Here is a 57671-nt window from a genome sequence, read left to right on the forward strand (position 1 = left end):
TCCGTCCTGGCCGGCGAGTCCGCAGCAACCAGCGAGACGCCGCGGATCGGTATGAACCGCAGTCCCCGGAGCGTCGTCCGGGTGAAGGATCAAGAGGCTGGCATCGAAGTTGACCTTGAAGTTTCCTGGGGCCATCCGGGGTGGGACCACCTCGTGGCTCGGATGCCGCTCGGGGCCCCTGACTGGCTCTCCTGCTACCAAGTCGTTCGTTAGAGGCTGTCGGCAGTTGGCGCAGCGAAATATGGTCACGTGGCCATTCTCTGCGCTTTTGAGCCAACGAACTGCGCGGGGTGGCTGCCAGCCGGAACACCAACGGGGCCAGACGTGCGCTGAACGCGATCTCCGGCTTCTCAAGCCGGTGACGCGGCTATGACGTCCACGACCACCGGCCCGTCGTCCGTCACCAGCAGATAGTCCGGGATGTGCTTGCGAACCTTGCCATCCACGTCGGCCTTGAGCATGAACGGCTGGGCGATGATGTGCCGCACCTCTGGGGCGAAGTCGGCGAACAGCAGCCGCCCCAGCTCCAGCCGCGACTCGTAGATCACGTGGTCGCCCACCGTCGCCGACCAGTACGTGCCCGAATAGTGCTGCTGCCCCTTGTACCAGCGGAACATCCGCCACGGCCGAGCCTCCCGCAGCAGCCCGAGCGGCACCGACGGCCACTCCAGGTCCTCCACCACGGACTCGTCACCACGCCGGACACTCTGCCGTACCGGCGCGGCCACCGCTGTACCCATCGGACCACCAACCCCGCGTTTCCGGAGGTGGCCCCGCTGGCCGCGTAACGCCGGGGTCCAGCCCCAGCCACGCACGCAGACGCTGAACGGGGCGGTCCCGTACACAAAGAGGGGAACTGCTCGCTCACGGGGCATGAATCCCATCCCCCTGTCCTATTGGCCACGCGGTGGACATCGCCGGTGGGAAAAGGACACGGGACCTGGGATCCCACAGCGTCCCCGGTCAGGTCTGGGCCATGTCCACGAAGCGGGAGTAGTGGCCCTGGAAGGCGACCGTGATGGTGGCGGTGGGGCCGTTGCGGTGCTTGGCGACGATCAGGTCGGCCTCGCCCGCGCGGGGGGACTCCTTTTCGTAGGCGTCTTCGCGGTGGAGGAGGATCACCATGTCGGCGTCCTGCTCGATGGAGCCGGATTCGCGCAGGTCGGAGACCATGGGCTTCTTGTCGGTGCGCTGTTCGGGGCCACGGTTGAGCTGGGAGAGCGCGATGACCGGGACTTCGAGCTCCTTGGCGAGGAGCTTGAGGTTACGGGACATGTCCGAGACCTCCTGCTGACGGCTCTCGGGGCGGCGCGAGCCGCCCGACTGCATGAGCTGGAGGTAGTCGATGACGACCAGGCGCAGGTCGTTGCGCTGCTTGAGGCGACGGCACTTGGCGCGGATCTCCATCATCGACAGGTTCGGCGAGTCGTCGATGTAGAGCGGCGCCTCGGTGACGTCCGACATCCGCCGGGCCACCTTCGTCCAGTCGTCGTCCGTCATGGTCCCCGACCGCATGTGATGCAGCGCCACCCGCGCCTCGGCGGACAGCAGCCGCATCGCGATCTCGTTGCGCCCCATTTCGAGCGAGAAGATGACGCTGGGCATCTTGTTGGCGATGGAACACGTCCGCGCGAAGTCCAGCGCGAGCGTGCTGTTGTGGGTGGGCACCATGGAGCGGGTGGCCAGGTACAGGTGGTCCGGGTTGTCCACCTGCACGCAGCGGACCGGGACGCTCGTGACCGGGGTGACGGAAGTGATGTACCGCGTGACCTGCTCGCGTTTCCACTGCTCTCGAGCGGAACTCGCCTTACGCGGAATCCGGGCAAGAGGAAGATTCGTCGGAACGATGACGTCCCAGGAGTCCGCGCCGATCACGCCGGCCCTGGTACGCCCGGTGCGGTGGTGAACCCGCGGGACGCAACCGAGGGAGACGACAAGCTCACAGAATCCGTCGACCAGGTCGCGATGGGTGTTCGTGAACCGATAGGCCCCGTCGCCATCGACGGTCCCGTCCGAATCCACCATGCCCTGCGCCAGCGCCAGACGCTGGTCGAAGGACGCGCGCAGGTACCCGGCCGGGATGCGCTTGCCAGCGGACACACCGAGCTGGCTCCACGCGTCCCTCAGCCCACGCACACCGAAGTGGCCGGTGCTGCTGTGCCGACGAGCGTCATACCCCGCCGCGTCGAACTCCTTGATCAGCCAGTCGCGGTCCTGTGGATCGCAGGCGACACGCCCGCTTCCGGCGGTATCGCCGTCTCCGAGGAGGTAGCCGAGCACGTACGGATCGACGGGCAGATCGACTTCAGGGCCGACGAGAGCCCTCGTGGCCGGGATCGCGTGATTGTTCTCGTGCAGCGCACGGACCGTTGCGGCGATCTCCCTGGTGCTGCGCGGCCTGACTGCCTTGCTCTCGGGTTCTGGACGATTCCACTGCTGCTGGACGGCTCCCGCGGTCCTGCCGGGTTTGGTGCCGGCGGATGACCGTGAGGGAGACCAGGACGGCCAGTTGTCCGGGTAGGAGGGGGCCTCTGGCCTCGCGTGGTCGAATGCCTCGCGAGTGTTCCGGTCCCAGGTGAGCCACTGATGGTCCGCGTCAGCCAGGACCTTCGTACCGTCGGAGAACGTGACCTCGTAGCAAGGACGCCCGACCATGACGTCGGTGGCGGCGACCACTCGGGTCGGTGTGCCGTCGGCGGCGAGGAGGTGGTCGCCGACCTGGACCGCGCCCATCGTCGTCCAGCCGGTCGGGGTGGGCAGGGGGGTGTCGAGCGCCAGGGCCTTGCCCATCGCCGGGCGGGCGGCGATGACGATCATCTGGCCGGGGTGGAGGCCGTTGGTGAGGGAGTCGAGGTCGGTGAAGCCGGTGGGGACGCCGGACATCTGGCCGCTGCGGGAGCCGATGGCCTCGATCTCGTCGAGGGCGCCCTCCATGATGTCGCCGAGGGGGAGGTAGTCCTCGGAGGTGCGCTGTTCGGTGACGGCGTAGATCTCGGCCTGGGCGTTGTTGACGATCTCGTCGACGTCGCCGTCGGCGGCGTATCCCATCTGGGTGATGCGGGTGCCGGCTTCGACGAGGCGGCGCAGGACGGCGCGTTCGTGGACGATCTCGGCGTAGTACTCGGCGTTGGCCGCGGTGGGGACGGCGTTGACGAGGGTGTGGAGGTAGGGGGCGCCGCCGACGCGGGCGATCTCGCCGCGCTTGGTGAGTTCGGCTGCGGTGGTGATGGGGTCGGCGGGCTCGCCGCGGGCGTAGAGGTCGAGGATCGCCGCGTAGATCGTCTCGTGGGCGGGGCGGTAGAAGTCGGCGCCCTTGAGGACTTCGACGACGTCGGCGATGGCGTCCTTGGAGAGCAGCATGCCGCCGAGGACGGACTGTTCGGCGTCGAGGTCCTGCGGGGGGACGCGCTCGAAGCCGCCGCCGCCCTCGGACCAGCGGTTGCTGTCGCTGTCGTCGTTGCCGTTCTTCTTGCGGAAGCGGGTGACGGGGGGCCGGTCGCTCGGACCGGCTTCCGGGGGTGCTTCCCCCCAGTGCTCGTCCGCGGGTTCGGGCTGGCTCATCCGCGCCACCTCCTCCCGTCCCTGCGGACCGTTCGACCGCGTTCGACCGCACCCCGTTACGTGCCACGCGTTCGTGGGGCACGGCTCTTTCTTACGGCACGGCGCCGACATTTGAGTCACCCGGGGCCGCTCGCGGCGCGTCGGGGGACGGTCCACGGTAGGGCTCTCGGCGGCCCTGACCAACCCGGTTATCCACAGGGGGTGTGGACGGCGGCGGCATACCTGTGGAGAAGTGGCCCCAACCTGTGTACAGCCCTTGGGACGACGCTGTGGACAAGCTGACAATCTACTCAAGGGAACGGCTCTGACCTGGCCTTTCTCCATCCATAGCCTGTGCAGGAGAAAAAAATTCACGGTCGGCCCAAGATCGCCACAAACAACGCGGAGGAGATCACTCTACGCAGTCACCCGTAATAGTCGAGGGGGGCCTTTACCTCTTACTTGTGGACGATTACCCTGTGCATGTGAATCCGGTCGCCAAGCCCGCAGTGGAGAAGGATCCGGCCTCGTCCCCCCGCACGCCCACCCGGGGCCGCCACGACCGGGAGATCCTCGCCCTCGCGGTCCCCGCCTTCGGCGCGCTGGTCGCCGAACCCCTCTTCGTCATGGCCGACAGCGCGGTTGTCGGCCATCTCGGCACCGCCCAGCTCGCGGGTCTCGGCGTCGCCGCCGCGCTCCTCACCACCGCCGTCAACATCTTCGTCTTCCTGGCGTACGCGACCACCGCCGCCGTCGCCCGCCGGGTCGGCGCGGGCGACCTGCCCGCCGCGATCCGCCAGGGCGTGGACGGCATCTGGCTCGCGCTGCTGCTGGGCGCGCTGGTGATCGCCGTCGTCCTCCCGTCCGCCCCGGCCGTGGTCGACCTGTTCGGCGCGTCGCCGACCGCCGCACCGTACGCGACCACGTATCTGCGGATCAGCTCGCTCGGCATCCCCGCGATGCTGATGGTGCTGGCGGCGACCGGCGTCCTGCGCGGCCTCCAGGACACCCGCACCCCGCTGTACGTGGCGGTCGGCGGATTCGCCGCCAACGCGGGGCTCAACGCGGGCCTGGTCTACGGCGCCGGACTCGGCATCGCGGGCTCCGCGTGGGGCACGGTCATCGCCCAGAACGGCATGGCGGCCGTCTACGTGTGGGTGGTGATCCGCGGCGCCAAGCGGCACCTCGCCAAGCCGCACCTCCCGACGCGGCACGACACGGCGCGGGACGCCACAGCGCGGCACCTCCCGACGCGGGACGACACGACGCGGCACCTCGCGCCGCGAGACGACCCCGCGCCACACGACCCCGCGACGGACGCCCGTACGGGTGCACGTTCCGCCCTGTGGACCCTGTTGCGCCCCGACCCCGCCGGCATACGCGCCTGCGCCCGAGCCGGCGTCCCCCTCCTCGTCCGCACCCTCAGCCTGCGGGCCGTCCTGCTCATCGCCACCGCCGTCGCCGCGGGGCTCGGCGACGCCGAGATCGCCGCCCACCAGATCACCCTCACCGTCTGGTCCCTGCTCGCCTTCGCCCTGGACGCCATCGCCATCGCGGGACAGGCGATCATCGGCCGCTACCTGGGCGCGGACGACCCCGAGGGCGCCCGCGCCGCCTGCCGCCGCATGATCGAGTGGGGAGTGGCCTGCGGGGTCGTCCTGGGGCTGCTGGTGACGCTGGCCCGGCCGCTGATCGGGCCGATGTTCACCTCGGACCCGGCCGTACGGGACGCGCTGGCGTCCGCGCTGCTGGTGGTCGCGGTGGCGCAGCCGGTCTGCGGCATCGTCTTCGTCCTGGACGGCGTGCTGATGGGCGCGGGCGACGGGCCGTATCTCGCCTGGTCGATGCTGGGGACGCTGGCCGTCTTCGCGCCCGCCGCGCTGGCCGTGCCCGCCCTGGGGTGGGGGCTGACCGCGCTCTGGTGGGCGATGACCCTGATGATGCTGACCCGGCTCGCCGCCCTGTGGCTCCGGGCCCGCTCCGGCCGCTGGATCGTCACGGGCGCCGCCCGCTGAGAGCCCGAGCCGCCCGCCGAGGAGCCCAAGGCACTCGCTGAGAGCCCGAGCCGCCCGCCGACACACCTCACAGCGAGCGGCCAGACCTCACAGCGCCCGCCGCCCCCGGAACCCCGGAACGACGAAGGGCCGGGCACCCCCGCAATCGGGGTGCCCGGCCCTCCCTGTTCCACGTGGAACACAGCGGTCGCGATTACGCGGCCACGACCTCCAGGTCGAGGACGGCCTCGACCTCGGGGTGCAGCCGCACCGTCACCTTGTGCGCGCCCAGCGTCTTGATCGGCGAACCGACCTCGAGACGACGCTTGTCGACGGCCGGACCACCGGCGGTCTTGATCGCCGCGGCGATGTCGGCCGGGGTGATCGAGCCGAACAGCCGGCCGGTGTCACCGGCGCGGGTGCTGAGCTGGACCTTGACGCCCTGGAGCTGCGCCTTGACCGCGTTCGCGTCGTCCAGCGAGTGGATCTCGCGGATGCGGCGGGCGCGGCGGATCTGCTCGACGTCCTTCTCGCCACCCTTGGTCCACGCGATGGCGAAGCCACGCGGGATCAGGTAGTTGCGGGCGTAGCCCGGCTTGACATCGACGATGTCGCCCGCGGCACCCAGGCCGCTGACCTCGTTGGTAAGGATGATCTTCGACATGCTTCAGGTCACCCTTTCCTTATCGAGCGGTCGACGTGTAGGGCAGCAGCGCCATCTCACGGCTGTTCTTCACGGCCGTGGCGACGTCACGCTGGTGCTGCGTGCAGTTGCCGGTGACGCGGCGGGCACGGATCTTGCCGCGGTCGGAAATGAACTTCCGCAGCATGTTCGTGTCCTTGTAGTCCACGTACACGGTCTTGTCCTTGCAGAACGCGCAGACCTTCTTCTTCGGCTTGCGCGGGGGCGGCTTCGCCATGGTGATTCTCCTAATGCGATCTTGCGATCAAGAAGTGAGGATGCCCGCCCTAGAAGGGCGGCTCGTCCGAGTAGCCGCCGCCGGAAGAAGCGGCACCGGAGCCGCCGCCCCAGTTACCGCCACCGCCGCCCTGGCCGCCGCCGGCCGGCGCGCTGGTCGCCCACGGGTCGTCGGCGGGAGCACCGCCGCCGCCCTGGGGCTGGCCGCCACCGGAGCTTCCGCCCCAGTTGCCGCCGCCGCCCTGGCCGCCGCCTCCGCCGAACCCGCCGCCCTGCTGACCGCCACGACCGCCACCGCTGGTCTTGGTGACCTTGGCCGTCGCGCTCTTCAGGCTGGCGCCGACTTCTTCGACGTCCAGTTCGTAGACCGTCCGCTTGACGCCCTCACGGTCCTCGTACGACCGCTGCTTCAGCCGGCCCTGCACGATGACGCGCATGCCTCGCTGGAGCGACTCGGCGACGTTCTCGGCCGCCTGCCGCCAGACCGAGCAGGTGAGGAACAGGCTCTCGCCGTCCTTCCACTCGTTGGTCTGCCGGTCGAAGGTGCGCGGAGTGGACGCGACTCGGAACTTCGCGACCGCCGCACCCGACGGGGTGAAGCGCAGCTCGGGGTCGTCGACAAGATTGCCGACAACCGTGATGACGGTCTCGCCTGCCATGGGATGACCTCTCGGCGGTGTGCTGACTGCTTCTGGCTGCTGCTACTGACTACTGCTGGCTACTACTCGGTTACTGCCCCGGTGCGCTGAGCGGAGAGCTCAGTGCAGTTCGGGGCGGAGGACCTTGGTCCGCAGAACCGACTCGTTCAGGTTGAGCTGACGGTCGAGCTCCTTGACGACCTCAGGCGTGGCCTTGAGGTCGACGACCGAGTAGATGCCCTCGGGCTTCTTGTTGATCTCGTAGGAGAGGCGACGACGGCCCCAGGTGTCGACCTTCTCCACGCTGCCGCCACCATTGCGGACGACGGCGAGGAAGGACTCGATCAGCGGGGAGACAGCGCGCTCCTCAAGATCGGGGTCGAGAATGAGCATGAGCTCGTAGTGACGCATAGGGGAACCCACCTCCTTTGGACTCAGGCGGCCACGGCGTTTCCGTGGCAGGAGGGTTTGTATCTGCGTCGCAACGGTAGCGCGGGGCACTGACAGTCGAGTGACAGACAGTCGAGCGGCGGATCGGTCCGAGGACCGTTCCGCCGAGTCGGGCGAGGCCCGGCCCACGCACAGACACCGGTGCAGACCGTACAGACTACCCGCACAGGTCCCCCGGGTTGAAATCCGCCCCCTTTTGCCCCCAATCTGGACACATCTACTCCGTCACGGAGGTGCCCCATGGCACAGCACGCGGAACGGACCCACCACCTCACCTTCAACACCGACGGCCGGCCGCACCCGCTGGAGAACACGCTGGTCGCGGTGACCGTCGTCCTCGGCGCGATCGCAATCATCTCCTCGGCCTTCAACAGCCTGCATCTGCTCAGTTCCTGGACCGGTCTGGTCGGCATCCTCACCGGCGGCTACGGCCAGTTCATCTCGGCGACCACGGCGGAGCGGTTCGCTCTCGTCATCGGCCTCGGCATGGCGGCGGTCGGCTTCTACATCGGTGTCGCGCACGGCGGGCTGTTCGGCGGGCTCTGGTAGCGGCGGCCGGCAGTCGCCGACAGCACCGGCGAGCAGTAGCGAGGGCGCTCCCCCCGCGCAGTAGGCTTCGGGCCAGAAAACAGCACCGGAAACCCACCACAAGCAAGTAGTGAGCATTCCAGCCCGCAGTCGTGAGTTCGTCGTGAGTTTGGGGAGCGCCCCGCATGAGCCTGACCCTGAGGACCATCAGCCGCGAGCAGCATCTGGCGTACATCCAGAGCCTGCCCTCGGCAAGCCACTGCCAGGTCCCGGCATGGGCTGATGTGAAGTCGGAGTGGCGGTCGGAGAATCTCGGCTGGATCGACGACAGGACCGGCCAGATCGTCGGCGCCGGTCTGGTGCTCTACCGGCAGATCCCGAAGGTCAAGCGGTACCTGGCGTATCTGCCCGAGGGCCCGGTCATCAACTGGTACGCGCCCAACCTGGACGAGTGGCTGAAGCCGATGCTCGCCCACCTCAAGCAGCAGGGCGCCTTCACCGTGAAGATGGGCCCGCCGGTGATCATCCGCCGGTGGGAGGCGAACACCATCAAGACCGGCATCGCCGACCAGGACGTCAAGCGGCTGCGCGACGTGGAGGCCGACTTCATCGAACCGCGCGCCTTCGAGGTCGCGGACAAGCTGCGCCGGATGGGGTGGCAGCAGGGCGAGGACGGCGGCGCGGGCTTCGGCGACGTACAGCCGCGGTACGTGTACCAGGTCCCGCTGGAGAACCGTTCGCTGGACGACATCCTCAAGGGCTTCAACCAGCTCTGGCGGCGCAACATCAAGAAGGCCGAGAAGGCCGGTGTCGAGGTGGTCCAGGCCGGCTACGACGACCTGCCGACCTGGCAGAAGCTCTACGAGGTGACGGCCGAGCGCGACCACTTCAGGCCGCGCCCGCTGTCGTACTTCCAGCGGATGTGGACCTCGCTGAACGCCGAGGACCCCAACCGCATGCGGCTCTACCTGGCGGTGCACGAGGGCGAGGCGGTCGCCGCGGCGACGATGCTGACCGTCGGCCGGCACGTCTGGTACTCCTACGGCGCCTCGGCGAACCACAAGCGTGAGGTGCGGCCGTCCAACGCGATGCAGTGGCGGATGCTGCGGGACGCGTACGCGATGGGCGCCAGCGTCTACGATCTGCGCGGAATCAGCGATTCCCTGGACGAGAACGACCATTTGTTCGGTCTGATTCAGTTCAAGGTGGGCACGGGCGGGCAGGCTGCCGAATACTTGGGCGAGTGGGATTTCCCGCTCAACAAGCTGCTCCACAAGGCGCTCGACATCTACATGTCGCGTCGCTGACCCCGGGCCCGCGCATGGGCCACGACAAGGCCCGCGCGCGGCCCGCCGAAGGCTCGCTCAAGGAAAGGTCCCGACCAGGCCATGGCCCTCACCCTGTACGTCGACACCGCACGCTGGCGTGCACACCACCAGTCCGTGGTGGACCAGTTCCCCGGCATCGTGCCGGTATGCAAGGGGAACGGGTACGGCTTCGGCCATGAGCGCCTCGCCGACGAGGCGACCCGGCTGCGCGCCGACATGCTCGCCGTCGGCACGACGTACGAGGCCGCCCGGATCAAGGACTACTTCAGCGGCGACCTGCTGGTGCTGACCCCGTACCGGCTGGGCGAGGAGCCGGTGCCGCTGCCGGACCGGGCGATCCGCTCGGTGTCCTCGGTGGAGGGTGTGCGCGGTCTGGTCGGCGCGCGGGTGGTCATCGAGGTGATGAGCAGCATGCGCCGGCACGGCGTGGCCGAGGACGACCTGGTCAAGCTGCACACGGCGATAGACGACGTACGCCTGGAGGGTTTCGCGATCCACCTGCCGCTGGACCGCACCGACGGTACGGACGCGGTCGAGGAGGTCTTCGCCTGGATGGAGCGGCTGCGGGCGGCCCGGCTGCCGCTGCACACGATGTTCGTCAGCCACCTCAAGGCGACCGAACTGGCGCAGCTCAGGCAGCAGTTCCCGCAGACCAGGTTCCGGGCGCGGATCGGCACCCTGATGTGGCTCGGCGACCACGACGCGACGGAGTACCGCGGCGCGGTGCTCGACGTCACGCGGATCGTCAAGGGCGACCGGTACGGCTACCGGCAGGAGAAGTCGGCCGCCGACGGCCATCTGGTGGTCGTGGCGGGCGGCACCTCGCACGGTGTGGGCCTGGAGGCGCCGAAGGCGCTGCACGGTCTGATGCCGCGGGCCAAGGGGGTCGCGCGGGCGGGCCTGGCGACCGTCAACCGCAATCTGTCGCCGTTCGTGTGGGCGGGCAAGCAGCGCTGGTTCGCGGAGCCGCCGCACATGCAGGTGTCGATCCTGTTCCTGCCGGGTGACGTGGCGCCGCCCGCGGTGGGCGACGAGCTGGTGGCGCACCTGCGGCACACCACGACCCAGTTCGACCGGGTCGTGGACCGCCACCCGTCGTAGGACGCCTGTCGCGCCCTTCTCTGCTTCTTCTCCAGTCGTCTAATCCTTCTCGTCCACCGCGGGCGAAGGCGTCGTGGGCGAAGTTGTCGTGGGCGAAGGCGTCGTGGGCGCGGAGTCCGTCGGCATCGTGGTGCCCCACTCGACCCGCTGTCCGGCGAAGGGCGCCGCGTGCCGCGGCTCGTGGTGGACGGCGCCGAGCACGAACACGTCCTCCGCGCCGTCCAGGATTCCGCCCGAGGGGTCGTCGTCGCCGTCCTGCCGCAGTACGTCGTGCTGCGGCAGGAGGATGTCGCGGATGACCATGCCGCACAGGTAGAGCGTGCCGAGCAGGTGCACGGCGATGGCGAGGTGGTAGCCGTCGGCGGACAGACCGTGGTGCTTGGTGCCGCCGGTGACGTACGCGAGCTGCATCCAGATGCCGATGAAGTACAGCACCTCGGCGCCCTGCCAGATCAGCAGGTCGCGCCAGCGCGGGCGGGCGAGCACGGCGAGCGGGAGCAGCCACAGCACGTACTGCGGCGAGTAGACCTTGTTGCTGATCACCAGCGCGGCCACCAGCAGGAAGGCGAGCTGTGCGAAGCGCGGGCGGCGCGGGGCGTACAGCGCGAGGGCGGCGATCCCGGCGCACAGCAGCAGCATCAGGGCGGCCACGTACGCGCTCACGCCGGTCAGCGGGTTGCCGGTGCGCTGCATGACGATCAGCCACAGCGAGCCGTAGTCGACGCCGCGGGTGCGGCTGAAGTTGTAGAACTCCGACCAGCCGTGCCGGGCGAGCAGGATCACCGGGCCGTTGACCACCAGCCAGGACAGGACGGCGCCGCCGAGCGCCGTGCCGAAGGCCCGTAGCCGCCCGGCGCGCAGGCACAGCAGGAACAGTGCGAGCAGCAGCAGGACGGGGTAGAGCTTGGCCGCGGTGGCCAGGCCGATCAGGATGCCCGCGGCCAGCGGTCGGCTGCGGGCCCACAGCAGCATGCCGACGGCGGTCAGGGCGACGGCGAACAGGTCCCAGTTGATGGTCGCGGTGAGCGCGAGCGCGGGGGACAGGGCGATGAGCAGGCCGTCCCAGGGGCGCCGCCGCTGGGTGCGCGCCACGCACGTGACGAGGACGACCGCGCAGATCATCAGCATCGCGGAGTTCACGATCCAGTAGATCTGCGCGCGGTGCTGGAGGTCGCCGCCGTGCGGGGTCAGCCAGGAGGCGACCTCCATGAACAGGCCGGTGAGCACCGGGTACTCGAGGTAGTGGAAGCCGCTGCCGGAGACCGAGTCCGGGATGCGGTCGAAGTACGGGACCAGGTCGGTGGCGAAGCCGCGCTGCGAGTACAGGTGCGGGATGTCGGAGTAGCAGGCGTGGATGTACTGCGGGGAGCCGCCCTGGAACCAGCCGCCGGAGTAGCAGGACGCTTTCTGCGCCATGCCGAGGGCGAACATCCCGATGACGACGAGCACCATCACGCGGACCGGGTTCCACCAGCGGTAACCGCCGGAGCGGACCCACCGTCCGGTGGGCCCGCCCAGGAACTCACTGCCGGCCGCGGCGACCGGGTCCTCGTCGGAGGGTCGCACGGGGAGCTCTCGCCGGTCGGCCTCTTCGCGGTCGCGCACGCTCGTCATGGCGAACATCCTGCCGTACCGGTCTGTGTGAGCGAGAGTCCCCGGGGACACCAACCGTCGCTGTCTGCTGTCAGCGACGGTCGCCGTCCCCCGTCAGCCGCCGTCCGTCATCCTCCGTCGCCGGGTTTGCGGGTGGATGTTCCGCCGCTGTTGCCTCCGCCGCCGCCCGGTCCTCCGGTGCTGCCCGACGTGGTCGGGGTGTCGCTCGGCGTCGGCGTGTTGCAGGTCTGGTCCCACGGCAGGCACGGGCCGCTCGGCGTGGTGGGCGGCGTGGTGGGCGGCGTCGTCGGCGGGGTGGTCGGCGGCGTCGTCGTGGTGGGCGGCGGGGTGGTCGCGGTGTCGGTCGGGCTCGGCGGCGGCGTCGTCATGGACGGCGTCGGGGACGGGGCGCCGGGCTCGTTCTGCGGTTCGCCGATCTTGCTGGCGTCCGGGAAGCCGGGGTCCTCGGAGTTGCCGAGGGCGGCCTTCATGTAGTCGGTCCAGATGGTGGCCGGGAGGTCACCACCGTGGATGGAGGAGTTGCCGCCGGTGCCGGACATCGGCAGCAGCTTCTTGGCCTTGGTGTCCTGGCGGAACATCACCACGGACGTGGAGAGCTGCTGGGTGTAGCCGACGAACCACGCGGACCGGGTGCCGCCGGGGCTGTCGGTGGTACCGGTCTTGCCCGCCGCGGTACGGCCCAGGGCCTTGGCCTTGGTTCCGGTGCCGTTCTCGACCACGTTCTGCAGGACCTTGGTGACGTTGTTGGCGATGTTGTCCGGCAGCGCCTGCTTGGGCTTGGGCCGCGAGAAGCCGTTGATCTGGTCACCGTTGTGGATCACCTTGGTGACCGAGTACGGGTCCACCTGCACGCCGGATTTGGCGAAGGTGGCGTACGCGTCGGCCATCCGGATCGCGCTGGGCGTGGACGTACCGATCGAGAACGACGGCACCATGGTGGCCATGCTCTCGTCGAGCAGGCCCACGCTCTCCGCCGTCGCCTTGACCTTGGGCAGGCCGACGTCCTCGCCGAGCTGGACGAACGGGGTGTTGATCGAGTTCTGCATGGCCTTGGTCAGCGTGACGTAGCCGTGCTTGATCGAGTCCTCGTTCTTCTGCCGGAACGGCTTGTTCTCCTTGTCGAGGACCACATTGCCGTCGTGGTCCTTGATCACCAGCAGGTCGTTGGCGTTGTACTTGCTGTCCGGCGTGATGGGCTTGCCGTCGCTGTGGTTGGTGCCGTACATCATGGCCGCGGAGAGCACGAACGGCTTGAAGGTCGAGCCGACCGGCACACCGGCGGTGTTGGCGTTGTTGTTGAACTCGTTGTGCTCGTAGCCCTCGCCGCCGTAGATGGCCACGATCTTGCCGTCGCCCGGCACCACGGAGGCGGCGCCGAACTGCACGTTGCTGTCCGCGTCCGTGCCCTTGTAGTCGGGGTCGTCGCCCAGGTATTTGTGCGAGCCGCCGGGCTTGATGTTCGCCTTGCGGACCGCCTCGACGGACTTCTTCAGGGCGTTGACCTTGGCCTTGTCGAAGGTCGTGTAGATCTGGTATCCACCCAGGTCAAGGTCCTTCTGGGTGATCTTCGGCGAGGAGTGCGTGGTGACGTAGTTGTTCACCGTGTCGACCAGGTAGCTGATCTGACCGCTCATGCCCGCCTGCACCTTCAGCCCCTGGGGCATCGGGTACTTGGTGTACTTGGCGCGCTCGGTCGCCGTCATGTGGCCGTACTTGACCTCCTGGTCAAGGATCCAGGCCCAGCGCTGCGTGGAGCGCTTGGTGTTGGCCTCGGCGGTGGCCGACGTGTCGATGTTGGTGGCGCCTATCGGGTCGTAGTACGTCGGGCCCTTGAGCAACGCCGCCAGGAAGGCGCACTGGCTGGGGTCGAGCTTGACCGCGTCCACGCCGTAGTACGTCTGCGCGGCGGCCTGGAGACCGTAGGCGCCGCGGCCGAAGTACGAGGTGTTCAGGTAGCCGGTGATGATGTCGTTCTTGCCGACCTTCGCGCCGACCTTTATGGAGATGAACAGCTCTTTGAACTTCCGGCTGACCGTCTGCGACTGGTCGAGCATCGAGTTCTTCACGTACTGCTGGGTGATGGTCGAGCCGCCCTGCGTCTCGCCGCCCTTGGCCATGTTGAACAGCGCGCGGGTGATGCCCATCGGGTCGACACCGGAGTCGGTCTCGAAGGTCTTGTTCTCGGCCGAGATCACCGCGTAGCGCATGGCCTTGGGGATCTGGTCGTACGTGATGTTCTGCCGGTTGAAGTCACCGCCGGTGGCGACCATGCGGGTGCCGTCGGCCCAGTAGTAGACATTGTTCTGGGCGACGGCCGCCTTGTTCTCGTCGGGGATGTCGACCATGGCGTACGCGATGCCCGCGATGCCGACCAGGGTGCCGACGAAGCCGATGCACAGCGCGGTGACCTGGCGCCAGGAGGGCACCCAGTGCCGCCAGCCCTGCTTGCCGAAGCGCGGGTAGTCGATGAAGCGCTTCTTGGCGGGCCTGCGGCCTCCCCGGCCCGCGGGGCCGCCGGGTTCACCGGGGCCGCCGGTGCCTCTGCGGCGACCGCCGCCGTTGCCGTTGCCGCCACCGCCGCGTCCCTGGGCGGCGCGGCGGGCCGCGGCGCGTCCTTCATAGGGGACACCGGGGCCGCCGGTGCCGGAAGGGGAACCGCTGGGCACGCCGCCGGGAGGGCCGGGGGGACGGCCGGGTACGGCGCCCGGGGTACCGCCGGGCGGCGTACCGCCACTGGGCATACCGCTAGGGGAACCGGCGGGGGGGCCGCCGGCCGCGCGTCGGCCGCCTGACGCAGGGGGCGTCGGCTGCTGTCCCCCGCGCCTGGCGGCAGCACGGCCGCCGGAGGGCGACTGCGGCGGCTTGCGACGGTGCTCGCTCATGAACAGCTACTCCTCGACAGGCGGGATCGCCTGCAGGCATCGATGACATTCCGGTCTGTCCCCCTGAGTGCGGCTGTGTCAGGCCGCACTGCACCCAGGACCAAGACGCACGCCGACGTCCCAGGGTTCCCGGTGCTCTGCATGGCGAACAGAGTACGCACGGTCAAAAGACGCACGATGCGAGCGTTCATCACATAACGGACGGTTGACGCCTCACAGGTTTCATGTTGTGACACCCGCTGTGACGGCGGTCACCGCGGACCGCCTTGCATGATGTGTCGAACCGTTCTATCGTCCCGATGTATCGACTCGATACATCGCACCGACACATCGCACCGACACATCGCTCCGATGCATCGTGCGGAGGCATCGGGTCGGCACACAGTACGGGACAGCGGCGACCGGCCGGAACGAGGGGACGAGGGATTGAGCAAGCGCTCCGGAATCCTCGAATTCGCGGTTCTCGGTCTGCTGCGCGAGTCCCCTATGCACGGCTACGAGCTGCGCAAGCGGCTCAACACCTCGCTCGGGGTGTTCCGCGCCTTCAGCTACGGCAGTCTTTATCCCTGCCTGAAGACGCTGGTCACTCAGGGGTGGCTGATCGAGGAGTCGGTGGTGGACAGCGATCCGCCCGCGACACCCCTCGCCGGCCGCCGGGCGAAGATCGTCTACCGGCTGACGGCCGCGGGCAAGGAGCACTTCGAGGAGCTGCTCGCCCACTCCGGCCCGGACGCCTGGGAGGACGAGCACTTCGCCGCTCGCTTCGCCTTCTTCGGGCAGACGTCGAAGGACGTCAGGATGCGGGTCCTCGAGGGGCGGCGCAGCCGCCTCGAGGAACGGCTGGAGAAGATGCGCGCCTCACTCGTGCGCACCCGCGAACGGCTCGACGACTACACGCTCGAGCTTCAGCGGCACGGCATGGAATCGGTGGAGCGCGAGGTCCGCTGGCTCAATGAGCTGATCGAGACCGAGCGGGCCGGACGCAGCACCACGCGCCCGGACTCCGAGCAGGACACACACGACAACAACCAAGAGAACGGCGGCCGACCCGAAAACCGGGGAACCGCGTGACGATTACACAGGGAGCAACCGGTATGGGTTCGGTTCGCGTAGCCATCGTTGGCGTAGGCAACTGCGCCGCGTCGCTGGTGCAGGGTGTCGAGTACTACAAGGACGCCGACCCGGACAGCAAGGTGCCTGGTCTCATGCACGTGCAGTTCGGCGACTACCACGTACGTGACGTCGAGTTCGTGGCCGCCTTCGATGTCGACGCGAAGAAGGTCGGCCTCGACCTCGCGGACGCCATCGGGGCCAGCGAGAACAACACGATCAAGATCTGCGACGTCCCGCAGAGCGGTGTGACCGTCCAGCGCGGCCACACCAACGACGGTCTCGGCAAGTACTACCGGGAGACGATCGAGGAGTCCACCGAGGCCCCGGTCGACATCGTCCAGATCCTCAAGGACCGCCAGGTCGACGTCCTCGTCTGCTACCTGCCCGTCGGCTCCGAGGTCGCGGCCAAGTACTACGCGCAGTGCGCCATCGACGCGAAGGTCGCCTTCGTCAACGCCCTCCCGGTCTTCATCGCCGGCACCAAGGAGTGGGCGGACAAGTTCACCGAGGCCGGTGTGCCGATCGTCGGTGACGACATCAAGTCCCAGGTGGGCGCCACCATCACGCACCGCGTGATGGCGAAGCTCTTCGAGGACCGCGGTGTCCTGCTGGAGCGCACCATGCAGCTCAACGTGGGCGGCAACATGGACTTCAAGAACATGCTCGAGCGCGAGCGCCTGGAGTCCAAGAAGATCTCCAAGACGCAGGCCGTCACCTCGCAGATCGTGGACCGTGAGCTGGGCGCCAAGAACGTCCACATCGGCCCGTCGGACTACGTGCAGTGGCTGGACGACCGCAAGTGGGCGTACGTCCGCCTCGAGGGCCGCGCCTTCGGTGACGTCCCGCTGAACCTGGAGTACAAGCTGGAGGTCTGGGACTCCCCGAACTCCGCCGGTGTCATCATCGACGCGCTGCGCGCGGCGAAGATCGCCAAGGACCGCGGTATCGGCGGCCCGATCCTCTCGGCGTCCTCGTACTTCATGAAGTCCCCGCCGGTGCAGTACTTCGACGACGAGGCCCGCGACAACGTGGAGAAGTTCATCCGCGGCGAGGTCGAGCGCTGACCGGCTGAGCCGGACAACGCCGCGTCCGGCGGCACGGCGCCACAGCGTCACCGCAGGACCGCACCGCCGCAGGACGGCACCACCGCAGTACCAAGGAAAGGCCCCGGGTCGCGTGCCCGGGGCCTTCCGCGTCATGTGAGGCTGTGACCATGGCTGTTGTGCGCGATCTTCGCGTGCTGCTGCGGCTGTCGGGCTTCCGGCGGCTGCTCGCGGTGCGCCTGCTGTCCCAATTCTCCGACGGCGTCTTCCAGGTCGCGCTGGCCGCCTATGTCGTCTTCTCGCCCGAGAAACAGACCTCGCCCGGCGCCATCGCCTCCGCCATGGCCGTACTGCTGCTGCCGTACTCGCTGCTCGGCCCGTTCACCGGCGTGCTGCTCGACCGCTGGCGGCGCAGGCAGGTGCTGCTCTCCTGCAATCTGCTGCGGGCGGTGCTGTCCTGCGGGACGGCCGCGCTGATCCTGCTGCACGTGCCGGACTGGCTGTTCTATCTCTCCGCCCTGTCGGTCACCGCCGTCAACCGCTTCGTGCTCGCGGGGCTGTCCGCCGCGCTGCCGCGGGTCGTGGACGCCGAGCGGCTGGTGATCGCCAACTCCCTGTCCCCGACGGCCGGGACGCTCGCGGCGACCGCGGGCGGCGGCGTCGCCTTCGTCGTGCACCTCTTCCTGCCCGAGGGCGCCGGGGCCAACGCGACGACCGTGCTGCTGGGCGCGGGCGTCTATCTGGTGGCGGGGCTGTCCGCGCTGACGCTGGGCCGCGACCGGCTCGGGCCCGATCCCTCCGAGGTACGGCAGCGGCTGCGCACGGCGCTCGCGGGCACCGCGCAGGGCCTGGCCGCCGGGTGGCGGCATCTGCGCCAACGGCCCGCGGCGCGACGGGCGATGGGCGCGGTGACGGCGATGCGCTTCTGCTACGGCGCCCTGACCGTCACCTTGCTGATGCTCAGCCGCTACACCTGGTCCGACCCCTCGGACACCGACGCCGGTCTCGCCCTGCTCGGCCTGGCGGTCGGCCTGTCCGCGGCCGGATTCTTCACCGCGGCGGTCTTCACCCCGTGGGCCACCGGCCGCTTCGGCACCGGCGGCTGGATCACCGTGTGCGCCGCCGCGTCCGCCGTGCTGCTGCTCCCGCTGGCGCTCCCGTTCGCCGTCGGGCCGATGATGGTCGCGGCCTTCGTGCTGGGCTTCACCATGCAGGGCGCGAAGATCGCCACCGACACCGTGGTGCAGACCGACGTCCAGGACTCCTACCGCGGGCGCGTCTTCTCCCTCTACGATGTCGCCTTCAACGTCGCCTTCGTAGGCGCCGCGGCGGTCTCCGCCCTGATGCTGCCGCCCGACGGCCGTTCCCCAGCGCTGATCACCGTCCTCGCCCTGCTCTACGCCGGGGTGGCCGCCACGATGACCCGACTCCGCTCCTGACCCCGGCGTCGCGCCGGGACGCACACCACACATGGGGGAAACCGTGGCTACTCCGCCACCTCCTGGCCGCAATCCCTACGGCCAGCCGTACGCACAGCAGACAGCACCGCCTCCGCCCGCGCCTCCGCAGCAGGGACAGAACCCGTACGGCCAGAACCCCTACGGCCAGAATCCGTACGGGCAGAATCCGTACGGGCAGGGCCAGCCGGGCCAGAACCCGTACGGGCCGCCGCAGGGCCAGGGGCAGCAGCCGTTCGGCTACCCGCAGACCGGGCCGCAGACGGCGCCGGACGGCGGCCCGGCGTGCACCTTCTGCGGGGGCTTCCCCGCCGTGCAGGCCACGGTCCGCGGCCACCAGGGCTTCCTGATCATCATGCGCTTCCTGAAGCGACGGGCGAACTACTGCCGCACCTGCGGGATAGCCACGCACCGGGAGATGACCACCAAGACGCTGTGGCAGGGCTGGTGGAGCATCGCCTCGTTCGTCATCACGCCGATCACGGTGCTGATCAACCTCGGGCCGCGCGGCAAGTTCAACAAGCTGCCCGCGCCCAACGGCGGCTTCGGACCGCCCATGAACCCGGGCAAGCCGATCTTCCTGCGCGGCGGCGCGTACGTCATGCTGGCGCCGCTGCTGGTGCTCGCCCTCATCGTCGCGGGAGTCGCGATGGGCGGCAACGACGCGAATTCGGCGTCCGCCGGTGACTGCGTCAGCAAGAGCGGCTCCGACTCCGACCCGACCCTGAAGGTCGTCGACTGCACGTCGGGCTCGGCCGCGTACCGCGTCGTGGAGCGGCACGGCGGCAAGCACTACAGAGACGCCTGCTCCAACGGCGACGCCGAGTACGACCACTCGGGGCGCGGCGGCGACTACGCGCTCTGCCTGACGCGCGTGGGCTGACGTCCTTGAGCTGACGTCCTTGAGCTGATGGCGCCATGCCGATGCCTTTGAGCTGACGCCGATGTTCCACGTGGAACATCGTGTTCGGCGAGACGACGGAGGGGCGATGTTCCACGTGGAACATCGCCCCTCCGTCGTTTCACGCCGCCGTTCTCACTGCTGCTCGGACCACCACGTCTTGAGCGCGGCGATCGCCTCGTCCTCGGTCATCGGGCCGTTCTCCAGCCGGAGTTCCAGCATGTGCTGGTACGCCTTGCCGACCAGGGGGCCGGGGGGGACGCCCAGGATCGACATGATCTGGTTGCCGTCGAGGTCGGGCCGGATCGCGTCCAGCTCCTCGCGCTCCTGGAGTTCGGCGATGCGCGCTTCCAGGGCGTCGTAGGTGCGGGACAGGGCGGCTGCCTTGCGCTTGTTGCGGGTCGTGCAGTCCGAACGGGTCAGCTTGTGCAGCCGGGAGAGCTGCGGGCCCGCGTCGCGGACGTAGCGGCGTACGGCCGAGTCGGTCCACTCGCCGCTGCCGTATCCGTGGAAGCGCAGGTGCAGCTCGACCAGCCGGGAGACGTCCTTCGCCAGATCGTTGGGGTACTTGAGCTGGGTCAGCCGGGCCTTGGTCAGCTTCGCGCCCACCATCTCGTGGTGGTGGAAGGAGACCCGGCCGTCGGTCTCGAAGCGGCGCGTCTTCGGCTTGCCGATGTCGTGCAGCAGCGCGGCCAGCCGCAGGACGAGGTCCGGCCCGTCGGTCTCCAGGTCGATCGCCTGCTCCAGCACGGTCAGCGAGTGCTCGTAGACATCCTTGTGCCGGAAGTGCTCGTCGCGCTCCAGGCGCAGCGCGGACAGCTCGGGCAGCACCAGATCGGCCAGCCCGGTGTCGACCAGCAGCCGCAGTCCCTTGCGCGGGTGGTCGGACAGGATCAGCTTGTTCAGCTCGTCCCTGATCCGCTCGGCGGAGACGATGCCGATCCGGTCGGCCATCGCCGACATCGCGGCGACCACCTCGGGCGCGACCTCGAAGTCGAGCTGCGCGGCGAAGCGGGCGGCCCGCAGCATCCGCAGCGGGTCGTCGGAGAACGACGACTCCGGGGTGCCGGGCGTACGCAGCCGCCGCGCCGCCAGATCGTCCAGGCCGCCGTACGGATCGACGAAGTCGCCCTCGGGGAGCGCGACCGCCATCGCGTTCACGGTGAAGTCCCGGCGGACCAGGTCGTCCTCGATGGTGTCGCCGTAGGACACCTCCGGCTTGCGCGAGGTCCGGTCGTACGCTTCGGAGCGGTACGTCGTCACCTCGATCTGGAAGCTGTCCTTCATCGCGCCGACCGTGCCGAAGGCGATGCCGACCTCCCACACCGAGTCCGCCCACGACCGCAGGATCTTCAGCACCTGCTCGGGGCGGGCGTCGGTGGTGAAGTCGAGGTCGTTGCCGAGCCTGCCCAGCAGGGTGTCCCGGACGGAGCCGCCGACGAGGGCGAGCCGGAATCCGGCGTCGCGGAATCGGTGGCCGAGTTCCTCGGCGACGGGCGCGACCTGGTGGCGGGCCCGCGGGGTCTGAGCGGCATTGTTGGCATTCGGCACAACGTAAAAGGGTACGGGTCCGCGGAGCCCACGGCTGCCGGGTTTCCCCGCGGGACCGCGTCGCGGGCGCATATGGCGCGCGTCCCGAGGGCATACCGTCCGGTTCCGGACCTCGGCGGACCCCGGCGGGGCATCGGCCGGACCCCGGCCAGATCTCGACTGGGCCGCATCGGGCCTCTTCCCCGGACTCCGCAGCACTTTGGCACAGCGCCGATCGTTAACATGCCAGCACGCACATCAGATGGGCGCGGACCGACGACCACCGTCGCCCGCCCGTCGACATCCGACACGAGGGACGGGCGAACGCGTGGGCGAGGCGGCACAGGCACCCGGAAGACCCCCGTCGGCGCGCTCGCCGCGTCTGCTGCGGGCGGTCGCCCTGATCGCCGCGGGCACGCTGCTCACCGGGCTGCTCCAGGTCGTCCAGACGCTCCAGGCGCCGGGCGCGCAGGCCGCCGTCGGCAGCGGCTCGCGCACCGCCGCGGTGGCGCTGAACAAGGTCGACCCCCGCGTCCCCGCCAAGGACGGCTCCGTCACCGTGTCCGGCACGGTGACCAACAACGGCAAGACGACGATCACCGGCGCCCGGATGGGCGTCAGGGTCGCCCCGGACGGCCCCCTGACGTCCCTCAGCGCGATGAAGAGCGCCCAGGACCGTACCGGTTACACCAGCTACCTGGACGGCTCGGAGATCGACGGCCACACGGTCGACCTCCCGAAGATCCCGGCCGGGCAGAGCCAGCCCTTCTCCCTCAAGGTCCCGGTGAAGTCCCTGGGCTTCGACGCCTCGGGCGTCTACCAGCTCGGCGTGGCGCTGGACGGCGAGACGTCCGCGGAGCCCGGCGAGCACGTCCTGGGCATCAAGCGCACCTTCCTGCCCTGGTACGACACCAACACCACCACCGCGAAGGCCACGCAGATCACCTACCTGTGGCCGCTCACCGACCGGCCGCACGTGGCCGCCCGCGGCGACACCGACTCCCAGCAGAGCCCGATCTTCCTCGACGACGACCTCGCCAAGGAGCTGTCCCCCGGCGGGCGGCTCCAGGTGATGGTCGACCTGGCCAAGTCGCTGCCGGTGACCTGGATCATCGACCCCGACCTGCTCGCCTCGGTCGACTTCATGACCAAGCCGTACCGGGTCGCCGGCCCCGGCGGCGACGTCACCCACACCACCGAGGGCACGGGCGGCGCGGTCGCCAAGGCGTGGCTGAACTCACTCAAGAGCGCTGTCGCGGGCGACCAGGTGATCGCGCTGCCGTTCGCCGACACCGACCTGGCCTCCGTCGCGCACAACGGCCTGCGCGTGCCCGGCACCCTCAACCACCTCAAGACCGCGTCCGAACTGGGCGTGAGCACCCTCGACACCGTCCTCGGCGTCCAGGCCACCTCCGACGTGGCCTGGCCGGTGGACGGGGCCGTCGACCCCGCCATCGTCTCGGTGGCCCGTACCGGCGGCGCGAAGCGGATCGTGGCCCGCAGCGACAGCGTCGGCGAGAGCGATGCGCTCAGCTACACGCCCAACGCGGCCCGACCGATCGGCCACGGGGTGACCGCGGTGGTCGCCGACGCCTCGCTGTCCACCGCGTTCGCGGGCGACATGCTGCGCGCGGAGCCCGCCGATCTCGCCGTGCAGGACTTCGTCGCGCAGACCCTGATGATCACCATGCAGGCGCCGGAGAGGCAGCGCACCATCCTGGTCGCCCCGCAGCGCATGCCCACGGTCTCGCAGGCACAGGCGATGGCCGAGGCGATCGGCACGGTCGGCACGAGCCCGTGGGCCGCCACGGTCGGCTTCGACACCGCCGCCAAGGCCAAGGCCGACCCGGACGCGAACCGCAAGGTGCCGTCGGCGAAGAAGTACCCCAAGGCGCTGCGCGGGCACGAGCTGTCCGTGGGCGCCTTCCAGCAGCTCAGCGAGACGCAGACCCATCTCAACGACTTCGTCACCATCCTCACCCGCAAGGACAAGGTGACGGTGCCCTTCGGCAACTCGGTGCTGCGCGCCATGTCGGCCGGCTGGCGCGGCGACCCCGCCGACGCGACCGAGTTCCGCAGTTCGATCGGCGGCTACCTCCAGGACCTGATCAACGCGGTCCGCATCCTGCCCAAGACCACCCTCACCCTCTCCGGCCGCAGCGGGACCATTCCGGTGACAGTGAAGAACGAGCTGAACCAGCCGATCACCAACCTTGTGCTGCGTCTCACGTCGAACACCGACATCCGGCTGGAGATCAAGGACCCGCAGCAGCCGATCGCGATCGACGGCGGCCACACCCGTACCCTGAAGTTCCAGACGTCGGCGAGCGCGAACGGCAAGGTCAGGGTCACCGCGGCACTCTTCACCGCGCAGGGCGTGCTCTACCGCAACAGCAACGCCGTCGAGTTCGACGTCAAGATCACCAAGGTCACCGATCTGGTGATGCTGATCATCGCCGCCGGTCTGCTCCTTCTGGTGCTCGCGGGCGTTCGCATCTACCGTCAGCGGAAGCGGCAGGCAGCCGCGGACAGCGGCGGAGACGGCGGGGACGGTGAGGACGGGGACAACGGCGGCGGGCAGGAGGACGGTGATCCGGGGCAGCCGGGTGACCCTGGCACTGACACCGAGGACACCGGTCGGGAAAGCGTTGAGCTGTCCCCGACGGGTGAGAAGGTGGAGGGATAGCCGGCGGACAATAAGGTGGGGCACTGATGAACGCGCCGTATGACGGTGATCGCGACTCTGCGGGCCAGATGCCTCCATCGCCCGAGCAGCGTCCCTCACCCCCTGACCCGTATCTGCAGAACACCTACGCCTACGACCCGTACCAGCAGCAGGACCCCACCGCGCAGGACCCGGTGGGCGAGGCGCTGTACGACCGCGCCGCGCACCCGCCGCCGCCGTACGGGCAGGAGTATCCGCAGCAGCAGCCTTCGGCGTACCCCCAGATGCCGTACGGCGACAACTCCGCGACCCAGTACGTCGGCGTGGACGACCTGGTCGGCGGGTCGCACCAGGGGCAGCAGGGCGGTCAGGGCCAGCAGGACCCGGGGTACGACGCGTTCGATCACCTCTTCCGCGACCAGCGCGGCGGCGGCGCGCCTGCGCAGCAGCCGCAACAGCCCCAGGCCCCGCAGGCACCCCAGGCCCAGCAGCCGCAGCAGCAGGCCCCGCAGCCGCAGCAGGGGTACGCGCCGCCGCAGGACCCCAGGCAACAGCAGCAGCCGTACCAGCAGCCGCAGCACCCCCAGCAGGGGTACGCGTACCCGCAGCAGCAGCCGCAGCAGGGCTACGGCTATCCGCCGCAGCACCAGCAGCAGCAGCCGCCCGGTTACCCGTCGGCGTACGGGCAGGCGCCCGCGCCCGCGGACAACGCCGAGACGGGGTACGCCGAGCCCGCGTACGAGAATCCGGCGTACGGGCAGGCCGCCTACCAGGACCAGCGGTACGCCGACCCGCGGTACGGCTACGCGAATCTGCCGTACCCGAACCAGCAACAGCAGCCCGTGCAGTACGCGTACACGCCCTCGTACATCGGCGAGCCGGTGTCCGCGCTGGACGCCACCGGGCAGATCCCGATCATCCCGGCCGCGCCGCCGATGGCCGCCAGGCCGCCGCGCGCGGCGGAGGCCACCTCCAACACGCGCGCGGGCAACATCCTCAAGTCCAGCGCGCTGATGGCCGCGGGCACCCTGGTGTCCCGCCTCACCGGCTTCGTCCGCACCCTGGTGATCGCCGCCGCGATCGGCGTGGCGACCCTCGGCGACTCGTACGCCGTCGCCAACACGCTGCCGACGATGATCTACATCCTCACCATCGGCGGCGGTCTGAACTCCGTCTTCGTCCCGCAGCTCGTCCGCGCGATGAAGGACGACGACGACGGCGGTACGGCGTACGCGAACCGGCTGCTGACGGTCGTGATGGTGGTGCTCGGCGGCATCGTGGCCGTCACCGTGATCGCGGCCCCGCTGCTGATCCGGCTGATGTCCGCGAAGATCGCCGACAACCCCGACACGTACGACATCGCCATCACCTTCGCCCGCTACTGCCTGCCGACCATCTTCTTCATGGGCGTGCACGTGGTGATGGGCCAGGTGCTCAACGCGCGCGGCAAATTCGGCGCGATGATGTGGACGCCGGTCCTCAACAACATCGTGGTGATCTTCAGCTTCGGCATGTTCATCTGGGTGTACGGCGCCTACAGCACCACCCGGATGGACGCGACGACCATCACTCCCGAGGGCGCGCGGCTGCTCGGCATCGGCACGCTGCTCGGTCTGACCGTGCAGTCGCTGGCGATGCTGCCGTACCTGCGGGACGCGGGCTTCAAGTTCCGGCCGCGCTTCGACTGGCGCGGCCACGGCCTCGGCAAGGCCGCCAAGCTCGCCAAGTGGACGTTCTTCTTCGTGCTGGCGAACCAGGCGGGCCTGATCGTCGTCACCCAGCTCGCCACCTGGGCGGGCGCCAACGCCGACAAGAGCGGCAACCAGGGCACCGGCATCACGGCGTACAACAACGCGCTGCTGATCTGGCAGATGCCCCAGGCGATCATCACCGTCTCGGTGATGGCCGCGGTGCTGCCGAGGATCTCGCGGGCCGCGGCGGACAACGACGTCTCCGCGGTGCGCGACGACATCTCCTACGGTCTGCGCACCTCGGCGGTGGCCATCGTGCCCGCCGCCTTCGCCTTCCTGGCCCTGGGCGTCCCGATGTGCAGCCTGCTCTACGCGAGCACCGGCACCGGTTCCGCGCGCAACATCGGATTCATCCTGATGGCCTTCGGCGCCGGACTGATCCCCTTCTCCGTGCAGTACGTGATCCTCCGCGGGTTCTACGCCTTCGAGGACACGCGCACGCCCTTCTACAACACGGTCATCGTGGCCGCGGTCAACGCGGCGGCGGCGGCCATCTGCTTCGTGGTGCTGCCCGCCCGCTGGGCCGTGGTCGGCATGGCCGCCGCGTACGGCCTCGCGTACGCCGTGGGCGTCGGGGTGGCCGCCAAGCGGCTGCGCTCGCGGCTCGACGGCGACCTGGACGGCAAGCGGGTGGTACGCACCTACGCCCGGCTGACCGGCGCCTGCGTGCCCGCCGCGCTGATCGCGGGGCTGGCCGTCTACGCCGTGCTCGGGGCGCTGGGCAGCGGCGCCGTGGGCTCGCTCGCCGCACTCGTGGTGGGCGGCGGCCTGCTGCTCGGAATCTTCCTCTTCGCGGCCAAGCGGATGAGGATCGAGGAGATGACCGCCATGATCGGCATGGTGCGAGGACGGCTCGGGCGCTGAACGAACCCGTCGCGAAGCGGCGGGCAACCATCACGGTTCGCTGTGTGTCGTGCATAGAGCCGGACTGTGGGCACAATTGTCATCGGCTCGATGTGGGATCGCGCAATGGATGGGGAGGCAGGAACGACGGTGGCGGATCGGAGCACGGCCGCCGTCGGAGTGGCCAATGAGGGTGGCGAGCCCCCGCTCGCCGCCCAGCAGGACGGCGCCACATCCGACGGGACGACGACGGACGACCAGACCAGCAGCAGCGCCGACTCCGGCACACGATCCCAGGACGGGTCGGACGGCACGCAGACCACCGCCGAAACCTCGATGTCGGCCGCGGTCGACGGCGACAGCGCGACCAGCGAGACCGTGGTGGTCGACACCGCGGTGGCCGCGACCGCCGAACTGACCGCGCCCGTGCCCGTGACGGCCCCCGCGTCCTCGCCCACGGCGACGACGAAACTGACGACCGCCGTGCTGCCCGCGGTGCCCCCGTCACCGGAGGAGACCCCCACCGCCGCCCGAGCCTCCACCACGACCTCCCCCGCGCCCTCGGGCACCTCCTCGGGCACCTCCTCCGCCAACGCCGCCGCACCGACCGCGGCCAAGCCCGCGACGGCGTCGGCGACGACGTCGGCGGCCAAGGCCCCGGCCAAGAGGGCCGCCAAGCAGACCGTCAAGGACGGCCGGAGCCCCAAGGCGTCCGCTTCGACGAACGGCGCCAAGGCGGCCTCCGCGACCGCGCCCGTCGGGACGGGCACTCCCGCCAAGGGCACCCCGGCGAAGGGGACACCGGCCAAGGGCACGTCGGCGAAGGGCACCCCGGCCAAGGGGACGCCCGCCAAGGGCACGCCGGTCGCCTCCGTGAAGGCCCCGTCCGCACCCTCCCCCGCGCCCTCGTCGTCCGGCTCCGGGGGCACCGCCACGCTCGCCCCCGACGAGAAGACCGGAAACGGGGACCGCCCGGCGACCGAGGCTGCCCCAGGAAGCCCCACAGCCGCCTCCACAGCGCCCGCCGACGGCCGGCGGCCCGCCGGCCCCGCCAAGGGCGGCGGCAGCGCCACCACGGCGCCCAGGCCCGTCCGCAGCGCGCAGCCCGAGCTGCACAGCGGTCACAAGCTCGCCCGGCGCTACCAGCTCGCCGAGTGCGTCACCCGGATCGACGGCTTCAGCAGTTGGCGCGCGGTCGACGAGAAGCTGCGCAGGGCGGTCGGCATCCACATCCTGCCCGCCGACCACCGGCGGGCCCGCCAGGTGCTGGCCGCCGCCCGGTCCGCCGCGCTCCTCGGCGACCCGCGCTTCGTCCAGGTCCTCGACGCCGTCGAGGAGAACGACCTGGTGTACGTCATCCACGAGTGGCTGCCCGACGCCTCCTCGCTGGCCGAGCTGCTCGCCGCGGGCGCGATGGAGCCGCACGAGGCGTACCAGATGGTCAGCCAGGTCTCCCAGGGCATGGCCGCCGCCCACCGCGAGGGCCTGGCGCACCTGCGTCTCGACCCCGGCGCCGTGCTGCGTACGGTCTCCGGGCAGTACCGCATCCGCGGCCTCGCGGTCGCCGCCGCACTGCGCGGGCTCAACTCCGAGCGTCCGCAGCGGCAGGACACCGAGGCGATCGGCGCGCTGCTCTACGCCTCGCTCACGCAGCGCTGGCCGTACGAGGAGGACGCGCACGGTCTGGCGGGGCTGCCCAAGGGCGTCGGCCTGGTCGCACCCGACCAGGTCCGCGCGGGCGTCCACCGCGGGCTGTCCGAGCTGGCCATGCGCGCGCTCGTCAACGACGGCGCGACCGCCTCCCGGCAGGACCCGCCCTGCACCACTCCCGAGGAGCTGGCCAAGGCCGTCGCGGGCATCCCGCGCATCCGGCCGCCGGAGCAGGCACCGCCGGTCTACCCGGTCGCCGCCTTCCGCCAGCCGCCCGCGCCACCGGGTACGCCGCAGCCGCCCGCGGTCGCGGCCCCCGCTCCGCCGCCCGCCCTGCCCGGCCGTACCGGCCGGGCACTGAAATGGGCGGTCTCGGCGCTGGTGATCGTGGCGATCGGCCTGGGGAGCTGGCAGCTCGCGGACACCCTCAAGTCGCGTGAGGACCGGCCGACCAGTCACCCGACGACCGGCCAGAAGGCGAGCCAGGACCCGACGCGCAAGGCCCCGGTCCCGATCAAGATCGCCGGGCTGAAGGACTTCGACCCGCTCGGCGACGGCAGCGAGAATCCGAAGGATCTCCCCAAGGCGTTCGACGGCGACCCCTCCACGTACTGGGAGACGAACTACTACCTGGGCGCCGATCTGGGCAATCTCAAGCCGGGTGTCGGCGTCATCGTCGACCTGGGCAGCGCCAAGCACGTGAGCACGGTGAAGGTCGACTTCGTGGGCGACGTCACCGCGCAGCTCCTGGCCGCGCCCAAAGGCACCTCCGCGATGCCGACCACCTTCGACGCCTTCACCAAGGTGGCCCAGGGCTCGGGCAGTTCGGTGACGTTCAAGCCGAGCGCCGATCTCACCTCGCGCTACGTGCTGGTGTGGATGACGCGTCTGGCGCCTGCCGAGACCGGTCACTTCCGTGGCAGGATCTCCGAGATCAGCGTGACGGGCTGATCCCGGAGACGGGCTGACCCCGCGGCGACGGCCGCGGGGACACCCACGGCGAGACCCACAGGGGCAGGGGACGGGGGAGAACGGCCTTGGAGGCAAACCCGCTCGGCGATGTCGCCGACGCCGATCTCCTGGCCCGTCATGTCGCGGGCGATCCCGACACCTTCGGCGAGCTGGTGCGCCGCCACCGGGACCGGCTGTGGGCGGTGGCCCTGCGCACCCTGGGGGACCGCGAGGAAGCCGCTGACGCCGTCCAGGACGCGCTGGTGTCCGCCTTCCGGGCCGCCCATACCTTCCGCGGCCAGTCGGCCGTCACCACCTGGCTGCACCGCATCACGGTCAACGCCTGCCTCGACCGGGCCCGTAAGGCCGCCTCCCGCAGGACAGCCCCGGTGGCCGACGAGGAGAACTTCGAGGCGTTGCTCGAACCCCACGAGTCGGCCGAGGTCCCGGCCGAGCGCGGGGAACTCCACCGCGAGCTGATAGCCGCCCTCACCACGCTGCCGCCCGACCAGCGCGCCGCACTGGTCCTGGTCGACATGCAGGGCTACTCGGTCGCCGAAGCCGCCGCGGTGCTCGATGTGCCCACCGGTACGGTCAAGAGCCGGTGCGCCAGAGGCCGGGCGAAACTGCTTCCCCTCGTCACCCATCTGCGCGCGCAGGGCGTGGATAGCGCCGATCGCGGCGGGGGAAGGAACCGGGCGGAGGGGACATCCGTCCCAGAGACGGGACCGGAACAGGGCGGAGGTGAACAGCGGTGACATCGACAGCGGACCACGACGCGCATCCCGAGGTCGCCGAGATCTCCGACCTGGCCGAGGGGCTGCTCCGCCCCGAGCGCGCCACTGAGGTCACCGAGCACATCGCGGGCTGTTCGCTGTGCGCCGACGTCCGGGACTCCCTGGAGGAGATCAGGGGACTGCTCGGCACCCTGCCGGGACCGCAGCGGATGCCCGCCGACATCGCCGGACGGATCGACGCGGCGCTCGCCGCCGAAGCGCTCCTCGACGCCACCACGCCCGATGTTCCACGTGGAACATCTCGGCCGTCACCGAAACCGACACCGACACCGACGCATGTTCCACGTGGAACATCGACCGGTCCCGACGGACATGCCTCCGGGTCCGCCGGTCCCGGCCGCACCGGTCGGCGGTGGCGGCGCGGACTGCTCGTCGCCGCCTCCGCCGTGGTCGTCGTCGGCCTGGGGGTCACGATCTATCACGTCGGCGACGACACCACCTCGCAGAGCGACGCGACCGCCAGCAGCAAGAAGGCGGACACCGCCGCCGACCCGATCGCGGTCCAGGTGAGGGAGCTGCTCGATGAGGCGGCGCCGAACCACGCGGCCGGGGAGTCCGACTCCCCGATGCTCAGCGGTCCCGGCGTCAGCAGCGAGGGCGCCACCATGAGCCCGGACAAGGCGGTGCCCACCGTCCCCCCGTGTGTGCTCAAGGCCACCCAGCGCACCGGCCCGGCGCTGGCCGCCGAGCGCGAGTCCTTCCACGGGACGGACTCCTACCTTGTGGTGCTGCCGCACCCGAGTGACGCCTCGGCGGTCGACGCGTTCGTGGTCAGCGCCGCCTGTACGGCGACCAGTCCCGGCGCGGTCCTCTTCCGGAGCACCTACCCGCGCTGAGCCGTTCGTCCGGGGGGCGTGGCGTACGGCGTGCGCCGCGCCGTCCGGGGAATGCTGGACCCGTAGGATCCGTTAGGGAGGACGAGAGTCCAGCCAGGGCCCCCGCAGTTGTCCGCAGAGACGAGGAAGACACCCGTGAGCGACGTCCGTAACGTGATCATCATCGGCTCGGGGCCCGCGGGGTACACCGCGGCGCTCTACACGGCGCGCGCATCCCTCAACCCGCTGGTCTTCGAGGGGTCGGTCACCGCCGGCGGCGCGTTGATGAACACCACCGAGGTGGAGAACTTCCCCGGCTTCCGCGACGGCATCGTGGGCCCGGACCTCATGGACAACATGCGCGCCCAGGCCGAGCGCTTCGGCGCCGAGCTGGTCCCGGACGACGTGGTCGCGGTCGACCTCGGCGGCGACATCAAGACCGTCACGGACTCGGCGGGCACCGTCCACCGCGCCAAGACCGTCATCGTCACCACCGGCTCGCAGCACCGCAAGCTGAACCTCCCCAACGAGGACCAGCTCTCCGGCCGCGGCGTCTCCTGGTGTGCCACCTGTGACGGCTTCTTCTTCCGCGAGCAGGACATCGCCGTGATCGGCGGCGGCGACACCGCGATGGAGGAGGCGACCTTCCTCTCCCGCTTCGCCAAGTCCGTGAAGATCGTGCACCGCCGGGACAGCCTGCGGGCGTCCAAGGCGATGCAGGACCGCGCCTTCGCCGACCCGAAGATCTCCTTCGTCTGGGACAGCGAGGTCGCCGAGATCCACGGCGACGGCAAGCTCTCCGGTCTGACCCTGCGCAACACGAAGACCGGCGAGACCTCGGAGCTGCCCGTCACCGGGCTGTTCATCGCGATCGGCCACGACCCGCGCAGCGAGCTGTTCAAGGGCGTCCTCGACGTCGACGGCGAGGGCTACCTCACCGTCCAGGCGCCGAGCACCCGGACCAACGTCCCCGGTGTCTTCGCCGCGGGAGACGTCGTGGACCACACCTACCGTCAGGCGATCACCGCGGCCGGCACCGGCTGTTCCGCCGCGCTGGACGCCGAGCGCTACCTGGCCGCCCTCGCCGACGCCGAGAAGGCCGAGACGGCCGACGCGTCGGCCGACAAGGCCGCCGTCTGACCCGCTTCCATCCCTCACCCCCGACACGCACACATCACGACCTGAGGAGACCGCCGTGGCCGGCAACACCAAGCACGTGACCGACGAGACGTTCGCCGAGGAGGTGCTCGCCAGCGACAAGCCCGTGCTGGTGGACTTCTGGGCGGAGTGGTGCGGCCCGTGCCGCCAGATCGCCCCCTCGCTGGAGGCCATCGCGGAGGAGCACGCGGAGAACATCACCATCGTCAAGCTGAACATCGACGAGAACCCGGTCACCGCGGCGAAGTACGGCGTGATGTCCATCCCGACGCTCAACGTCTACAAGGGCGGCGAGGTCGTGAAGACCATCGTCGGCGCCAAGCCGAAGGCCGCCATCGTGCGCGACCTGTCCGACTTCATCGGCTGACGCTCACCGGCTGACGCTTTCACCGGCGGACGTCTTCACCGGCGGACGCTGTTCCACGTGGAACACGAGAGGGCCGACCCCCGATCCGGGGGTCGGCCCTCTCGCATGTCCGGGCCGGGTGCCCGGCGCGGCCGTGAGGAGTGACAGCGGCTCACAGGGGCCGGAGGGCAGGCTCCTTCTGGACGGCGCCCAGGAGGCGGTCGATGGCCATCTCGACGTCCTCCTTCCAGGAGATCGTGGAACGCAGCTCCAGCCGCAGCCGGGGATAGCGCGGGTGGGGGCGGACCGTCTTGAAGCCGACCGCGAGCAGATGGTCCGCGGGCAGGACGCACGAGGGGGCGGTCCACTTCGCGTCGCCGAACGCCTCGATCGCCTTGAAGCCCCGCCGGATGACGTCCTTGGCGACGGTCTGCACCAGGACCCGGCCGAGGCCCTGCCCCTGGAAGCCGGGCAGGATGCGCGCGGTCATGAGCTGGACGGCGTCCGCCGACACCGGGCTGGTCGGGAAGGCCAGGGAACGCGGCACATACGCGGCGGGCGCGTAGAGCACGAAGCCCGCGGGCACCTCGTCGACGTAGACGACCCGGCCGCAGGAACCCCACTCCAGCAGAACGGCGGAGATCCACGCCTCCTTCTCCAGCTCGGGCTTGCCCGCCTGGACGGCCGCTTCGCCGCTGACCGGGTCCAGTTCCCAGAAGACGCAACTGCGGCAGGGCTTGGGGAGGTCCGGGAGATTGTCGAGTGTCAGTGGTGCCAGCCGACGTCCCATGTGGCCTGAACCCCATCTCTGCCGTGAACCGAACTGCCCACGTACACCCCGGCGCGAACGCCGGGGTGCGCCCGCGTCACTCGCCGTCTTCGTCCTCGGTTTCCTCTTCGAGCCGGTTCTCCAGCACATTGCCCTCGCCCGGGGCCATCGCCCCGAGGATGCGCTCCAGATCCTCTATCGACGCGAATTCCACGACGATCTTTCCGCGCTTCTGCCCCAGGTCGACCTTCACCCGGGTGTCGAAGCGGTCGGAGAGCCGGGAGGCGAGGTGGGTGAGCGCCGGGGAGACCCGACGCCCGGCCCGGGGCGCCGCGCTCTTCCTGGTGGGCTTCGGGTCGCTGTTCATCAGCGTCACGATCTCCTCGATCGCGCGCACCGACAGCCCTTCGGCGACGATCCGGTGGGCCAGCTTGTCCTGCTCCTCGGGGTCGTCCAGCGAGAGCAGCGCCCGCGCGTGGCCGAAGGAGATCACTCCGGCCGCGACCCGGCGCTGCACCGGGGCGGACAGCTTCAGCAGCCTGAGCGTGTTGGAGACCTGCGAGCGGGAGCGCCCGATCCGGTCCGCCAACTGCTCGTGGGTGCAGGAGAAGTCGCGGAGCAATTGGTCGTACGCCGCCGCCTCCTCCAGGGGGTTGAGCTGGGCCCGGTGCAGGTTCTCCAGGAGGGCGTCCAGGAGGAGCTTCTCGTCGTCGGTCGCCCGGACGATCGCCGGAATCCGCTCCAGGCCGGCCTCGCGGCACGCCCGCCAGCGGCGCTCGCCCATGATCAGCTCGAAGCGGTCCTTGCCGATCTCACGCACGACGACCGGCTGGAGCAGACCGACCTCCTTGATGGAGGTGATCAGTTCGTTGAGGGCGTCCTCGTCGAAGACCTCACGCGGCTGGCGCGGGTTCGGCGTGATGAAGTCCAGGTCCAGCTCCGCGAAGTAGGCACCCGGTACGGGGTTCTTCGCGTCGGAGAGGTCCGGCTCTGTTTCACGTGAAACAGGGATGTCCACCACGGGCGGCGGCGCGGCCTCGGGGACTCTGCGGTCCACCAGTCCGGCCACCTTGGCCGCGGCGACGCCGCGTTCCTGCGTCAGTACCGGTGCGGCGCCCTGGGCGCCGCCCGTCGACTGCGGCGCGGCCGGGATCAGCGCGCCGAGACCACGGCCGAGCCCTCTGCGTCGATCACTCACTGGATCCCCTCCGACATGCTGTGCGGGTTCTGCTCATCGTGCTGGGTGTAGTCACCCTGCGGGTCGTACTCGACGGCGACGGACGCCTCGACTCCGCGCAGGGCCATCTCCCGGGCGGCTTCCAGATACGACAGCGCGCCGCTGGAGCCCGGGTCATAGGTCAGTACGGTCTGGCCGTAGCTGGGCGCCTCGGAGATCCGGACGGACCGCGGGATGCTGGTCCGCAGCACCTCCTTGCCGAAGTGCGTGCGCACCTCCTCCGCGACCTGGGAGGCGAGGCGCGTCCGTCCGTCGTACATGGTCAGCAGGATCGTCGACACATGCAGCTTCGGGTTGAGGTGCGCGCGGACCAGTTCCACGTTCTTCAGGAGCTGACCCAGCCCCTCCAGCGCGTAGTACTCGCACTGGATCGGGATGACGACCTCGGCCCCGGCCACCAACGCGTTGACGGTCAGCAGGCCGAGCGAGGGCGGGCAGTCGATCAGGACGTAGTCCAGCGGCTGCTCGTACGCCTCGATCGCCCGCTGGAGCCGGCTCTCGCGGGCGACCAGGGAGACCAGTTCGATCTCGGCGCCCGCCAGGTCGATGGTGGCGGGCGCGCAGAACAGGCCCTCCACGTCGGGGACCGGCATCACGACGTCGGACAGGGGCTTGCTCTCCACCAGGACGTCGTAGATCGAGGGGACCTCGGCGTGGTGGTCGATGCCCAGCGCCGTGGAGGCGTTGCCCTGCGGGTCCAGGTCGACCACGAGCACCCGGGCGCCGTGCAGCGCCAGGGACGCCGCCAGATTCACCGTGGTCGTGGTCTTGCCGACCCCGCCCTTCTGATTGGCGACCACCATCACCCGGGTCTGGGCCGGCCGGGGAAGTCCTTCCCCGGCGCGTCCCAGTGCCTCGACGGCCAACTGCGCGGCGCGGCCGATCGGGGTGTCATCCATGGGAGGCAATGTTTCACGTGAAACACCGTCTCCGAACCCCGGGGGCACGGCAATCGGGCCCCCGGCAAACTCTGCTGTGCGGGGACCGGGGACCGGATCGGCCATCGGTCCCGCGATGTTGGCGTCGGACCGCAAGGACTCACACTCCTCGACTTCAGGCTCGCTATGAGAAGAGCCTGCCATGCCGGAGGGGTGATGAACCAGCGAGACTTGGCTGCCTGTGGATGAAGCCGTAGATCTATCCACCGACTGGGGCGTCTTGGAGGGCTTGTTGGCGTGTGCCTCGGCCGCGGCTCGGCCGCGGCTGAGGACTCCTGGTAGCAGCGAGCGACGTTTCACGTGGAACACGATGCACAGCGCCGGACCGCTAACTCCGCAGACACTCCGGGTTATGTCTGTTTGGCCGTTTGTATGGCGTAGAGGGAGGGTTCGGCGCGGGACCGTTCGAGGAACGACGGTTCAGCGGCGACGGCGGGGAGCGCCGCCCCGCGGGTTACGGCTCGCGCGCGCGGCCTTCGCCCGCCGGGTCGCGGCGCGTACCCCGCCAGGGCTCTCGCCGACCAGGACGCGTACGACGGTGGAGAGCGGGTCCACGATGCCCTCGCCGACCTGGACCACGGAGGTGTCGACCGCGCCCAGCCGGTCGAGCGCGGCCCTGGCCGCCTTGAGCTCGTCCAGCGCGGTGTCGCCCTTGAGGACCGCCATCTCACCGTGCGGGCGCAGCAGTGGCAGGCCCCAGCCCGCGAGCCGTTCCAGCGGCGCCACGGCGCGCGCGGTCACCACGTCCACCGGGGGCAGCTTGCCCATCATCTCCTCGGCCCGGCCGCGCACCACGGTGACATTGCTCAGCCCCAGCACCTTGACGACCTCTTCGAGGAAGGTGGTCCTGCGCAGCAGCGGCTCCAGCAGCGTGATCCGCAGATCGGGCCGGGTCAGCGCCAGCGGGATACCCGGCAGGCCGGCGCCCGAGCCGACATCGCACACGGACACGTCCTCGTCGATGACCTCGGAGAGCACCGCGCAGTTCAGCAGGTGCCGCTCCCACAGGCGGGGCACCTCGCGCGGGCCGATCAGGCCGCGGCGCACCCCGGCGTCCGCGAGCAGCTCGGCATAGCGCAGGGCGTCGGCGAACCGGTCACCGAAGACCGTCCTGGCCTGCTCGGGCGGCGCGGGAAGCTCCGCTGCTGCCTCCGTCACGGGGGCTGTCCTTTCCTAGGTCACTCACAAGGTTCGGCCCCGCCTGCGAACAGACGGGGCCGACAGAGCAGTACCACACAGCGTCCGGTCAGACCGGGAGTACGACCACCCGGCGCTGGGGCTCCTCGCCCTCGGACTCGCTGCGCAGGCCCGCGGCGGCCACGGCGTCGTGCACGACCTTGCGCTCGAACGGCGTCATCGGGTCCAGCTTCACCGGCTCACCGCTGGCCTTGGCCTCCGCCGCCGCCTTCGCACCGAGCTGCGCCAGCTCGGCCCGCTTGCGCGCCCGGAACCCGGCGATGTCCAGCATCAGCCTGCTGCGCTCACCGGTCTCCCGGTGCACCGCGAGCCGGGTCAGCTCCTGGAGGGCTTCCAGCACCTCGCCGTCCCGGCCGACCAGCTTGTTCAGATCACGGGTGCCGGTGTCACCGATGATCGACACCGACGCGCGCTCGCCCTCGACATCCATGTCGATGTCACCGTCGAGGTCCGCGATGTCCAGCAGACCTTCCAGGTAGTCGGCGGCGATATCACCCTCCTGCTCCAGCCGGTTCAGGGTCGCGGCCGAGCCGTTGTCGGGTGCGGTGGTGGTGTTGACGTCGCTCACGCCTGGGCTCCTCTTACTTCTTCTTCGACAGGTTGGTCGGCTTGGACTTGCCACCGGACTGCTTGCCGGGCGAACCGCCCTGCTTGCCCGGAGCGCCGCCCTGCTTCGTACCGCCGCCTGTCCTGCCTGTGCCTGCCGAGCCGCCGCTCGCCTTCGGGGCACCGGCCTTGGGAGCGCCCGCCCGCGGGGCTCCACCGCCCGCCCTGGGAGCGCCGCCGCCACCGGTGCCGCCCGCCGCGCCGCCGCCGGCGCCCGTGCCCGTGGGGGTCGTCTGGCGCTTGGACTTCGGCTGCCGCTTGGGCTGGGTGCGGTTGGCGCGCGCGACCTCCACGGCCTCCTTGGCGGCCACTTCCTCCGGGGGCTCGACGAGCTTGCCCTTGGCGCGCAGCCGCTCCTGGCGCTGCTGGAACGCGAGGCTGCCGGGGGTGGGGTTACGCCGGATCACGAACATCTGCTGGCCCATGGTCCACACGTTGGTGGTCAGCCAGTAGACGAGGACACCGACGGGGAAGTTGATACCCATGACGGCGAAGATGACCGGGAAGACGTACATCAGCATCTTCTGCTGCTGCATGAACGGGGTCTTCACCGTCATGTCGACGTTCTTCGTCATGAGCTGGCGCTGCGTGTAGAACTGCGACGCCGACATCATCAGGATCATGATCACCGTGACGATGCGCACATTGGTCTGCGTGGCGCCCAGCGACTCGACCTTGGCCGCGCTGTCCAGGAACTTCGCCGCCAGCGGGGCACCGAAGATGTGCGCGTTCTTGGCGCTGTCGACCAGGTTGGCGTGGATCACGCCGACCTCGTGGCCCTTGGCGATGTTACTCAGCACGTGGTACAGCGCGAAGAAGAACGGGGACTGCGCCAGGATCGGCAGGCACGAGGAGAGCGGGTTGGTGCCCGTCTCCTTGTACAGCTTCATCATCTCTTCGGACTGGCGCTGCTTGTCGTTCTTGTAGCGCTCCTGGATCGCCTTCATCTTGGGCTGGAGCGCCTGCATGTTCCGGGTCGACTTGATCTGCTTGACGAACAGCGGGATCAGGCAGATCCGGATCAGGACCACCAGCGAGACGATGGACAGACCCCACGCCCAGCCGCTGTCCTTGTCGAAGATCAGGCTGTAGAACGAGTGGAACTGGACGATGATCCACGAGACAGCGTCGTAGAGGGGGTTCAGAATCCCCACGATCAGGCTCCTTGGGCGTGAGAGGGTCCGGTGGGCTCGGGCGTGACGGGCCCGTCGGAGCCGCCCCGCAGTGCGCGGCGCAGCCGATCGTGCCATGGCGGCCGCTTGCGCGGCGGGACATGGTCCACGCCGCCCGGCGACCAGGGATTGCAGCGCAGGATGCGCCACGCGGTCAGGGCGGTGCCCTTGATCGCGCCGTGCCGGTCGATGGCCGTGAACCCGTAGTGGGAGCACGAGGGGTAGTACCGGCAGACCGGGCCGAGCAGCGGACTGATCGTCCACTGGTACAGCTTGATCAGTGCCAGCAGCGGGTACTTCATCGAGACACCCTCCCCTCGGCTTCGCCTCGGGTGTCGCGACCCAGCAGCCGCTTGAGGGCGGCGTCCAGGTCGTGGGCCAGCTCCGCATGGTCAGCGCCACCGGCTCCGGGTAGCGCTCGTACGACTACCAGGCTACCGGGGGGCAGCTGCGACAGGCGTTCGCGGACCAGATGACGCAGTCGGCGCTTGACCAGATTGCGCTGCACCGAGCCACCCACCGCCTTGCTCACGACGAAACCCGCACGCACCGGGGGAGTGCTCCCCCCCGGCACATGCGGGTCCGTGATGTCGCTGCGCAGATGGACCACCAGCAGCGGTCGACCCGCTCGGCGTCCTCGGCGAACCGCTTCTCCGAAGTCCTGGCGCCGCCTCAGCCGATTCTCGGTGGGCAGCACGGCATGAGACCTGTGACGATCAGGCGGACAGGCGGGCGCGGCCCTTGCTGCGGCGGGTCGCGAGAATCGCGCGGCCGGCGCGGGTGCGCATACGCAGACGGAAGCCGTGGGTCTTCGCACGACGGCGGTTGTTCGGCTGGAAGGTGCGCTTGCTCACTCGGGGGCTCCAGGGAAAATCGTGTCCGGCGGGGCGTCGCCTGGCTGTCACCGTGCGCCCACGAAGAATCTCGCGGAACAGATCAGGTGCACCGCTTGACGATCATCCGGGGACTTCCGGAAGACCCTCGCCCATCGGTAGGCAGGCGGCAGCAGCCATCGACAACTCGACCTCGATACGGTACGCGCGGCTAGGCCATCCGGTCAAACCCGGCGGTCGCGGGCCCGGCATTTGTACACACCCTGTGGACAACGACTTGAACCGCGCCTACCCCCTGACTACCGTGGCTGAACTCCCAACTCTTCCCGCCTGTCTTCAGGACCACACTTTCGCGGGAGTTGCCCGCACTTGCACCATTAAGCGACGAGAGAGCGTGCCCTGTGGCTGACGTAACCGCCGATCTTGCCGCAGTGTGGCCGCGCGTACTCCAGAAACTGCTGGTGGACAGCGAGGACCTGAAGCCCAAGGACGCGGAGTGGCTCAAGCGCACCCAGCCGCTGGCCCTGGTCGCGGGCACCGCCGTCCTCTCCGCGCCCAACGAATTCGCCAAGAGCGTCCTGGAGGGGCGGCTGCTGCCGCTGATCACCGAGGTGCTGAGCCGTGAGTTCGGTCACCCTGTCGGGATCGCCATCGCCGTCGCGTCCGGCGGCGACCAGGAGCCGGCCCCGGCCGACCACGACCAGGACCCGTACGAGCAGCAGCACGAGCGGCACGACCGCCGCGACGGGCACCGCGCGGACCACAGGGACGAGCTGCGCGACGACCACCGCGACGGCATGCGGGACGACCGGCACGGCGGCGACCTCGGGGACGACGGCATGCGGATGCGCCGCGCCTACCCCGAGCAGCAGAGCCAGGGCAGGCACGCGGGCCCCGACGAGTGGCCGCCGCGGCAGAGCGACGACGGCTGGCGGCAGCCGCGTACCGACAGTTGGACCCTGCCCGCGCAGAACAGCGGCGGCTTCCAGGACCGCGAGCCGTACCCGGAGCAGCAGAGCCACCGGTACCGACAGGACACGCACGACGGCTACCCGGTCGTACCGCACCAGGCGTACCCGCAGTCCCCGCAGGGCGGTTACGCGCCGCAGTCCGGCGGCTACCAGCAGCAGGACCGGCAGCAGGGCCAGGGCCGGCCGGACCAGCAGCAGCAGTCCACCGGGCGGCACGCGTCGCCGAATCTGTCGGGCGGCCGGCTCGACGGGCCCTCGGGGCCTTCCGGGCACTCCGATCCCTCGGGCCGCCAGAACCACTCGGGCCATTCGGGCTCCTCCTCCGGCGGCGCCGTCGAGCCGACCGCCCGGCTGAATCCCAAGTACCTCTTCGACACCTTCGTGATCGGCGCGTCCAACCGCTTCGCGCACGCGGCCGCGGTCGCCGTCGCCGAGGCCCCGGCCAAGGCGTACAACCCGCTCTTCATCTACGGGGAGTCGGGGCTCGGCAAGACGCACCTGCTGCACGCGATCGGGCACTACGCGCGGAGCCTGTACCCGGGGACGCGGGTGCGGTACGTCAGCTCCGAGGAGTTCACCAACGAGTTCATCAACTCGATCCGGGACGGCAAGGCGGACGCGTTCCGCAAGCGGTACCGGGACATGGACATCCTGCTCGTCGACGACATCCAGTTCCTGGCGAGCAAGGAGTCGACGCAGGAGGAGTTCTTCCACACCTTCAACACCCTGCACAACGCCAACAAGCAGATCGTGCTCTCCTCCGACCGGCCGCCCAAGCAGCTCGTCACCCTGGAGGACCGGCTCCGCAACCGCTTCGAGTGGGGCCTGATCACCGACGTCCAGCCGCCCGAGCTGGAGACCCGGATCGCGATCCTGCGCAAGAAGGCCGTGCAGGAGCAGCTCAACGCCCCGCCCGAGGTGCTGGAGTTCATCGCGTCCCGGATCTCGCGGAACATCCGCGAGCTGGAGGGCGCGCTCATCCGGGTCACCGCCTTCGCCAGCCTCAACCGGCAGCCGGTCGACCTCCAGCTCACCGAGATCGTGCTGAAGGACCTGATCCCCGGCGGCGAGGACTCGGTGCCCGAGATCAGCGGGACGGCCATCATGGCCGAGACCGCCGCGTACTTCGGGCTGGCCGTGGACGACCTGTCGGGCTCTTCGCGCAGCCGCGTCCTGGTCACCGCCCGGCAGATCGCCATGTACCTGTGCCGCGAGCTGACGGACCTGTCGCTGCCGAAGATCGGCGCGCTCTTCGGCGGCCGCGACCACACCACGGTCATGCACGCCGACCGGAAGATCCGCTCCCTGATGGCCGAGCGGCGCTCCATCTACAACCAGGTGACGGAGCTGACCAACCGCATCAAGAGCTGAGCCGCGCGCGGAGAAGCGCCGCGCACAGCCCCTCCGAGCGCCCCGGGAGACCTCTCCCGGGGCGCTTCGCGTTGTCCGCCGCGCCGCGCCCTGTTCGATTCCCGTACGCCGAGGGGCAGTTCTCCACAGGACTGTGGCAAATGGACCGTCCACACCCTGGGGACACCGGAGTTGTCCAGAAAGTCTCCACAGGCCAGGTGCCGCAACGGAGGTACGCCCAGCTCAGCCGGGTGTGGATATGTGGGCAACCCGAATCCACAGACTGTGGACAGAAAGGACACCTCTTGGGGGTCACTTCGCGTTGTCCACCGCTCGCCCACAGGTTGGGGCTCGTTGTGCACAGCATGGGATCGTTTCTCCACATCTCTGTCCACTGTTCGGCAACGAAACGCGCCTGGTCCCACGGAAGAGTGAAAGGCGTCACACCAAGGTGGTGGGTTGGCCTGGGGAGAACCTGGGTATTTCTGGGGACAGCCCTGGGGAGAACCCGGGGTCACCTGTGAATCGGGTGTGCACAACTTCCGGCCGTCCACAGGACCCCCTGGTTGTCCCCATGCCCCGCCCACAGGCCCGGTGGATAAAAAACAGGGTCTGACCTGCGCCGGAACCACTTATCCACGGTATCCACAACCCCTATTACTACGACTACGTAGAGATAGATGGGAACCTGCTTCGAAGCGGGGGGTGTGCACAACTCGGCCCGGACCCGCCCTGCGGCTCGTGTCGCGGCTTGACGCCAACCCGCACCGACTGTCGGTGCTGTGCGTCAGACTGTTCCCCGACAGCCAGCAACAAGCAGGAGGCGGTTCCGGTGAAGATCCGGGTGGAGCGCGACGTACTCGCCGAGGCAGTGGCTTGGGCAGCCCGTAGCCTCCCGGCCCGTCCCCCGGTGCCCGTCCTCGCCGGGCTCCTGCTGAAGGCGGAGGAGGGCAAGCTCAGCCTCTCCGGCTTCGACTACGAGGTCTCGGCACGGGTGTCGGTGGAGGCCGAGGTCGAGGAGGAGGGCACGGTCCTGGTCTCGGGGCGGCTGCTCGCCGACATCTCGCGGGCCCTGCCCAACCGCCCGGTGGAGATCTCCACCGACGGAATCCGCGTGACCGTGGTCTGCGGCAGCTCGCGGTTCACACTCCACACCCTGCCTGTGGAGGAGTACCCGGCGCTGCCCGCGATGCCCGACGCCTCGGGCACGGTGCCCGGCGAGATCTTCGCCGCCGCCGCCTCCCAGGTCGCCATCGCCGCGGGCCGCGACGACACGCTCCCGGTGCTCACCGGTGTGCGGATCGAGATCGAGGGCGACACCGTCACGCTCGCCGCCACCGACCGCTACCGCTTCGCGGTCCGCGAGTTCCTGTGGAAGCCCGAGCAGGCCGACATCTCCGCCGTCGCCCTGGTGCCCGCCAAGACGCTGCTGGACACCGCCAAGTCGCTCACCAGCGGAGACACCGTCTCTATCGCGCTCGCCGGATCCGGCGCCGGTGAGGGCCTGATCGGCTTCGAGGGTGCCGGCCGCCGTACGACGACCCGGCTGCTCGAAGGCGACCTGCCGAAGTACCGCACGCTCTTCCCGACCGAGTTCGCCTCGGTCGCGGTGATCGAGACCGCGCCGTTCGTCGAGGCCGTCAAGCGCGTGGCCCTGGTCGCCGAGCGCAACACCCCGGTGCGGCTCAGCTTCGAGCAGGGCGTGCTCACCCTGGAGGCCGGTTCCAGCGACGACGCACAGGCTGTGGAGCGCGTCGACGCCAAGCTGGAGGGCGACGACATCTCGATCGCCTTCAACCCGACCTTCCTGCTCGACGGCCTCAGCGCGATCGACTCCGCCGTCGCCCAGCTCTCCTTCACGACCTCGACCAAGCCCGCGCTGCTCAGCGGCCGTCCCGCGCTCGACGCCGAGGCGGACGACGCGTACAAGTACCTGATCATGCCGGTCCGGCTGTCCGGCTGACGGCTGACGGCTGTCGGCGGCCGACTGACGGCCGTCGGGGCCGCCCCCGCCCGCCGGACACACCGTCCGGCTGAGCCGGTCACAGCGGGCCGTCGTAGGCTCGGCTCAGGTCAGACACGCTTCGAACGAAGGATCTGCGATGGAGCTCGGTCTCATCGGTCTCGGCAAGATGGGCGGCAACATGCGCGAGCGCATCCGCCGCGGCGGGCACACCGTCATCGGGTACGACCGGAACCCGGATCTCGCCGACGTCCACAGCCTCCAGGAGCTTGTGGACTCCCTCAAGGGACCGCGCGTGGTGTGGGTCATGGTCCCCGCGGGCGCGGCCACCCAGTCGACCATCGACGAGCTGGGCGAACTGCTCTCCCCCGGCGACCTCGTCGTGGACGGCGGCAACTCCCGCTGGACGGACGACGAGCGGCACGCCGACGAGCTGGCGGCCAAGGGCATCGGCTTCGTCGACTGCGGCGTCTCCGGCGGTGTCTGGGGCCTGGCCAACGGCTACGCGCTGATGTACGGCGGCAAGGACGAGGACGTCGCCAAGGCGCAGCCCATCTTCGACGCGCTCAAGCCCGAGGGCGACGCCGGCGCCGTGCACGCGGGCAAGGTCGGCGCGGGCCACTTCGCCAAGATGGTCCACAACGGCATCGAGTACGCGATGATGCAGGCCTACGCCGAAGGCTGGGAGCTGCTGGAGGCGGTGGACTCGGTCACCGACGTCCGCGAGGTCTTCCGCTCCTGGAAGTCCGGTACGGTCATCCGCTCCTGGCTGCTCGACCTGGCCGTGGACGCGCTCGACAAGGACGAGCACCTGGGCGCCCTGCGCGGCCACGCGGACGACTCCGGCGAGGGCCGGTGGACGGTCGAGGCCGCCATCGACAACGCCGTGCCGCTGCCCGCCATCACCGCGTCGCTGTTCGCCCGGTTCTCGTCCCGCCAGGACGACTCGCCGCAGATGAAGATGATCGCCGCGCTCCGCAACGAATTCGGCGGGCACGCGGTCACCGCCGCCGAGTAGTACGAAAGCCAGACAGCAGGGAGGTCGGCGCGGTCCCGCGCCACAGCACGCGATGCACGTAGCGCACCTTTCGCTCGCCGACTTCCGTTCCTACGCCCGGGCCGAGGTCCCCCTCGACCCGGGCGTCACCGCTTTCGTGGGGCCCAACGGGCAGGGCAAGACCAATCTGGTCGAGGCCGTCGGCTATCTGGCGGCGCTGTCCAGCCACCGGGTCTCCACCGACGCGCCGCTGGTCCGGATGGGCGCCGAGCGCGCGGTCGTCCGGGCCCAGGTCGTGCAGGGCGACCGGCAGCAGCTCGTGGAGCTGGAGATCAATCCGGGGCGGGCCAACCGCGCCCGGATCAACCGCTCGGCGCCCGGCCGCCCGCGCGACCTGCTGGGCATCGTCCGCAGCGTGCTCTTCGCGCCGGAGGACCTGGCGCTGGTCAAGGGCGACCCGACCGAGCGCCGCCGCTTCCTCGACGAGCTGATCACCGCCCGCACCCCGCGCCTAGCCGGGGTCCGCAGCGACTACGACCGGGTGCTCAAGCAGCGCAACACCCTGCTGAAGTCCGCCGCGATGGCCCGCAGGCACGGCGGCAAGGGCGGCGACCTGTCCACCCTCGACGTGTGGGACCAGCATCTGGCGCGGGTCGGCGCGGAACTGCTCGCGCAGCGCCTGGACCTGGTGGCCGCGCTCCAGCCGCTGGCCGACAAGGCGTACGAACAGCTCGCCCCCGGCGGCGGCCCGGTCGGCTTCGAGTACCGGGGCTCGATGGGCGAGAGGATGGCCGGGGCCGAGGGCCGCGAGGACCTGTACGGGCGGCTGCTGGAGGCGCTGGGCGAGGCGCGCAGGCAGGAGATCGAGCGCGGGGTGACGCTGGTCGGGCCGCACCGCGACGACCTGCTGCTCAAGCTCGGCCCGATGCCCGCCAAGGGCTACGCCAGCCACGGCGAGTCCTGGTCGTACGCGCTCGCGCTGCGCCTGGCGTCGTACGAACTGCTGTGCTCCGACGGCGGCGAGCCGGTGCTGGTGCTGGACGACGTCTTCGCCGAGCTGGACACCAAGCGGCGCGAGCGGCTGGCGGAGCTGGTCGCGCCCGGCGAGCAGGTGCTGGTGACGGCGGCGGTGGACGACGATGTGCCGGGTGTCCTGGTGGGGGCCCGGTTCGCGGTGGAGCAGGGGACGGTGGAGCGGGTATGAGCGAGCGCGGCGCGAAGCGGGCCAGGGGCGCGGGCGGCACGGCACTCCCGGCGGACGGCACGGCCGACACCGCTCCGGCAGCGCCCGCGGGTACACCGTCCGGCACGCTCCCCGAGCAGACCGGCGTCGACCTCGCGCGGGTCGCGCTGCGCGCCGCGAAGGAGCAGGCCAGGGCCCGTGGCGCGGCGGCCGTGCAGAAGAAGCAGGCCAGGCGCGGCGGGCTGCGCAGCGGCGCGCGCGCCGACGGCCGCGACCCGCTGCCGCTGGGCGCCGCGATCAACCGGCTGATCACCGAGCGCGGCTGGGAGGCCCCGGCCGCGGTGGGCGGGGTGATGGGCCGCTGGCCGCAGCTCGTCGGCCCCGAGGTGGCGCTGCACTGCGCGCCCGCGCGGTACGACGAGGAGGACTCGGTCCTGACCGTCCAGTGCGACTCGACCGCCTGGGCGACCCAGCTCCGGCTGCTGGCGCCGACCCTGGTGGCCCGGCTCAACGCGGATCTCGGCCACGGCACGGTGAAGCTGATCAAGGTGCTCGGCCCCGCGGGCCCGGCCCGCTCGTACGGACGGCTGCGCGCCCCCGGCAGCGTCGGCCCCGGCGACACGTACGGCTGAGAACGCGCCGGTGCGCGTACGGCGGGGAGCGCGTTCGTACGGCGCCCGTAGCGACTTCGCGCCGACCCTGCTCAGCGTAGCCGGGGGTTGACAGCCGGAAGCCCTGGACGCCCGTGTGAGCGGTTTTGGCACCAGGGCCGCGTGTAGGGAGTCGGGCGGCGGCGGTTCGGGACGGCACATGGGAACTCAGGTACCGCCAAAGCCCCATTCATGTCGGCGCTACCGGTAGACTGATAGGCAGACCGCCCTCCCCTGGCAGCAGACAGGGGGACACCAGCGGAACATGTCGAAGACGCAGCCGATCCCGCCCCGCGGGAGACGGCTCGTGCTGTGCCAGAAAGGGCGCTTCGTGGCCGATTCCGGCAACCCCAACGAGAATTCCAGCAAGTCCTACGACGCCAGCGCGATCACCGTGCTCGAGGGTCTCGAAGCGGTGCGCAAGCGCCCCGGTATGTACATCGGTTCGACCGGTGAGCGGGGCCTGCACCACCTCGTCCAGGAGGTCGTCGACAACTCGGTCGACGAGGCGATGGCCGGTCACGCGGACACCATCGACGTCACCATCCTCGAAGACGGCGGCGTGCGCGTCGTGGACAACGGCCGCGGCATCCCGGTGGGCATCGTCCCCTCCGAGGGCAAGCCGGCCGTCGAGGTCGTGCTGACGGTGCTGCACGCGGGCGGCAAGTTCGGCGGCGGCGGTTACGCGGTCTCCGGCGGTCTGCACGGCGTCGGCGTCTCCGTGGTCAACGCGCTGTCCTCCCGGGTCGCGGTCGAGGTGCGCACCGAGGGCCACCGCTGGACGCAGGACTACAAGCTGGGTGTGCCGACGGCGCCGCTGCTGAAGAACGAGGCGGTCGACGAGACCGGCACCACGGTCACCTTCTGGGCAGACGCGGACATCTTCGAGACCACCGACTACTCCTTCGAGACGCTGTCGCGGCGCTTCCAGGAGATGGCGTTCCTCAACAAGGGCCTGCGGATCTCGCTGACCGACGAGCGCGCCGACCACGTGGACGAGGAGGGCAAGCCGCTCACCGTCACGTACCACTACGAGGGCGGCCTCGTGGACTACGTGAAGTACCTGAACTCGCGCAAGGGCGAGCTGATCCACCCCACCGTCATCGACATCGAGGCGGAGGACAAGGAGCGGCTGCTGTCGGTCGAGGTCGCCATGCAGTGGAACACCCAGTACAGCGAGGGTGTGTACAGCTTCGCGAACACGATCCACACGCACGAGGGCGGCACGCACGAGGAGGGCTTCCGCGCGGCGATGACCGGCCTGGTCAACCGCTACGCGCGCGAGAAGAAGTTCCTCCGGGAGAAGGACGACAACCTGGCGGGCGAGGACATCCGCGAGGGTCTGACCGCGATCATCTCCGTCAAGCTCGGCGAGCCGCAGTTCGAGGGCCAGACGAAGACGAAGCTGGGCAACACCGAGGCGAAGACGTTCGTCCAGAAGGTCGTGCACGAGCACCTGACCGACTGGCTGGACCGCAACCCCAACGAGGCCGCGGACATCATCCGCAAGTCGATCCAGGCGGCCACCGCCCGGGTCGCGGCCCGCAAGGCGCGGGACCTGACCCGCCGCAAGGGGCTGCTGGAGTCCGCGTCGCTGCCCGGCAAGCTGAGCGACTGCCAGTCCAACGACCCGACGAAGTGCGAGATCTTCATCGTCGAGGGCGACTCGGCCGGCGGCTCCGCGAAGTCCGGCCGCAACCCGCAGTACCAGGCGATCCTCCCGATCCGCGGCAAGATCCTCAACGTGGAGAAGGCGAGGATCGACAAGATCCTCCAGAACACCGAGATCCAGGCCCTGATCTCGGCCTTCGGCACCGGTGTGCACGAGGACTTCGACATCTCCAAGCTCCGCTATCACAAGATCATCCTGATGGCGGACGCCGATGTCGACGGCCAGCACATCAACACCCTGCTGCTGACCTTCCTGTTCCGCTTCATGCGGCCGCTGGTCGAGGCCGGGCACGTCTACCTCTCCCGCCCGCCGCTGTACAAGATCAAGTGGGGCCGGGACGACTTCGAGTACGCGTACTCCGACCGTGAGCGGGACGCGCTGGTGGAGATCGGCAAGCAGGCCGGCAAGCGCATCCGCGAGGACTCGATCCAGCGCTTCAAGGGTCTGGGCGAGATGAACGCCGAGGAGCTGCGGGTCACCACGATGGACATCGACCACCGGGTGCTCGGCAAGGTCACGCTCGACGACGCGGCCCAGGCCGACGACCTGTTCTCGGTGCTGATGGGCGAGGACGTGGAAGCCCGCCGCTCCTTCATCCAGCGCAACGCCAAGGACGTCCGGTTCCTGGACATCTGAGTCGGCCCCCACTGGCCGTGTGAAAGGACTAATCGACAGCGATGGCCGACGACACCTCCAACGTTCCCCCCGTGCCCGACGTACCCCCGTCCGAGATGGACGAGCGCAACGAGTCGGGTGGCCTGCGCATCGAGCCCGTCGGGCTCGAGACCGAGATGCAGCGCAGCTATCTCGACTACGCGATGTCCGTCATCGTCTCGCGCGCGCTGCCGGACGTGCGGGACGGCCTCAAGCCGGTGCACCGCCGCGTGCTGTACGCGATGTACGACGGCGGCTACCGGCCCGAGAAGGGCTTCTACAAGTGCGCGCGCGTCGTCGGCGACGTGATGGGCACCTACCACCCGCACGGTGACTCCTCGATCTACGACGCGCTGGTCCGTCTCGCGCAGCCGTGGTCGATGCGGATGCCGCTGGTGGACTCCAACGGCAACTTCGGTTCCCCGGGCAACGACCCGGCCGCCGCGATGCGGTACACCGAGTGCAAGATGATGCCGCTGTCCATGGAGATGGTCCGGGACATCGACGAGGAGACCGTCGACCTCCAGGACAACTACGACGGCCGCAACCAGGAGCCGACGGTCCTCCCGGCGCGCTTCCCGAACCTGCTGATCAACGGTTCCGCGGGCATCGCGGTCGGCATGGCGACGAACATCCCGCCGCACAATCTGCGCGAGGTCGCCGACGGCGCCCAGTGGTGCCTGGCCAACCCGGACGCCACGCCCGAGGAGCTGCTCGACGCCCTCATGGAGCGGATCAAGGGCCCGGACTTCCCGACCGGCGCCCTGGTCGTCGGCCGCAAGGGCATCGAGGACGCCTACCGTACGGGCCGCGGCTCGATCACGATGCGCGCGATCGTCGAGGTCGAGGAGATCCAGAACCGGCAGTGCCTGGTCGTCACCGAGCTGCCGTACCAGACCAACCCGGACAATCTGGCGCAGAAGATCGCCGACCTGGTGAAGGACGGCAAGATCGGCGGCATCGCCGACGTCCGTGACGAGACCTCGTCGCGCACCGGCCAGCGGCTGGTCATCGTCCTCAAGCGGGACGCGGTCGCCAAGGTCGTGCTGAACAACCTGTACAAGCACACCGACCTCCAGTCCAACTTCGGCGCCAACATGCTGGCGCTGGTCGACGGCGTGCCGCGCACCCTGTCGCTGGACGCGTTCATCCGCAACTGGGTGAACCACCAGGTCGAGGTCATCGTGCGGCGGACCCGCTTCCGGCTGCGCAAGGCCGAGGAGCGCGCCCACATCCTGCGCGGTCTGCTCAAGGCGCTGGACGCGATCGACGAGGTCATCGCGCTGATCCGGCGCAGCGACACCGTCGAGGTCGCGCGCGAGGGCCTGATGGGCCTGCTCCAGATCGACGAGATCCAGGCCAACGCGATCCTGGAGATGCAGCTCCGCCGGCTGGCCGCCCTGGAGCGGCAGAAGATCATCGCCGAGCACGACGAGTTGCAGCAGAAGATCAACGAGTACAACGCGATCCTCGCCTCGCCGGAGAAGCAGCGGCAGATCATCAGCGAGGAGCTCCAGGCCATCGTCGACAAGTTCGGCGACGACCGGCGCAGCAAGCTGGTGCCCTTCGACGGCGACATGTCCATGGAGGACCTGATCGCCGAGGAGGACATCGTCGTCACGATCACCCGTGGCGGCTACGTCAAGCGCACCAAGACCGAGGACTACCGGTCGCAGAAGCGCGGCGGCAAGGGCGTACGCGGCGCGAAGCTGAAGCAGGACGACATCGTCGACCACTTCTTCGTGACCACCACCCACCAGTGGCTGCTGTTCTTCACCAACAAGGGCCGGGTCTACCGGGCCAAGGCGTACGAGCTGCCGGACGCCGGGCGGGACGCGCGGGGCCAGCACGTGGCGAATCTGCTGGCCTTCCAGCCGGACGAGCGGATCGCCCAGATCCTGGCGATCAAGGACTACAACGCGGCGCCGTACCTGGTGCTGGCCACCAAGGCCGGACTGGTGAAGAAGACCGCGCTGAAGGACTACGACTCGCCGCGCGCGGGCGGTGTCATCGCGATCAATCTGCGCGAGTCCGGCGCGGTGGACGGCGACGCGGACGGCGAGGGCGCGGTGCTCGGCACCTCCGACGAGCTGATCGGCGCCGAGCTGGTCTCCGCGGAGGACGATCTGCTGCTCGTCAGCCGTAAGGCGCAGTGCATCCGCTTCACCGCCACCGACGACGCGCTGCGCCCGATGGGCCGCGCCACCTCGGGCGTGAAGGGCATGAGTTTCCGTCCAGGTGACGAACTCCTCTCGATGAATGTCGTCCGGCCCGGTACGTTCGTGTTCACCGCCACGGACGGCGGGTACGCGAAGCGCACATCGGTGGACGAGTACCGGGTCCAGGGGCGCGGCGGACTCGGTATCAAGGCGGCGAAGATCGTGGAGGACCGCGGTTCTCTGGTCGGCGCTTTGGTTGTCGAGGAGACCGATGAGATCCTGGCCATCACGCTCAGCGGTGGGGTGATCCGTACGCGGGTCAACGGGGTCAGGGAGACGGGCCGTGACACCATGGGCGTCCAACTGATCAACCTCGGTAAGCGGGACGCCGTCGTCGGCATCGCGCGGAACGCCGAAGCGGACGACGACCCGGAGTCGGCCATCGTGGCCGAAGCCGGTGAGGACGACGGAGCGGTCGCGGGCCTGGAGCCCGAGGCCGGTGAAGCGGAGGAGTAAGCCGTGAGTGGAGCCACGGGCGCCGCAGGTGGGGCGGGCAGGACCGGGGGTGCCCATGGCTCGGCCAACCTCAACGGCCCGCAAGAGGGGGGATACACCGTGACTGACACGCGTCAGCCGCCGCCGCACCAGCCGGCGCAGGCGTACGCGCCGCCGGCACCCGCCACACCTCCGCCGACGCCGGGTTCGCCCGCCGCCGCGGGGGTGCGCAGGCCGCGTCCCGCGGCCCGGTCGGTGCCGCGCACCCGCAAGGCGCGGCTGCGGATCGCCAAGGCCGATCCCTGGTCGGTGATGAAGGTGAGCTTCCTGCTCTCCATCGCACTGGGCATCTGCACGATCATCGCCGTGGCGGTGCTGTGGATGGTGCTGGACGCGATCGGCGTCTTCAGCACCGTCGGCGACACCATCAGCGAGGCCACCACGTCCGAGCAGGGCGGCAGCGGCGGCTTCGACCTGGTGTCGTTCCTGTCGCTCTCCCGGGTGATGGTCATCACCTGTGTGATCGCCGTGATCGACGTCATCCTGGCCACCGCGCTGGCCACGCTCGGCGCCTTCGTCTACAACCTCTCGGCGGGCTTCGTCGGCGGTGTCGAGCTGACGCTGGCGGAGGACGAGTAGCCGTCCGTCAGGGCGGCAGGTCGGGGCGGCGGATACCGATTTTGGGACATGGCCCAGGGTGCGCTAATCTTTCGGTGCAGCGCGGGGCTATAGCTCAGACGGTTAGAGCGCTTCCCTGATAAGGAAGAGGCCCCAGGTTCAAGTCCTGGTAGCCCCACCGCGTGAAGGCCCCCAACCGCAAGTCGGTTGGGGGCCTTCGGTGTGTACGGGGGGTGTGAGGCCGCGCTGTTGAGGGTAGAACGAAAGGCCGCACAGGTCACCGTTCGGTATCGGCCGCTGTGTATAGTCGGGCGCGTCAGAAGCTCTCCCCACGGAATCAAGGAGGAGGTCACGCGATGAAGAAGTTTCTCCTGGTCGCCCTGGCCGCCGTCGCCGGACTGTTCGTATACCGACAGATTCAGGCGGACCGCGCCGAGCAGGACCTGTGGACCGAAGCCACCGACACGGTTCCGGCGGGATCCAGCACGACCGTGTGAACCGTACGTACTGTCTTCGGGCCCCGGCCGCACTCATGGGTGAGTGCCGCCGGGGCTTCGCTGTTTCCGGGGGCCGTGGGGGCGGGTCGGGGGCTTGGCTGTCGCGGGCGGTCAGGGGCTTCGCTGTCGCCGGGCGGGTCCGGGGCTCTGCTGTGTCGCCGGGCGGGTCGGGGGACTTGGCCGCTGCCGGGGCGTGAGGGCGAGCGCGGCTCGGCTGTTGCGGGACCGTGACAGGAACCGCTTGAGTTTGCCTGAGCAAATCTTTAGGTTTGCTCTTGCAAATGAAGTGGAGCGAGGGGGATGTGACGGCATGGAACGACGACCACCACCGGGGCGGGCAGCCGCCACCGCCGCGCTGCTCGGGGCGCTGCTCCTGGCCTGCGCGGCCGTGCTGACCGGCGCGGGAACCGCCGCCGCGGCCCCGGCCGCACCCGCCGCCCCGGCCGTCGGCCAGGACGGCAGCCTGATCATGGTGCTGGACTCCTCCGGCTCGATGGCGGGCCCCGACGGCTCGGGCAGCACCCGGATCGCCTCGGCCCGCAAGGCCGTCGGCTCCGTCGTGGACTCGCTGCCGGACGGCTACCCGACCGGACTGCGGGTCTACGGCGCGGGCAAGCCGCACGGCTGCGACGACACCTCGCTCGCCAAGCCGGTCACCCCGCTCGACCGGGACGCCGTCAAGCGCGCGGTGGACGCCGTACAGCCCAAGGGGGACACCCCGACGGCGCTCGCGCTCACCAAGGCGGCCGACGACCTGCCCGCCGACGGGCGGCGCACGATCCTGCTGATCTCGGACGGCGAGTCCAACTGCGGGGCGCCCAAGCCGTGCGACGTGGCCGCGCGGCTCGCGGGCGACGGCAAGGACGGCATCGACCTGCGGATCAACACGGTCGGCTTCCAGGTCAAGGGCGCGGCCCGCGACGAGCTGGAGTGCGTCGCCCGCGCCGGGCACGGCTCGTACTACGACGCGCCGGACGCCGCCTCGCTCGCCCGCCAGCTCGTGCGCGCCTCCCAGCTGAGCGCGGACGCGTACCGCTTCGAGGGCACCCGGATCACCGGCGGCGACTCGGCGGAGCACGCCGCCTCGATCAGCACCGGCCAGTACCTCGACACCATCGGCCCCGGCGAGACGCGCTGGTACGCCGCCACGCTGGACGGCGTCTCGACCGCCGACGCGTCGGTCACCGCGGCCCCGCAGCCGGGCGTGCCGGTCACCTACGGCGACGGCCTGGAGCTGAAGCTCACGGGGACGGGTACGTACGCCTACTCCTGCGACACGCAGTCCGCGCACTTCGGGCAGAACGAGGGCGCGATGACGCTGACCGGCGCGGTCAGCCGGGTGCCGTCCGCCGACCACAAGGACGACTGCGACAAGGCGGGCCGCTACCTGCTGTCGGTGCACCGGACGAGCGCGCCCGCCTCCGACCGGAGCCGCTGGCCGGTCGAACTGCGGCTGGACGCCGAGGCGCCGCTGCCCGCGGGCACCACACCGGCCGCCGCGCGGACCGACTACGGGACCGCGCCCGCGCCCGTCACCGGCACGCCCAAGGACCTCGTCGGCGGCACCGGCTTCAACGACGCCGCACGGGTCGGCACCGGCGTCTGGCGGGACCACCTGCTGCCCGGCCAGACCCGCTACTACAAGGTCCACCTCGGCTGGGGCCAGCAGCTCACCTACGCGGCGGAATTCGCCAACGAGCCGGTCCTGGACGACTCCTCGTCCCACGCGTCCACCTTCGTCACCACCTCGGCCTTCGCGCCCGGCAGGCTCCCGATCGAGAGCGCCTCCGACGCCCGCGGCGAGCGCTCGTACTTCGGCAAGCCGCTGTCGGTCGGCCTCGGTACGGTCCCGGTGACCTGGACCAACCGCTGGACGGTCGGCGACCCGGCCGACACCGTGCACAGCGCGGGCGACTACTGGATCGCGGTCGGACTCGGCCCGAACGCGGCGCAGTTGGCCAAGAACGCCGCTGTCGGCGTCATCCTGCGGGTCGCGGTCACCGGCGACGAGCTGGCGGGCCCCGAGTACCAGGCGCCGAAGCTGGCCCGGCAGGGCGGCGACCGGAACGGCGCGAGCGGCGCCGACGGCGGTACGAAGGGCCGGGCGGCGGGGGATGGTGACGGTGACGGTACGGGCTCCGCCGCGGGGTCCGGCATCGGCTCGGTCACGGGCAAGGATCTGCTCGCGGCGGGGACGGGCGGCGCCGTGGCGCTGGCCGGGGTCGGGGTGGCGGCGCTGATCCGCCGCGCCGGGGCCCGTCAGCGGTTCCGTGCGCAGGCCGACACGCTGGTCGGCCCTCAGACGGGCACCCAGACGGGCACACAGACGGGCACTCGGACCGGCACTCAGCCGGGCACACAGCCGGGCACACAGTCCGGCACTCAACCGGGCACTCAGTCCGGCGACGACTACAGGGGTGGGGCATGAAGCGCCAACTGACGTTCACCGCGGCGGCGGGCGTGCTCGCGCTCGCCGCGCTCCAGGGGCAGGCGGCGGCCGACACGGCGTCACCGTCCGCGCCCCCGTCCTCCGCGTCGGGGTCGGCCTCGGCCGGTTCCACGGGGGTCCCGACCGAGGCCCCGGCCACCTGGAAGCCGGAGGGCACCGCCGTCTCGGGGGCGCAGACCACGGCGGACGCGCCGCCGTTGAAGGCCGCGACCACGTACCGGGACATGATCAAGCCGAACGAGACCCGGATGTACGGGATCACGCTCGACGCCACGTCCTCGGCGTACGCCTCGGCCTTCGCGCTGCCGCCGACCGGCTCGCGGGTGGCGTACAACGACGGGCTGAAGCTTGAACTCCAGAGCGCGGACGGCACCACCTGCGACAGCCGGGACGCCAACTTCCGTGACGACGACGCGACCCGGCCGATCGGCTCGGCGGTCGCGCGGCTGGCGGGCGTCGGCACGTCCTGCCAGGAGGCCAACCAGTACACGCTGTCGGTGCACAGGACGAGCGCGGGGACGTCCGACCCCGGCGCGTGGCCGCTGGAGCTGCGCTTCGTCCTCGAACCCGCGCTGAAGGCCGGGACGACGGCGCAGCCCGCGCCGAACTTCGGCTCCGCGTCGCCGACCCCGCTGACGGCGGGCACCCCGCGGCAGGCCCGCGGCGGCCCCAGCTTCGAGACGGCGGCGGCCGTCAGGACCGGCATCTGGAAGGACAAGGTGCTGCCGGGCGAGACGCGCTTCTACAAGGTCCCGGTCGACTGGGGCCAGCAGGCCACCGTCTTCTCGGACTTCTCCAGCGCTCCGGCCAACGGCGACAGCGCCACGTACATCGGCCAGGGCGTGCGGCTGACGGCGTACAGCCCGGTCCGCGAGCTGATCGACTCCGTCGACCACTCCTACTCCGGCGCGCCGACCTCGCTGAACGAGCGGCTGGCGCCGGTGTCGTACGCCAACAGGGCGGGCAGCGCCACCGATGTGGTGCGGGTGCGGTACGCGGGCTGGTACTACTTCGCGGTCACCGTGCACCCCGATGTCGCCAAGGCGGTGACGGGCGCGGTGCCGGTCACCCTGCGGGTGGACGTCAAGGGCGAGGCGCTGCCCGCGCCCGCGTACGACGGTGATCCGGGCGCGGCCGGCATCGGCGTCAGCGCGCACGACGTCTCGGCGGCGAACGGCTCGGGCACCGGGTCGTCCGGGTCGTCCGGCAGTTCGGGGCTGCGCTTCCTCGCCTTCGGCGCCATGGGCGCCGGGACGGTGCTGCTGCTCACGCTCGTGGTGTGGTTCGTCGCCGCGCGGCGACGGGCGGCGCGGACGGCGGACGCGGTGCCGCCGCAGCCGGGGTACGGGCCGCCGCCTGCCTGGTAGCGGGTGTCCTGTACGGGCTCTCGTACGGGCTCTCGTACGGGTTCTTGTACGGATGCCGGTAATAGTCGCTCTCCTGGAGGGCGGCTGTTACCCGTTTCCGCGCGGAGGCACGGCGGCTCTAGGAGGCCAGCAGGGCCAGGATGCCGACGACGAAGCACAGGACGGCGACGACGAGGACCGGCACGACCACCTTGGCCGAAGGGCCCGGCGTGGGCGCGCGGACCGGGAGGCGGGCCGAGACCGTACCGGCGCTGTGACCGGCCGCGGGGTCCACGGCGGCCGGGCCGGTGGCCGCCGGGTCGGGCAGCGGGCGCGTCGGGGCCGTACGGGCGATGGGCGCGGCCGGGGGGAGCGGCTGGGCGGGGGTGTACGGCTCCGCGCGGGTCCTGGTGTGGGTGACCGGCTGTACGGGGGCGGGGGCCGTTGTCTGCGGGCCGACTGTCTGCGGGGTGGCCGTCTGCGGGGCGGCGACGGGGAAGCCGGTGGTGAGGGCGCGGGCCGGTTCCGGGACGGCCGGGGCGGCGGGCGCGGCGGGTTCCGGTTCCGCGGGCCCCGCGTGCCTCGCGCGTTCCGCGGACTGCGCGGACTTGGCGGGCAGCGGGCCGTCCGGGCCGAAGCCCTCGGGCAGCGGGCCGATCTGGTCGAAGACCTCCACCGGTTCGTCGCCCGCGGCCGGTTCCCCGATCAGCTCCACGGCGGCAGCCAGCGCCTTGCGCGCGCCGGTGGCCGTACGGAATCTGGCCCGCGGGTCGGGTTGCAGCAGCGCGCCGATGACCTGCCACAGCGGCTCCGGCACCCCCACGGGCGCGGGCGGCATGCCCATCGTCAGGAAGCGCTCCGAGATCGCCTGCGCGTCCGGCTTCTGCCCGCCCAGCAGATAGAGCGCGACCAGGCCCACCGCGTAGAGGTCGGCGGGGACGTCGGGCTCGGCGCCGAGCATCTGCTCCGGCGCGAAGTAGCCGGGTGTGCCGACCACGTAGTCCGTCTCGGTCAGCCGCGGCTCGCCCTTGCGCATGGCGATGCCGAAGTCCGACAGGCGCAGGTGCGGGGTGCCGGTGCCGGTCGCCTCCAGCAGGATGTTCGCGGGCTTGATGTCGCGGTGGACGACGCCCTCGGCGTGCACGGCGGTCAGCCCGGACAGCAACTGGTCGAGCAGCACGCACACATAGTGCGGCGGCAGCGGCCCGTAGTCGCCGATCAGGTGCGACAGCGAGCCGCCGTGCACCAGGTCCATGGTGAACAGCACCTTGTCGTCGTCGGCCGCCCAGCTCGCCGGGGCCAGCACATGGGGGTGGTCGATCCGCATCGCCTGTTCGCGGACGAAACGCAGCAGCGCGTGCGCGTCGCTCTGCTGGAGGACCTTGGCGGCCACGTAGCGGCGCCTGCGGCGGTCCCACGAGCGCCAGACCGCGCCCACGCCGCCGCGGCCGATCGGGTCCACCAGTTCGTACCGGCCCGCGAAGACCTCACCCATGGTGCGCGCCCCTCCCCTCAGTCCTGATGCGCCTCGTAGTGCGCGACCGCCTCACCGGTCCGCCCGGCGCCGTACACACGAAGGAACTCTGCCAGTTGCGGGTGGGCGGGCGCGAGGGAGTGCGCCGCCCGCTCGATCTCCTGCGCGGACGCGACCGACCGCAGCACGTCCTGGATGCCCCGCACCACCTGCCGCGCGGGCGCCGCCGGGAGCTCCCCGGCCGCCGAGTGCGTCGTCGTCCCGCCCAGCACCGACGACCCGGCCAGCTCCCGGATCTCGTCCATCCGCGCCGCGGCCTCGATCGCCCCCGTCCGGCCCTCCGCCACCTGCCACGCCAGCTCCTGCAACGCCTGCAACCGCTGCACCACCGCCGGATTCCCGATCTTCGCCCGCTGCCCGCTCATGA

Annotated in this window: 45 protein-coding genes, 1 tRNA gene and 1 pseudogene (1 of these 47 only partly in view); 27 read left to right on the forward strand and 20 right to left on the reverse strand. The window is 70.3% G+C overall.

Annotation, left to right across the window (positions count from 1 at the left end; translation table 11 throughout):
• Positions 1-350 precede the first annotated feature (350 nt).
• Both ABZX65_RS10325 and dnaB read right to left on the reverse strand, forming a co-directional pair.
• The gene (locus tag ABZX65_RS10325) at positions 351-740 is read right to left on the reverse strand and encodes a TnsA-like heteromeric transposase endonuclease subunit (RefSeq protein WP_355336645.1); all 390 of its coding nucleotides are present in this window, start codon (positions 738-740) and stop codon (positions 351-353) included.
• Positions 741-963: 223 nt separating this feature from the next.
• A complete protein-coding gene (gene dnaB / locus ABZX65_RS10330; protein WP_355336646.1) occupies positions 964-3885 on the reverse strand; it encodes a replicative DNA helicase in 2922 nt (973 codons plus the stop codon).
• 164 nt (positions 3886-4049) lie between these two features.
• Here dnaB and ABZX65_RS10335 point away from each other — a divergent pair, with 164 nt between their 5' ends.
• Positions 4050-5555, forward strand: coding sequence for an MATE family efflux transporter (locus tag ABZX65_RS10335; RefSeq protein WP_355336770.1), 1506 nt, complete (start codon positions 4050-4052; stop codon positions 5553-5555).
• A 193-nt stretch (positions 5556-5748) separates the two neighbouring features.
• Here ABZX65_RS10335 and rplI read toward each other — a convergent pair whose 3' ends face one another.
• The 4 genes from rplI to rpsF form a co-directional block, all read right to left on the reverse strand.
• Positions 5749-6198 (reverse strand): 50S ribosomal protein L9, encoded by a 450-nt coding sequence (gene rplI, locus ABZX65_RS10340; protein ID WP_355336647.1) that lies wholly within the window; start codon positions 6196-6198, stop codon positions 5749-5751.
• A 19-nt stretch (positions 6199-6217) separates the two neighbouring features.
• Entirely contained in the window at positions 6218-6454 is a 237-nt protein-coding gene (rpsR, locus tag ABZX65_RS10345) for a 30S ribosomal protein S18 (protein ID WP_031512678.1), read from the reverse strand.
• A gap of 49 nt (positions 6455-6503) precedes the next feature.
• The gene (locus ABZX65_RS10350) at positions 6504-7112 is read right to left on the reverse strand and encodes a single-stranded DNA-binding protein (protein WP_355336648.1); all 609 of its coding nucleotides are present in this window, start codon (positions 7110-7112) and stop codon (positions 6504-6506) included.
• 99 nt (positions 7113-7211) lie between these two features.
• On the reverse strand, positions 7212-7502 hold the full coding sequence (gene rpsF / locus ABZX65_RS10355) for a 30S ribosomal protein S6 (protein WP_093711983.1): 291 nt from the start codon (positions 7500-7502) through the stop codon (positions 7212-7214).
• Positions 7503-7781: 279 nt separating this feature from the next.
• On the opposite strand from rpsF, the gene ABZX65_RS10360 reads away from it, so the two are divergent.
• The 3 genes from ABZX65_RS10360 to ABZX65_RS10370 all read left to right on the forward strand — a co-directional run bounded on the left by ABZX65_RS10360 (position 7782) and on the right by ABZX65_RS10370 (position 10498).
• Positions 7782-8090, forward strand: a complete 309-nt coding sequence (locus tag ABZX65_RS10360) for a hypothetical protein (protein ID WP_355336649.1) — start codon at positions 7782-7784, stop codon at positions 8088-8090.
• Positions 8091-8254: 164 nt separating this feature from the next.
• On the forward strand, positions 8255-9376 hold the full coding sequence (locus ABZX65_RS10365; protein WP_355336650.1) for a peptidoglycan bridge formation glycyltransferase FemA/FemB family protein: 1122 nt from the start codon (positions 8255-8257) through the stop codon (positions 9374-9376).
• An 81-nt stretch (positions 9377-9457) separates the two neighbouring features.
• Positions 9458-10498 (forward strand): alanine racemase, encoded by a 1041-nt coding sequence (locus ABZX65_RS10370; RefSeq protein ID WP_355336651.1) that lies wholly within the window; start codon positions 9458-9460, stop codon positions 10496-10498.
• A gap of 39 nt (positions 10499-10537) precedes the next feature.
• Here the strand turns inward: ABZX65_RS10370 and ABZX65_RS10375 are convergent, their stop codons facing one another.
• Positions 10538-12112: a glycosyltransferase 87 family protein gene (locus ABZX65_RS10375; protein ID WP_355336652.1), complete on the reverse strand. Its 1575-nt coding sequence runs from the start codon at positions 12110-12112 to the stop codon at positions 10538-10540.
• A 107-nt stretch (positions 12113-12219) separates the two neighbouring features.
• Positions 12220-14538, reverse strand: coding sequence for a transglycosylase domain-containing protein (locus ABZX65_RS10380; protein WP_355336771.1), 2319 nt, complete (start codon positions 14536-14538; stop codon positions 12220-12222).
• 882 nt (positions 14539-15420) lie between these two features.
• Between ABZX65_RS10380 and ABZX65_RS10385 the strand changes: the two genes are divergently transcribed.
• From ABZX65_RS10385 to ABZX65_RS10400, 4 genes are all read left to right on the forward strand, one after another.
• Positions 15421-16065, forward strand: coding sequence for a PadR family transcriptional regulator (locus ABZX65_RS10385; protein ID WP_355336653.1), 645 nt, complete (start codon positions 15421-15423; stop codon positions 16063-16065).
• A gap of 23 nt (positions 16066-16088) precedes the next feature.
• Positions 16089-17171, forward strand: a complete 1083-nt coding sequence (locus ABZX65_RS10390; protein ID WP_355336654.1) for an inositol-3-phosphate synthase — start codon at positions 16089-16091, stop codon at positions 17169-17171.
• 149 nt (positions 17172-17320) lie between these two features.
• Complete coding sequence (locus ABZX65_RS10395; protein ID WP_355336655.1) at positions 17321-18589, forward strand: MFS transporter; 1269 nt, start codon at positions 17321-17323, stop codon at positions 18587-18589.
• 43 nt (positions 18590-18632) lie between these two features.
• Positions 18633-19490, forward strand: a complete 858-nt coding sequence (locus tag ABZX65_RS10400; protein ID WP_355336656.1) for a hypothetical protein — start codon at positions 18633-18635, stop codon at positions 19488-19490.
• A 153-nt stretch (positions 19491-19643) separates the two neighbouring features.
• On the opposite strand, the gene ABZX65_RS10405 is transcribed toward ABZX65_RS10400, so the two are convergent.
• The gene (locus tag ABZX65_RS10405; protein ID WP_355336657.1) at positions 19644-21059 is read right to left on the reverse strand and encodes a CCA tRNA nucleotidyltransferase; all 1416 of its coding nucleotides are present in this window, start codon (positions 21057-21059) and stop codon (positions 19644-19646) included.
• 307 nt (positions 21060-21366) lie between these two features.
• Between ABZX65_RS10405 and ABZX65_RS10410 the strand changes: the two genes are divergently transcribed.
• The 7 genes and pseudogenes from ABZX65_RS10410 to trxA all read left to right on the forward strand — a co-directional run bounded on the left by ABZX65_RS10410 (position 21367) and on the right by trxA (position 32035).
• Positions 21367-23724 (forward strand): DUF6049 family protein, encoded by a 2358-nt coding sequence (locus ABZX65_RS10410; RefSeq protein ID WP_355336658.1) that lies wholly within the window; start codon positions 21367-21369, stop codon positions 23722-23724.
• Positions 23725-23750: 26 nt separating this feature from the next.
• Positions 23751-26318, forward strand: coding sequence for a murein biosynthesis integral membrane protein MurJ (gene murJ, locus ABZX65_RS10415; RefSeq protein ID WP_355336659.1), 2568 nt, complete (start codon positions 23751-23753; stop codon positions 26316-26318).
• A gap of 1083 nt (positions 26319-27401) precedes the next feature.
• Positions 27402-28898, forward strand: a pseudogene (locus tag ABZX65_RS10420) (protein kinase family protein); the annotation flags it as partial.
• Positions 28899-28984: 86 nt separating this feature from the next.
• Positions 28985-29656, forward strand: a complete 672-nt coding sequence (sigM, locus tag ABZX65_RS10425; RefSeq protein ID WP_355336660.1) for an RNA polymerase sigma factor SigM — start codon at positions 28985-28987, stop codon at positions 29654-29656.
• On the forward strand, positions 29653-30531 hold the full coding sequence (locus tag ABZX65_RS10430; RefSeq protein ID WP_355336661.1) for a hypothetical protein: 879 nt from the start codon (positions 29653-29655) through the stop codon (positions 30529-30531). The genes sigM and ABZX65_RS10430 overlap by 4 nt, the downstream gene beginning before the upstream one ends.
• Positions 30532-30666: 135 nt before the next feature.
• Positions 30667-31650 (forward strand): thioredoxin-disulfide reductase, encoded by a 984-nt coding sequence (gene trxB / locus ABZX65_RS10435; protein ID WP_355336662.1) that lies wholly within the window; start codon positions 30667-30669, stop codon positions 31648-31650.
• 55 nt (positions 31651-31705) lie between these two features.
• A complete protein-coding gene (gene trxA, locus ABZX65_RS10440; protein ID WP_355336663.1) occupies positions 31706-32035 on the forward strand; it encodes a thioredoxin in 330 nt (109 codons plus the stop codon).
• A gap of 151 nt (positions 32036-32186) precedes the next feature.
• On the opposite strand, the gene ABZX65_RS10445 is transcribed toward trxA, so the two are convergent.
• From ABZX65_RS10445 to rpmH, 9 genes are all read right to left on the reverse strand, one after another.
• The gene (locus tag ABZX65_RS10445; protein ID WP_355336664.1) at positions 32187-32804 is read right to left on the reverse strand and encodes a GNAT family N-acetyltransferase; all 618 of its coding nucleotides are present in this window, start codon (positions 32802-32804) and stop codon (positions 32187-32189) included.
• Between the two features lie 76 nt (positions 32805-32880).
• Positions 32881-33981, reverse strand: coding sequence for a ParB/RepB/Spo0J family partition protein (locus ABZX65_RS10450; RefSeq protein ID WP_355336665.1), 1101 nt, complete (start codon positions 33979-33981; stop codon positions 32881-32883).
• Positions 33978-35102, reverse strand: coding sequence for a ParA family protein (locus tag ABZX65_RS10455; RefSeq protein ID WP_355336666.1), 1125 nt, complete (start codon positions 35100-35102; stop codon positions 33978-33980). Before ABZX65_RS10455 ends, ABZX65_RS10450 begins: the two co-directional genes overlap by 4 nt.
• Positions 35103-35378: 276 nt before the next feature.
• Complete coding sequence (gene rsmG / locus ABZX65_RS10460) at positions 35379-36116, reverse strand: 16S rRNA (guanine(527)-N(7))-methyltransferase RsmG (RefSeq protein ID WP_355336667.1); 738 nt, start codon at positions 36114-36116, stop codon at positions 35379-35381.
• A gap of 88 nt (positions 36117-36204) precedes the next feature.
• A complete protein-coding gene (locus tag ABZX65_RS10465) occupies positions 36205-36723 on the reverse strand; it encodes a R3H domain-containing nucleic acid-binding protein (protein WP_355336668.1) in 519 nt (172 codons plus the stop codon).
• Between the two features lie 13 nt (positions 36724-36736).
• Positions 36737-37918: a membrane protein insertase YidC gene (yidC, locus tag ABZX65_RS10470; RefSeq protein WP_355336772.1), complete on the reverse strand. Its 1182-nt coding sequence runs from the start codon at positions 37916-37918 to the stop codon at positions 36737-36739.
• A complete protein-coding gene (gene yidD / locus ABZX65_RS10475; protein ID WP_188282916.1) occupies positions 37918-38235 on the reverse strand; it encodes a membrane protein insertion efficiency factor YidD in 318 nt (105 codons plus the stop codon). Before yidD ends, yidC begins: the two co-directional genes overlap by 1 nt.
• Positions 38232-38630: a ribonuclease P protein component gene (rnpA, locus tag ABZX65_RS10480; protein WP_355336669.1), complete on the reverse strand. Its 399-nt coding sequence runs from the start codon at positions 38628-38630 to the stop codon at positions 38232-38234. Before rnpA ends, yidD begins: the two co-directional genes overlap by 4 nt.
• 19 nt (positions 38631-38649) lie before the next feature.
• Positions 38650-38787: a 50S ribosomal protein L34 gene (gene rpmH / locus ABZX65_RS10485; RefSeq protein WP_003975051.1), complete on the reverse strand. Its 138-nt coding sequence runs from the start codon at positions 38785-38787 to the stop codon at positions 38650-38652.
• Between the two features lie 380 nt (positions 38788-39167).
• Between rpmH and dnaA the strand changes: the two genes are divergently transcribed.
• The 12 genes from dnaA to ABZX65_RS10545 all read left to right on the forward strand — a co-directional run bounded on the left by dnaA (position 39168) and on the right by ABZX65_RS10545 (position 55791).
• Complete coding sequence (gene dnaA / locus ABZX65_RS10490; RefSeq protein WP_355336670.1) at positions 39168-41108, forward strand: chromosomal replication initiator protein DnaA; 1941 nt, start codon at positions 39168-39170, stop codon at positions 41106-41108.
• 811 nt (positions 41109-41919) lie between these two features.
• The gene (dnaN, locus tag ABZX65_RS10495) at positions 41920-43050 is read left to right on the forward strand and encodes a DNA polymerase III subunit beta (RefSeq protein WP_355336671.1); all 1131 of its coding nucleotides are present in this window, start codon (positions 41920-41922) and stop codon (positions 43048-43050) included.
• A 70-nt stretch (positions 43051-43120) separates the two neighbouring features.
• Positions 43121-44068 (forward strand): phosphogluconate dehydrogenase (NAD(+)-dependent, decarboxylating), encoded by a 948-nt coding sequence (gene gnd / locus ABZX65_RS10500; protein ID WP_355336773.1) that lies wholly within the window; start codon positions 43121-43123, stop codon positions 44066-44068.
• A gap of 52 nt (positions 44069-44120) precedes the next feature.
• Complete coding sequence (gene recF / locus ABZX65_RS10505; RefSeq protein WP_355336672.1) at positions 44121-45251, forward strand: DNA replication/repair protein RecF; 1131 nt, start codon at positions 44121-44123, stop codon at positions 45249-45251.
• Complete coding sequence (locus ABZX65_RS10510) at positions 45248-45862, forward strand: DciA family protein (RefSeq protein ID WP_355336673.1); 615 nt, start codon at positions 45248-45250, stop codon at positions 45860-45862. The genes recF and ABZX65_RS10510 overlap by 4 nt, the downstream gene beginning before the upstream one ends.
• A gap of 325 nt (positions 45863-46187) precedes the next feature.
• Entirely contained in the window at positions 46188-48188 is a 2001-nt protein-coding gene (gene gyrB, locus ABZX65_RS10515; protein ID WP_355336774.1) for a DNA topoisomerase (ATP-hydrolyzing) subunit B, read from the forward strand.
• Positions 48189-48229: 41 nt separating this feature from the next.
• Positions 48230-50881, forward strand: coding sequence for a DNA gyrase subunit A (gene gyrA, locus ABZX65_RS10520; RefSeq protein ID WP_355336674.1), 2652 nt, complete (start codon positions 48230-48232; stop codon positions 50879-50881).
• Between the two features lie 99 nt (positions 50882-50980).
• On the forward strand, positions 50981-51499 hold the full coding sequence (locus ABZX65_RS10525; protein ID WP_188282701.1) for a DUF3566 domain-containing protein: 519 nt from the start codon (positions 50981-50983) through the stop codon (positions 51497-51499).
• An 83-nt stretch (positions 51500-51582) separates the two neighbouring features.
• Positions 51583-51656 (forward strand) — tRNA-Ile (locus ABZX65_RS10530).
• A gap of 178 nt (positions 51657-51834) precedes the next feature.
• Entirely contained in the window at positions 51835-51975 is a 141-nt protein-coding gene (locus tag ABZX65_RS10535) for a DLW-39 family protein (RefSeq protein ID WP_223187219.1), read from the forward strand.
• Positions 51976-52285: 310 nt separating this feature from the next.
• Positions 52286-54403, forward strand: a complete 2118-nt coding sequence (locus ABZX65_RS10540; protein WP_355336675.1) for a VWA domain-containing protein — start codon at positions 52286-52288, stop codon at positions 54401-54403.
• Positions 54400-55791, forward strand: a complete 1392-nt coding sequence (locus tag ABZX65_RS10545) for a hypothetical protein (RefSeq protein ID WP_355336676.1) — start codon at positions 54400-54402, stop codon at positions 55789-55791. Before ABZX65_RS10540 ends, ABZX65_RS10545 begins: the two co-directional genes overlap by 4 nt.
• 118 nt (positions 55792-55909) lie before the next feature.
• On the opposite strand, the gene ABZX65_RS10550 is transcribed toward ABZX65_RS10545, so the two are convergent.
• Both ABZX65_RS10550 and ABZX65_RS10555 read right to left on the reverse strand, forming a co-directional pair.
• Complete coding sequence (locus ABZX65_RS10550; RefSeq protein WP_355336677.1) at positions 55910-57265, reverse strand: protein kinase; 1356 nt, start codon at positions 57263-57265, stop codon at positions 55910-55912.
• A gap of 17 nt (positions 57266-57282) precedes the next feature.
• Positions 57283-57671 carry the 3' portion of a DNA-binding protein gene (locus ABZX65_RS10555; protein WP_355336678.1) on the reverse strand. The gene runs 175 nt beyond the window's last position, so only the last 389 of its 564 coding nucleotides appear in the window; the start codon falls outside the window, past its right edge; it ends in the stop codon at positions 57283-57285.

Origin of the sequence: Streptomyces sp. NPDC003300, assembly GCF_040610915.1 — a bacterium.
In the GTDB taxonomy this organism is placed as follows: Bacteria; Actinomycetota; Actinomycetes; order Streptomycetales; family Streptomycetaceae; genus Actinacidiphila.

What these genes read in the sequence shown, in the direction of transcription:
- recF (WP_355336672.1), top strand. Translation starts at nt 44,121, where the DNA reads ATGCACGTAGCGCACCTTTCGCTCGCCGACTTCCGTTCCTACGCCCGG.
- ABZX65_RS10350 (WP_355336648.1), bottom strand. Translation starts at nt 7,112, where the DNA reads ATGGCAGGCGAGACCGTCATCACGGTTGTCGGCAATCTTGTCGACGAC.
- dnaB (WP_355336646.1), bottom strand. Translation starts at nt 3,885, where the DNA reads ATGGAGAAAGGCCAGGTCAGAGCCGTTCCCTTGAGTAGATTGTCAGCT.
- rpsF (WP_093711983.1), bottom strand. Translation starts at nt 7,502, where the DNA reads ATGCGTCACTACGAGCTCATGCTCATTCTCGACCCCGATCTTGAGGAG.
- yidD (WP_188282916.1), bottom strand. Translation starts at nt 38,235, where the DNA reads ATGAAGTACCCGCTGCTGGCACTGATCAAGCTGTACCAGTGGACGATC.
- ABZX65_RS10375 (WP_355336652.1), bottom strand. Translation starts at nt 12,112, where the DNA reads ATGACGAGCGTGCGCGACCGCGAAGAGGCCGACCGGCGAGAGCTCCCC.
- ABZX65_RS10365 (WP_355336650.1), top strand. Translation starts at nt 8,255, where the DNA reads ATGAGCCTGACCCTGAGGACCATCAGCCGCGAGCAGCATCTGGCGTAC.
- murJ (WP_355336659.1), top strand. Translation starts at nt 23,751, where the DNA reads ATGAACGCGCCGTATGACGGTGATCGCGACTCTGCGGGCCAGATGCCT.
- ABZX65_RS10445 (WP_355336664.1), bottom strand. Translation starts at nt 32,804, where the DNA reads ATGGGACGTCGGCTGGCACCACTGACACTCGACAATCTCCCGGACCTC.
- ABZX65_RS10390 (WP_355336654.1), top strand. Translation starts at nt 16,089, where the DNA reads ATGGGTTCGGTTCGCGTAGCCATCGTTGGCGTAGGCAACTGCGCCGCG.
- ABZX65_RS10535 (WP_223187219.1), top strand. Translation starts at nt 51,835, where the DNA reads ATGAAGAAGTTTCTCCTGGTCGCCCTGGCCGCCGTCGCCGGACTGTTC.
- ABZX65_RS10360 (WP_355336649.1), top strand. Translation starts at nt 7,782, where the DNA reads ATGGCACAGCACGCGGAACGGACCCACCACCTCACCTTCAACACCGAC.
- gyrA (WP_355336674.1), top strand. Translation starts at nt 48,230, where the DNA reads ATGGCCGACGACACCTCCAACGTTCCCCCCGTGCCCGACGTACCCCCG.
- ABZX65_RS10395 (WP_355336655.1), top strand. Translation starts at nt 17,321, where the DNA reads ATGGCTGTTGTGCGCGATCTTCGCGTGCTGCTGCGGCTGTCGGGCTTC.
- ABZX65_RS10370 (WP_355336651.1), top strand. Translation starts at nt 9,458, where the DNA reads ATGGCCCTCACCCTGTACGTCGACACCGCACGCTGGCGTGCACACCAC.
- ABZX65_RS10550 (WP_355336677.1), bottom strand. Translation starts at nt 57,265, where the DNA reads ATGGGTGAGGTCTTCGCGGGCCGGTACGAACTGGTGGACCCGATCGGC.
- ABZX65_RS10510 (WP_355336673.1), top strand. Translation starts at nt 45,248, where the DNA reads ATGAGCGAGCGCGGCGCGAAGCGGGCCAGGGGCGCGGGCGGCACGGCA.
- ABZX65_RS10545 (WP_355336676.1), top strand. Translation starts at nt 54,400, where the DNA reads ATGAAGCGCCAACTGACGTTCACCGCGGCGGCGGGCGTGCTCGCGCTC.
- ABZX65_RS10325 (WP_355336645.1), bottom strand. Translation starts at nt 740, where the DNA reads ATGGGTACAGCGGTGGCCGCGCCGGTACGGCAGAGTGTCCGGCGTGGT.
- ABZX65_RS10540 (WP_355336675.1), top strand. Translation starts at nt 52,286, where the DNA reads ATGGAACGACGACCACCACCGGGGCGGGCAGCCGCCACCGCCGCGCTG.
- rplI (WP_355336647.1), bottom strand. Translation starts at nt 6,198, where the DNA reads ATGTCGAAGATCATCCTTACCAACGAGGTCAGCGGCCTGGGTGCCGCG.
- ABZX65_RS10455 (WP_355336666.1), bottom strand. Translation starts at nt 35,102, where the DNA reads ATGGCAGGCTCTTCTCATAGCGAGCCTGAAGTCGAGGAGTGTGAGTCC.
- rpsR (WP_031512678.1), bottom strand. Translation starts at nt 6,454, where the DNA reads ATGGCGAAGCCGCCCCCGCGCAAGCCGAAGAAGAAGGTCTGCGCGTTC.